The sequence below is a fragment of the Bacillus sp. MMSF_3328 genome (genome assembly GCF_030733525.1).
In the GTDB taxonomy this organism is placed as follows: domain Bacteria; phylum Bacillota; class Bacilli; order Bacillales; family Cytobacillaceae; genus Bacillus_AB; species Bacillus_AB infantis.
This window is the reverse complement of the sequence record NZ_JASHIV010000017.1, coordinates 1-55,123: the sequence shown is the minus strand read 5'-3', so window position 1 is coordinate 55,123 and position 55,123 is coordinate 1. Positions and strand designations below refer to the sequence as shown.

61 protein-coding genes, 11 tRNA genes, 1 riboswitch and 2 other annotated features (1 of these 75 cut by a window edge) are annotated in these 55,123 nt (G+C 48.0%); of the genes, 58 read left to right on the top strand and 14 right to left on the bottom strand.

The window, feature by feature from the left end:
* Together RBB45_RS20660 and RBB45_RS20655 are read right to left on the bottom strand one after the other, a co-directional pair.
* A protein-coding gene (locus RBB45_RS20660; RefSeq protein ID WP_248138856.1) for a permease prefix domain 1-containing protein crosses the window boundary here: on the bottom strand, positions 1-160 show its 5' portion. 494 nt of this gene lie to the left of the window's left edge; only the first 160 of its 654 coding nucleotides appear in the window; it begins with the start codon at positions 158-160; its stop codon lies beyond the left edge, outside the window.
* Positions 157-483, bottom strand: coding sequence for a PadR family transcriptional regulator (locus RBB45_RS20655; RefSeq protein ID WP_022543239.1), 327 nt, complete (start codon positions 481-483; stop codon positions 157-159). The genes RBB45_RS20660 and RBB45_RS20655 overlap by 4 nt, the downstream gene beginning before the upstream one ends.
* A gap of 122 nt (positions 484-605) precedes the next feature.
* Between RBB45_RS20655 and RBB45_RS20650 the strand changes: the two genes are divergently transcribed.
* A complete protein-coding gene (locus RBB45_RS20650) occupies positions 606-1,463 on the top strand; it encodes a sulfite exporter TauE/SafE family protein (RefSeq protein ID WP_224952198.1) in 858 nt (285 codons plus the stop codon).
* A gap of 37 nt (positions 1,464-1,500) precedes the next feature.
* On the opposite strand, the gene argS is transcribed toward RBB45_RS20650, so the two are convergent.
* Positions 1,501-3,186 (bottom strand): arginine--tRNA ligase, encoded by a 1,686-nt coding sequence (argS, locus tag RBB45_RS20645; protein ID WP_371931641.1) that lies wholly within the window; start codon positions 3,184-3,186, stop codon positions 1,501-1,503.
* Positions 3,187-3,244: 58 nt separating this feature from the next.
* Positions 3,245-3,457 (bottom strand) — a binding site (T-box leader).
* Between the two features lie 56 nt (positions 3,458-3,513).
* Complete coding sequence (locus RBB45_RS20640) at positions 3,514-4,686, bottom strand: FtsW/RodA/SpoVE family cell cycle protein (RefSeq protein ID WP_306010286.1); 1,173 nt, start codon at positions 4,684-4,686, stop codon at positions 3,514-3,516.
* 528 nt (positions 4,687-5,214) lie between these two features.
* Here RBB45_RS20640 and RBB45_RS20635 point away from each other — a divergent pair.
* Complete coding sequence (locus RBB45_RS20635; RefSeq protein ID WP_022543240.1) at positions 5,215-5,991, top strand: hypothetical protein; 777 nt, start codon at positions 5,215-5,217, stop codon at positions 5,989-5,991.
* 592 nt (positions 5,992-6,583) lie between these two features.
* Here the strand turns inward: RBB45_RS20635 and RBB45_RS20630 are convergent.
* Entirely contained in the window at positions 6,584-7,342 is a 759-nt protein-coding gene (locus tag RBB45_RS20630; RefSeq protein WP_101552584.1) for a TrmB family transcriptional regulator, read from the bottom strand.
* Between the two features lie 136 nt (positions 7,343-7,478).
* Here RBB45_RS20630 and RBB45_RS20625 point away from each other — a divergent pair, with 136 nt between their 5' ends.
* The 16 genes from RBB45_RS20625 to RBB45_RS20550 all read left to right on the top strand — a co-directional run bounded on the left by RBB45_RS20625 (position 7,479) and on the right by RBB45_RS20550 (position 21,251).
* Positions 7,479-8,654, top strand: a complete 1,176-nt coding sequence (locus RBB45_RS20625) for an MFS transporter (RefSeq protein ID WP_094769371.1) — start codon at positions 7,479-7,481, stop codon at positions 8,652-8,654.
* Between the two features lie 91 nt (positions 8,655-8,745).
* Positions 8,746-8,928, top strand: a riboswitch (cobalamin riboswitch).
* 192 nt (positions 8,929-9,120) lie between these two features.
* Positions 9,121-10,092, top strand: a complete 972-nt coding sequence (locus RBB45_RS20620) for an ABC transporter substrate-binding protein (protein WP_022543241.1) — start codon at positions 9,121-9,123, stop codon at positions 10,090-10,092.
* Positions 10,058-11,119 (top strand): FecCD family ABC transporter permease, encoded by a 1,062-nt coding sequence (locus tag RBB45_RS20615; RefSeq protein ID WP_224952195.1) that lies wholly within the window; start codon positions 10,058-10,060, stop codon positions 11,117-11,119. The genes RBB45_RS20620 and RBB45_RS20615 overlap by 35 nt, the downstream gene beginning before the upstream one ends.
* Positions 11,119-12,582, top strand: coding sequence for a heme ABC transporter ATP-binding protein (locus tag RBB45_RS20610; RefSeq protein WP_306010285.1), 1,464 nt, complete (start codon positions 11,119-11,121; stop codon positions 12,580-12,582). The genes RBB45_RS20615 and RBB45_RS20610 overlap by 1 nt, the downstream gene beginning before the upstream one ends.
* Positions 12,579-13,544, top strand: coding sequence for an adenosylcobinamide-phosphate synthase CbiB (cbiB, locus tag RBB45_RS20605; RefSeq protein WP_009795738.1), 966 nt, complete (start codon positions 12,579-12,581; stop codon positions 13,542-13,544). The genes RBB45_RS20610 and cbiB overlap by 4 nt, the downstream gene beginning before the upstream one ends.
* On the top strand, positions 13,519-14,592 hold the full coding sequence (gene cobD / locus RBB45_RS20600) for a threonine-phosphate decarboxylase CobD (protein WP_306010284.1): 1,074 nt from the start codon (positions 13,519-13,521) through the stop codon (positions 14,590-14,592). The genes cbiB and cobD overlap by 26 nt, the downstream gene beginning before the upstream one ends.
* On the top strand, positions 14,571-15,149 hold the full coding sequence (locus RBB45_RS20595; protein WP_306010283.1) for a bifunctional adenosylcobinamide kinase/adenosylcobinamide-phosphate guanylyltransferase: 579 nt from the start codon (positions 14,571-14,573) through the stop codon (positions 15,147-15,149). The genes cobD and RBB45_RS20595 overlap by 22 nt, the downstream gene beginning before the upstream one ends.
* Complete coding sequence (locus tag RBB45_RS20590; RefSeq protein WP_306010282.1) at positions 15,146-16,651, top strand: cobyric acid synthase; 1,506 nt, start codon at positions 15,146-15,148, stop codon at positions 16,649-16,651. The genes RBB45_RS20595 and RBB45_RS20590 overlap by 4 nt, the downstream gene beginning before the upstream one ends.
* Positions 16,648-17,439 (top strand): adenosylcobinamide-GDP ribazoletransferase, encoded by a 792-nt coding sequence (gene cobS / locus RBB45_RS20585; RefSeq protein ID WP_094769365.1) that lies wholly within the window; start codon positions 16,648-16,650, stop codon positions 17,437-17,439. The genes RBB45_RS20590 and cobS overlap by 4 nt, the downstream gene beginning before the upstream one ends.
* Entirely contained in the window at positions 17,388-18,020 is a 633-nt protein-coding gene (locus RBB45_RS20580; RefSeq protein WP_306010281.1) for a histidine phosphatase family protein, read from the top strand. The genes cobS and RBB45_RS20580 overlap by 52 nt, the downstream gene beginning before the upstream one ends.
* Positions 17,972-18,400 carry a bifunctional adenosylcobinamide kinase/adenosylcobinamide-phosphate guanylyltransferase gene (locus RBB45_RS20575; RefSeq protein WP_306010280.1) on the top strand — a complete coding sequence of 143 codons (429 nt, stop codon included), beginning with the start codon at positions 17,972-17,974 and terminating at the stop codon, positions 18,398-18,400. The genes RBB45_RS20580 and RBB45_RS20575 overlap by 49 nt, the downstream gene beginning before the upstream one ends.
* A 19-nt stretch (positions 18,401-18,419) precedes the next feature.
* On the top strand, positions 18,420-19,001 hold the full coding sequence (locus RBB45_RS20570; RefSeq protein WP_009795745.1) for a cob(I)yrinic acid a,c-diamide adenosyltransferase: 582 nt from the start codon (positions 18,420-18,422) through the stop codon (positions 18,999-19,001).
* A gap of 2 nt (positions 19,002-19,003) precedes the next feature.
* Entirely contained in the window at positions 19,004-19,498 is a 495-nt protein-coding gene (locus RBB45_RS20565) for an ECF transporter S component (protein ID WP_009795746.1), read from the top strand.
* Complete coding sequence (locus RBB45_RS20560) at positions 19,495-20,211, top strand: ATP-binding protein (protein ID WP_306010279.1); 717 nt, start codon at positions 19,495-19,497, stop codon at positions 20,209-20,211. Before RBB45_RS20565 ends, RBB45_RS20560 begins: the two co-directional genes overlap by 4 nt.
* Positions 20,212-20,225: 14 nt before the next feature.
* Positions 20,226-20,843, top strand: a complete 618-nt coding sequence (locus RBB45_RS20555) for a histidine phosphatase family protein (protein WP_094769361.1) — start codon at positions 20,226-20,228, stop codon at positions 20,841-20,843.
* Positions 20,844-21,251 carry a YdbC family protein gene (locus tag RBB45_RS20550; RefSeq protein ID WP_129614043.1) on the top strand — a complete coding sequence of 136 codons (408 nt, stop codon included), beginning with the start codon at positions 20,844-20,846 and terminating at the stop codon, positions 21,249-21,251.
* Positions 21,252-21,270: 19 nt separating this feature from the next.
* Here the strand turns inward: RBB45_RS20550 and RBB45_RS20545 are convergent, their stop codons facing one another.
* Positions 21,271-22,086, bottom strand: coding sequence for a GNAT family N-acetyltransferase (locus tag RBB45_RS20545; protein ID WP_224952220.1), 816 nt, complete (start codon positions 22,084-22,086; stop codon positions 21,271-21,273).
* A gap of 139 nt (positions 22,087-22,225) precedes the next feature.
* Between RBB45_RS20545 and RBB45_RS20540 the strand changes: the two genes are divergently transcribed.
* From RBB45_RS20540 to RBB45_RS20515, 6 genes are all read left to right on the top strand, one after another.
* On the top strand, positions 22,226-22,813 hold the full coding sequence (locus RBB45_RS20540) for a TetR/AcrR family transcriptional regulator (protein ID WP_306010278.1): 588 nt from the start codon (positions 22,226-22,228) through the stop codon (positions 22,811-22,813).
* 5 nt (positions 22,814-22,818) lie between these two features.
* On the top strand, positions 22,819-23,163 hold the full coding sequence (locus tag RBB45_RS20535) for a DMT family transporter (protein WP_009795752.1): 345 nt from the start codon (positions 22,819-22,821) through the stop codon (positions 23,161-23,163).
* Positions 23,164-23,165: 2 nt separating this feature from the next.
* Positions 23,166-23,480, top strand: a complete 315-nt coding sequence (locus tag RBB45_RS20530) for a DMT family transporter (RefSeq protein WP_009795753.1) — start codon at positions 23,166-23,168, stop codon at positions 23,478-23,480.
* Positions 23,481-23,817: 337 nt separating this feature from the next.
* On the top strand, positions 23,818-24,609 hold the full coding sequence (locus tag RBB45_RS20525) for a class I SAM-dependent methyltransferase (protein ID WP_306010277.1): 792 nt from the start codon (positions 23,818-23,820) through the stop codon (positions 24,607-24,609).
* Entirely contained in the window at positions 24,609-24,992 is a 384-nt protein-coding gene (locus RBB45_RS20520) for a VOC family protein (protein WP_306010294.1), read from the top strand. The genes RBB45_RS20525 and RBB45_RS20520 overlap by 1 nt, the downstream gene beginning before the upstream one ends.
* Positions 24,993-25,225: 233 nt before the next feature.
* Positions 25,226-26,698 (top strand): SulP family inorganic anion transporter, encoded by a 1,473-nt coding sequence (locus tag RBB45_RS20515; RefSeq protein WP_009795761.1) that lies wholly within the window; start codon positions 25,226-25,228, stop codon positions 26,696-26,698.
* A gap of 48 nt (positions 26,699-26,746) precedes the next feature.
* Here the strand turns inward: RBB45_RS20515 and tyrS are convergent, their stop codons facing one another.
* Complete coding sequence (gene tyrS, locus RBB45_RS20510) at positions 26,747-27,994, bottom strand: tyrosine--tRNA ligase (RefSeq protein WP_306010276.1); 1,248 nt, start codon at positions 27,992-27,994, stop codon at positions 26,747-26,749.
* Between the two features lie 79 nt (positions 27,995-28,073).
* Positions 28,074-28,287: a binding site (T-box leader), on the bottom strand.
* 73 nt (positions 28,288-28,360) lie between these two features.
* A complete protein-coding gene (locus RBB45_RS20505; RefSeq protein ID WP_094769355.1) occupies positions 28,361-29,551 on the bottom strand; it encodes a dicarboxylate/amino acid:cation symporter in 1,191 nt (396 codons plus the stop codon).
* A gap of 350 nt (positions 29,552-29,901) precedes the next feature.
* On the opposite strand from RBB45_RS20505, the gene RBB45_RS20500 reads away from it, so the two are divergent.
* Both RBB45_RS20500 and RBB45_RS20495 read left to right on the top strand, forming a co-directional pair.
* Complete coding sequence (locus RBB45_RS20500; protein ID WP_248138864.1) at positions 29,902-30,975, top strand: D-alanine--D-alanine ligase; 1,074 nt, start codon at positions 29,902-29,904, stop codon at positions 30,973-30,975.
* A gap of 73 nt (positions 30,976-31,048) precedes the next feature.
* On the top strand, positions 31,049-32,422 hold the full coding sequence (locus RBB45_RS20495) for a UDP-N-acetylmuramoyl-tripeptide--D-alanyl-D-alanine ligase (protein WP_306010275.1): 1,374 nt from the start codon (positions 31,049-31,051) through the stop codon (positions 32,420-32,422).
* A gap of 66 nt (positions 32,423-32,488) precedes the next feature.
* On the opposite strand, the gene RBB45_RS20490 is transcribed toward RBB45_RS20495, so the two are convergent.
* The 4 genes from RBB45_RS20490 to RBB45_RS20475 form a co-directional block, all read right to left on the bottom strand.
* On the bottom strand, positions 32,489-32,752 hold the full coding sequence (locus tag RBB45_RS20490) for a hypothetical protein (protein ID WP_306010274.1): 264 nt from the start codon (positions 32,750-32,752) through the stop codon (positions 32,489-32,491).
* Positions 32,730-33,248, bottom strand: coding sequence for an RNA polymerase sigma factor (locus RBB45_RS20485; protein WP_306010293.1), 519 nt, complete (start codon positions 33,246-33,248; stop codon positions 32,730-32,732). The genes RBB45_RS20490 and RBB45_RS20485 overlap by 23 nt, the downstream gene beginning before the upstream one ends.
* Positions 33,249-33,273: 25 nt before the next feature.
* The gene (locus RBB45_RS20480; RefSeq protein WP_009795769.1) at positions 33,274-33,639 is read right to left on the bottom strand and encodes a hypothetical protein; all 366 of its coding nucleotides are present in this window, start codon (positions 33,637-33,639) and stop codon (positions 33,274-33,276) included.
* Positions 33,640-33,976: 337 nt separating this feature from the next.
* Positions 33,977-34,228 (bottom strand): sigma-G-dependent sporulation-specific acid-soluble spore protein CsgA, encoded by a 252-nt coding sequence (locus RBB45_RS20475; protein ID WP_022543247.1) that lies wholly within the window; start codon positions 34,226-34,228, stop codon positions 33,977-33,979.
* A 215-nt stretch (positions 34,229-34,443) separates the two neighbouring features.
* Here RBB45_RS20475 and RBB45_RS20470 point away from each other — a divergent pair, with 215 nt between their 5' ends.
* The 6 genes from RBB45_RS20470 to RBB45_RS20445 all read left to right on the top strand — a co-directional run bounded on the left by RBB45_RS20470 (position 34,444) and on the right by RBB45_RS20445 (position 40,728).
* Positions 34,444-34,572, top strand: a complete 129-nt coding sequence (locus tag RBB45_RS20470; RefSeq protein WP_009795771.1) for a hypothetical protein — start codon at positions 34,444-34,446, stop codon at positions 34,570-34,572.
* A gap of 222 nt (positions 34,573-34,794) precedes the next feature.
* Positions 34,795-35,487, top strand: coding sequence for an alpha/beta hydrolase (locus RBB45_RS20465; protein WP_009795773.1), 693 nt, complete (start codon positions 34,795-34,797; stop codon positions 35,485-35,487).
* 449 nt (positions 35,488-35,936) lie between these two features.
* Complete coding sequence (gene cshA, locus RBB45_RS20460; RefSeq protein ID WP_022543248.1) at positions 35,937-37,433, top strand: degradosome RNA helicase CshA; 1,497 nt, start codon at positions 35,937-35,939, stop codon at positions 37,431-37,433.
* A 335-nt stretch (positions 37,434-37,768) separates the two neighbouring features.
* Positions 37,769-38,731 (top strand): UV DNA damage repair endonuclease UvsE, encoded by a 963-nt coding sequence (uvsE, locus tag RBB45_RS20455; protein WP_306010273.1) that lies wholly within the window; start codon positions 37,769-37,771, stop codon positions 38,729-38,731.
* A 94-nt stretch (positions 38,732-38,825) separates the two neighbouring features.
* Positions 38,826-39,305 (top strand): PH domain-containing protein, encoded by a 480-nt coding sequence (locus tag RBB45_RS20450; RefSeq protein ID WP_306010272.1) that lies wholly within the window; start codon positions 38,826-38,828, stop codon positions 39,303-39,305.
* Positions 39,298-40,728 (top strand): PH domain-containing protein, encoded by a 1,431-nt coding sequence (locus RBB45_RS20445; RefSeq protein ID WP_371931637.1) that lies wholly within the window; start codon positions 39,298-39,300, stop codon positions 40,726-40,728. Before RBB45_RS20450 ends, RBB45_RS20445 begins: the two co-directional genes overlap by 8 nt.
* Positions 40,729-40,767: 39 nt before the next feature.
* Here RBB45_RS20445 and RBB45_RS20440 read toward each other — a convergent pair whose 3' ends face one another.
* The gene (locus RBB45_RS20440; RefSeq protein WP_009795780.1) at positions 40,768-41,358 is read right to left on the bottom strand and encodes a rhomboid family intramembrane serine protease; all 591 of its coding nucleotides are present in this window, start codon (positions 41,356-41,358) and stop codon (positions 40,768-40,770) included.
* A gap of 129 nt (positions 41,359-41,487) precedes the next feature.
* Between RBB45_RS20440 and acpS the strand changes: the two genes are divergently transcribed.
* From acpS to RBB45_RS20370, 14 genes are all read left to right on the top strand, one after another.
* Positions 41,488-41,856 carry a holo-ACP synthase gene (gene acpS, locus RBB45_RS20435; RefSeq protein ID WP_224952178.1) on the top strand — a complete coding sequence of 123 codons (369 nt, stop codon included), beginning with the start codon at positions 41,488-41,490 and terminating at the stop codon, positions 41,854-41,856.
* Between the two features lie 206 nt (positions 41,857-42,062).
* Positions 42,063-43,079 (top strand): LolA family protein, encoded by a 1,017-nt coding sequence (locus RBB45_RS20430; RefSeq protein ID WP_022543252.1) that lies wholly within the window; start codon positions 42,063-42,065, stop codon positions 43,077-43,079.
* Positions 43,080-43,477: 398 nt separating this feature from the next.
* The gene (gene alr / locus RBB45_RS20425) at positions 43,478-44,656 is read left to right on the top strand and encodes an alanine racemase (protein WP_009795784.1); all 1,179 of its coding nucleotides are present in this window, start codon (positions 43,478-43,480) and stop codon (positions 44,654-44,656) included.
* Between the two features lie 210 nt (positions 44,657-44,866).
* Positions 44,867-45,148 carry a CopG family ribbon-helix-helix protein gene (locus RBB45_RS20420; protein ID WP_009795786.1) on the top strand — a complete coding sequence of 94 codons (282 nt, stop codon included), beginning with the start codon at positions 44,867-44,869 and terminating at the stop codon, positions 45,146-45,148.
* 4 nt (positions 45,149-45,152) lie between these two features.
* A complete protein-coding gene (ndoA, locus tag RBB45_RS20415; protein ID WP_009795787.1) occupies positions 45,153-45,503 on the top strand; it encodes a type II toxin-antitoxin system endoribonuclease NdoA in 351 nt (116 codons plus the stop codon).
* 407 nt (positions 45,504-45,910) lie between these two features.
* Entirely contained in the window at positions 45,911-46,744 is an 834-nt protein-coding gene (locus RBB45_RS20410; protein ID WP_009795788.1) for an RsbT co-antagonist protein RsbRA, read from the top strand.
* A complete protein-coding gene (locus RBB45_RS20405) occupies positions 46,741-47,097 on the top strand; it encodes an STAS domain-containing protein (protein ID WP_009795789.1) in 357 nt (118 codons plus the stop codon). The genes RBB45_RS20410 and RBB45_RS20405 overlap by 4 nt, the downstream gene beginning before the upstream one ends.
* Before the next feature lie 5 nt (positions 47,098-47,102).
* Positions 47,103-47,504 carry an anti-sigma regulatory factor gene (locus RBB45_RS20400; RefSeq protein ID WP_009795790.1) on the top strand — a complete coding sequence of 134 codons (402 nt, stop codon included), beginning with the start codon at positions 47,103-47,105 and terminating at the stop codon, positions 47,502-47,504.
* Positions 47,505-47,515: 11 nt separating this feature from the next.
* The gene (locus tag RBB45_RS20395) at positions 47,516-48,526 is read left to right on the top strand and encodes a PP2C family protein-serine/threonine phosphatase (RefSeq protein WP_022543254.1); all 1,011 of its coding nucleotides are present in this window, start codon (positions 47,516-47,518) and stop codon (positions 48,524-48,526) included.
* A gap of 61 nt (positions 48,527-48,587) precedes the next feature.
* Positions 48,588-48,920: an anti-sigma factor antagonist gene (locus RBB45_RS20390; RefSeq protein ID WP_009795792.1), complete on the top strand. Its 333-nt coding sequence runs from the start codon at positions 48,588-48,590 to the stop codon at positions 48,918-48,920.
* Positions 48,917-49,390, top strand: coding sequence for an anti-sigma B factor RsbW (gene rsbW, locus RBB45_RS20385; RefSeq protein WP_009795793.1), 474 nt, complete (start codon positions 48,917-48,919; stop codon positions 49,388-49,390). Before RBB45_RS20390 ends, rsbW begins: the two co-directional genes overlap by 4 nt.
* The gene (sigB, locus tag RBB45_RS20380; protein ID WP_009795794.1) at positions 49,368-50,162 is read left to right on the top strand and encodes an RNA polymerase sigma factor SigB; all 795 of its coding nucleotides are present in this window, start codon (positions 49,368-49,370) and stop codon (positions 50,160-50,162) included. Before rsbW ends, sigB begins: the two co-directional genes overlap by 23 nt.
* Positions 50,159-50,755 carry a PP2C family serine/threonine-protein phosphatase gene (locus RBB45_RS20375; protein WP_009795795.1) on the top strand — a complete coding sequence of 199 codons (597 nt, stop codon included), beginning with the start codon at positions 50,159-50,161 and terminating at the stop codon, positions 50,753-50,755. The genes sigB and RBB45_RS20375 overlap by 4 nt, the downstream gene beginning before the upstream one ends.
* 118 nt (positions 50,756-50,873) lie before the next feature.
* On the top strand, positions 50,874-53,015 hold the full coding sequence (locus RBB45_RS20370; protein WP_371931640.1) for a Tex family protein: 2,142 nt from the start codon (positions 50,874-50,876) through the stop codon (positions 53,013-53,015).
* Positions 53,016-53,064: 49 nt separating this feature from the next.
* On the opposite strand, the gene cmpA is transcribed toward RBB45_RS20370, so the two are convergent.
* Complete coding sequence (gene cmpA, locus RBB45_RS20365) at positions 53,065-53,178, bottom strand: cortex morphogenetic protein CmpA (protein WP_009795797.1); 114 nt, start codon at positions 53,176-53,178, stop codon at positions 53,065-53,067.
* Between the two features lie 118 nt (positions 53,179-53,296).
* Here cmpA and RBB45_RS20360 point away from each other — a divergent pair, with 118 nt between their 5' ends.
* From RBB45_RS20360 to RBB45_RS20305, 12 genes are all read left to right on the top strand, one after another.
* Positions 53,297-53,767: a SprT family protein gene (locus RBB45_RS20360; RefSeq protein WP_009795798.1), complete on the top strand. Its 471-nt coding sequence runs from the start codon at positions 53,297-53,299 to the stop codon at positions 53,765-53,767.
* Positions 53,768-53,863: 96 nt separating this feature from the next.
* Positions 53,864-53,938, top strand: a tRNA-Asn gene (locus RBB45_RS20355).
* 3 nt (positions 53,939-53,941) lie between these two features.
* Positions 53,942-54,032, top strand: a tRNA-Ser gene (locus RBB45_RS20350).
* 21 nt (positions 54,033-54,053) lie between these two features.
* A tRNA-Glu gene (locus RBB45_RS20345) sits at positions 54,054-54,125 on the top strand.
* A 31-nt stretch (positions 54,126-54,156) separates the two neighbouring features.
* A tRNA-Asp gene (locus tag RBB45_RS20340) sits at positions 54,157-54,232 on the top strand.
* Between the two features lie 18 nt (positions 54,233-54,250).
* Positions 54,251-54,325 (top strand) — tRNA-Gln (locus RBB45_RS20335).
* Between the two features lie 5 nt (positions 54,326-54,330).
* A tRNA-Lys gene (locus RBB45_RS20330) sits at positions 54,331-54,406 on the top strand.
* Between the two features lie 14 nt (positions 54,407-54,420).
* Positions 54,421-54,502, top strand: a tRNA-Leu gene (locus RBB45_RS20325).
* Between the two features lie 70 nt (positions 54,503-54,572).
* A tRNA-Leu gene (locus RBB45_RS20320) sits at positions 54,573-54,659 on the top strand.
* Positions 54,660-54,733: 74 nt separating this feature from the next.
* Positions 54,734-54,810: transfer RNA gene (locus tag RBB45_RS20315), tRNA-Arg, on the top strand.
* A 7-nt stretch (positions 54,811-54,817) separates the two neighbouring features.
* Positions 54,818-54,894, top strand: a tRNA-Pro gene (locus RBB45_RS20310).
* A 21-nt stretch (positions 54,895-54,915) separates the two neighbouring features.
* Positions 54,916-54,989 (top strand) — tRNA-Gly (locus tag RBB45_RS20305).
* The last annotated feature ends 134 nt before the right edge of the window (positions 54,990-55,123 follow it).

Genomic DNA, 55,123 nt, shown 5'->3' with positions numbered 1-55,123 from the left:
CTTCCCCGGCGGCTTCCTCCTCGGACCAGCCGAATGCCATCAGCTCTTTTGCATGCTCTTCAAGATGAGAGGTCATCTCAAGCCTCAGCTCTTCCCGTTCAGAATGGTCCATTGGCAGGCCGTCAACGATATGATCAATATACTGATCGATTGTCTTCATGAGTAGCCCTCCGAAAATTTGTGGATCAAATCGCTGATCTTGTTCCAGTTTTTGAGCTTTTTGCCCAATTCTTTGCGGCCGTCTTCGGTGATGCTGTAATACTTCCGCCTGCTGGCTTCAAGCTCCTGATGCCAGTAGGAAGTGACAAACCCTTTTGCCTCCAGCCGCTTGAGAGCCGGATATAGAGTTCCTTCATTCATGCTGTATGCTTCATCGCTTTTTTTGCGGATTTCCTTTGTCATTTCATATCCATAGCTGTCTTTTTCAGAAAGAAGGGATAATAAAAGAATATCGATGCTTCCTTTTAACAGTTCTTTATCCACGAAGGGTACCTCCAGGTTCATTTGTTTACATTGTACTTCAATGTACATTGTATTACAAGGTAAAGGGCGAAAGGTAATGAAATCAGTTACAATGGGTATAGAGATAACAAAGGAGTTTTTATATGGAATATTTACTATTTTTATTGCTGGGCGGAGTGATCAGCGTCCTCTCCGGCTTCTTTGGAGTAGGAGGAGGATTCATCCTGACGCCTGTTCTGCTATTGATCGGGTTTGCGCCCCTTGAGGCGATTGCAACCAGCCTTTTTTTCTCAATAGGCACTTCACTGTCAGGTATAGGCGCCCATTTCAGGCTGAAAAATATCCTTTGGAAGGAAGGGGCAATACTCGGGGTGAGCGGTATGCTTGCCACCCAGGCCGCAAAGCCGCTGGTGCTGTTCCTAAGTGAAAAAGGCCTGGATGCAACCGTTATCCCGGCCTGCTATATTGTACTGCTCTCCTATTTCGCGTTCACTATGTTCCGGCAGGGAAAAAAGACCGGTGAACAGTCCCGCGAGGGCAGGCCTTCCCTGGCTGGAATGCTGCTGATCGGATTTTCAGGCGGTTTTGTCTCTGCCGCTTTAGGAGTGGGCGGAGGGTTCATCATGGTTCCCCTGTCAATCGCCTTTCTGGGACTGCAGCCGAGAAAGGCAGTGGGGACAAGCCTGTTTGCTGTCCTTCTGATTGTCAGCACTGGATTCCTGTCGTATGCATCTGCTGTGGAGATCAGTTATCTGACTGCCATCCTGCTTGTTGCCGGCGGCCTTGTCGGATCCCAGGCCGGCGCATGGCTGACCAATTTTTATAAAAATAAGGACATCAGCCTACTGCTTTCAGGATTGTATATTGCGACTCTCCTAAGCGTCGTTTTCAAGCTGGTCCATCACAATCTGATCGGCATTGTTCTGCTGAGCCTATTTATTGCTTATTTCTTTTTCCTGTCACTGTCGAAGATCATCAGGAAGAAGGAAGCGGAGGCATAGAGGCAGGAGGGGAGGGCGCTTTGCCCTCCTCTTTTTTTTACATTTTCTTTGGCGCCGCAATCCCAAGCAGCCGCAGCCCTTCTTCAAGGACAAGGGATACAGCCCGGACCAGGCTGAGTCTTGTCTCAAGCCCCGGCGTATCGTCCAGTATCCGGATCTGCCCATAATATTTATTGAAGCTCTGTGCCACATTGATGATATACTTGGCAATCACTGAAGGCGAATAATGCTTATGGGCTTCTTCAATCTTCCCGGTAAAGAGGCTGAGCTGCTTGAGCAGATCCCAGCTGTAAGGGTCGCTGAGCCCCTGCTCCATCCTGCCGGCTGTCCCGGCCTTTTGAAGGATGGAGCTTGCCCTTGCATTTGTGTACTGGATATAAGGGCCGGTCTCACCTTCAAATGTAAGCATTTCTTCCAGAGAAAATTCAATATGGTTGAGGCGGTCATTTTTCAAGTCGTGAAAAAGGACTGCTCCGATGCCGACAGCGGCAGCGGTTTCTTCCTTCTGCTCAAGAGAAGGATTCTTGCGGCAGATATTCTCATAAGCAAGCTCGACCGCTTCATTCAGAACATCCTCAAGCAGGACGACCCTGCCTTTCCTTGTCGACATTTTCTTGCCGTCCTTCAGATAAAGCCCGAAAGGTATATGATGCATATTTTCTGCCCACTGAAAGCCCAGCTTTTTCAGAACAAGCTTCAGCTGCCTGAAGTGGACGGACTGCTCCTGGCCGACGACATACAGGCTTTCAGAAAAGCGGTAGGTTTCTTGCCGGAAGATGGCGGCGGCCAGGTCGCGGGTTGCATAAAGGGTTGCTCCATCCGATTTTTTGATCAGGCAGGGAGGGAGGCCATGTTCTTCCAAGGTGACCACTGCTGCTCCCTCTGATTGAGTCAGGAGGTTCCGGGACTGCAGGAGCTCTACGGCTTTTTCCATTTTATCGTTGTAAAAGGCCTCTCCGTTATAGGAATCAAAAGAGATGCCCAAAAGTTCATAGATCCGGTTGAACTCTTTCAATGATTCTTCCCTGAACCAGCTCCATAGCGCAAAAGCCTCATCATTACCCCGTTCAAGCTCCCGGAACCAGCGGCGCGCTTCGTTTTCGAGATCAGGATCTTTCTCTGCCTCCTCATGGAAACGGATGTAAAGCTTGAATAGTTCAGCGATCGGCTTTTCTTTTACAGTGCGGGGGGTGCCCCATTTTTTATAGGCGGTAATCAGCTTGCCGAATTGGGTTCCCCAATCTCCGAGGTGATTGATCCTGATAACCTCATAGCCGCATTTTTCAGCTATCAGGCTGATGCTGTTCCCGATAACGGTTGAACGCAGATGGCCCATTGAAAACGGCTTGGCAATATTGGGGGCTGAGAAATCAATAGTGATAGTCTTTCCTGTGCCTGCGCTGCTATTGCCGTATAGGGAGCCGGCTTCAAGAAGGGACTGCAGGATCTCCAAGCCAACTTTCTCCTTCGAGAAGAAAATATTCAGGTACGGGCCGTGTGCTTCTGCCTGGTCAATGAGGCTGTGCTGCAGCTTTCCGGCGGCTTCAGCAGCGATTGCTGCCGGTGCCTGCTTCATTTTTTGGGCAAGGGTGAAGCAGGGAAATGCCAGGTCGCCGTGCGCCGTATTCTTTGGCACTTCAATCAAGCCGGCAAGCTCAGCAGCTGTAAGCCGGTCTTCAAACAGTTCCCAAAGCGCTTCAGTAAAGATTGCTTTCAGTTTGATCATGGGATCTTTCTCCTTCTTGTTGATTTAATTGAACACAAAAAAGCCCGCCTCTAATAAAAGAGACGAGCCTGTTATACCCGCGGTGCCACTCTGATTGTCCATAGGACCTCTTGTCATGATAACGGGGGATGGCCCCGGCAGGACCTACTTTGACTTTCGGCCCGGCATCTCCGAAGTGCGCTTCATAAAAGGGTCCCTGCAGGCTTTCACCATCCCTGCATCGCTTCAGGGGACGGCCCTTTACTACTCTCTTCATCATTGATTGACTATATCGCTGCATTGATTATTAAACGTATTATAAACCATTGTATAAAAATTGCAAGATTATTGTGAATCGGATGAAAACATATAGGTTTTATGATGAAAGCGGATACTGAAGATCAAGCCCATTGCAAACATATTGCCCATCAGTGAGCTTCCGCCATAGCTGATGAAGGGAAGCGGAATCCCTGTAATCGGCAGCAGCTGTATGGTCATGCCGATGTTCTGGAACACATGAAAGGTGATCATACTGATGATTCCTGTACAAATATACGTATTATAAGGATCCTTGGTTTCCATGGCCGTCTTGGTCAAATGATAGATTAAGAGGAAGAACAGGCTGATGACGACGCTTGCCCCAAGGAAACCGTATTCCTCTCCGATGACGCTGAAGATGAAATCGGAATGATTATCGGGGATATTGACCTGCCTGTCGCCGACCCCTTTCCCTGTTATAAGGCCGGAGCCAATAGCCTGGAGCGAGCGCAGCAGCTGAAGGCCGGCAGACTGTCCATAGCTCTCAGGATCGAGCCACGAATAGATCCGGTCAAACTGGTAAGGGTCGACCTTCAGATATTTCTCGATGATGCCTGGCGCCCAAATGACCAGGTAAAGCACGCTGGCGGCAAAACCGATGCCTGCACTGTAGATGGGCAGCAGAATCTTCCATGAAATCCCTGAGACAAAGATGATCCCGAGCATGATGGCAATGATGACGAGGGCAGTCCCTAAGTCCTCGACAAGGATGAGGCCGAGCGGCAAAGCGGTCACAGCGCCAATCTTGATCAAAAGATAAAAGTCGGTCTTCAGTGTTTTCTGGATGAATTTTTCGTGATGAGAGGCGATCAGCTTGCTGAGCGCCATGATCAGGAATACTTTAACAAATTCGGATGGCTGTATCGAACCGACGCCGGGGATGACAAACCAGCTTTTTGCTCCTTTGATTACGGGAGCAATGCTGTCAGGGGCGAGGGCAAGCGCGACAAGCAGGAGTATGCCGAAAGCATAGAGGATCCAGGAAAGCTTCCTGAATTGCTCACTGTCGAAATACATGGTCACGCCCGCGATGAAAGCGCCGACGCCATACCAGAAAATCTGCATCAGCAAGAAATTTTTATCATATTGCTGCAAGGTTTGGGCGCTGTAGATCGCTGTACAGCTGACTATGGCAAATAACAGCAGCAGAAAGCTCAGCGTCCAGTCGAAGCGGTCGGAAGGCTTAAGTGAACGATCCATTATAAAATACACCCTGTTTCATTTCAGTTTGGCCATTGTTTATATAAGCCGCCCTGCTTCTAATACATCTGCAGGGGAGGCGGGTGGATTCTGGCGAAAGTCCGGATTAGTTTTTTAATTATAGAAAGCGGCTAATAGTATAGACGTATCTGCCAGGCAGATTGTTTCCTTTAAAGGATAATTTTTCAAACTTAATAGGAAAAATAGAGTTTTTATGGCGGTCATATTTTTGCTCAATCTGCTGAAGCTTTAATGGCAAATGAATGATCAGCGTCATTCTTGCATTGTGAAGTTCACCATAAATTGGAAAGTTACAGCCGATTTATATTTTTATTAAAACTAAGAAATTTTCAATGTTTTTTGCTAAAATAGGGATATTGTATCCGGACGGGCATGGCAGCTTAAGCGTGAAGCCAGGCTGTGCACTTTAATAGATCAGAAGATGCATTAAACTTCGACAACTGTTCAGCCCCGCGCTCCATCGGCTCAGAAATCATCTTTTTTCATTTTTATTCGGAGGTTCTGCTATTGAAAAAGAATCATAACAGCTCGCGTGATCTCATATATGTCCACTTAAATGAACAGGAAAATTACGTAATGTCTTACGGCATTGAATTTGAGGAGTTTGCCCGTTCACTGTCAGATGTAATGGCGAATCTCCTGCTGCTGAAGCATGGATTTGATGATGGGGAATTTAACCGGCATACGCTCCTGGAGTATGTTCCGTATGAAAAGCTGAATAAGCTGCTTTCTGATGATGTCTATAACTATGGCGACTTCTGCTGGATTGATTTTGAAGAACTTGACGGGCTGAACGAGCTGCCGGGCCAGACCATTGCAGAGCTATTGTATCTGGGACATCTGAAGGAGCACCTGAAAGCGCCATTTTATAACTATCTTGGCAACCGCTTTGTCTATCTGGCCCATGATGACGGCTGGTATAACAAAACCTATTACCGGGATATGGCTGATTTTTACCGTCTGCTGAGCCAGCTGATCCCTGAAAAGCTGAGCGAAATCAAGCCGGAAAAATCACTTCTCGGCCTGCGGAAGAAAGGTTCATTCCCGCCGGTGCCGCAAGAAGCCATTTCCTACATGAAAGACATGATGAGGGAAGGCGCCGTCATCTCCATCAGACAGACCGATCAAAACCGCGCGCGGATTGAAATCCCCATCTGGGTGATCGGCGACTTTGCCAATATGGACGATATGTACGAAGAATACGAAAGCATCGCAAAAGAAAAATGTGAAGCCAAGCTTGTGTTTGATAAAAAAACACGGGAATGGAAGCTGTATGCGAGATGAGGAAAGCCCGGCAGACGTGCCGGGCTTTTTTTTGAGGGATGATGGGGTGCTGGTGAGTGTGGGTGAGGCCTTCTGGAAAGTATTTGAAGAATAGAGGGTGTTAGTGGTCGCGACTAGAGCCGTCTAGAAGAGATTTTGCTAAACAGAGGGTGTTAGTGGTCGCGACTAGAGCCGTCTAAGAGAGATCTTGAAGAACAGAGGGTGTTAGTGATCGCGACTAGAGCCGTCTAAGAGGGATTCTGAGGAACAGAGGGTGTAAGTGATAGAGACTAGAGCCGTTTAAAAGAGATTTTGCTAAACAGAGGGTGTTAGTGGTCGCGACTAAAGCCGTCTAAGAGAGATTTTGCTAAACAGAGGGTGTTAGTGATTGCGACTAAAGCCGTCTAAGAGAGATTTTGCTAAACAGAGGGTGTTAGTGATCATGACTAAAGCCGTCAAAAAGAGATTTTGCTAAACAGAGGGTGCCAGTGAGAACAACTAGGACCCTCTAAAAGAGTTTTTTCCAATCAGAGGATGCCAGTGGATCCGTTGCAAGCATCTGAACCCCAAATCCCCTCCGTTTTCCAAAAAGCACCAGCACTCCGCCACGCCCCTAATACCGCAATTTCAAAAGAACATCCCGGATCGCTTTATCCTCCATGATGGTATCTTTATATTTCTGTGTAATTTCGGTAAGGGCGACATCATGGTAGAAGAACTCAGCGAAAAACTTCACGAGCGGCCTTGAACGGGTTGTGATGGCATTCCACTTGCCGGCTTCCATGCCGGCGAACAGCATCTCTTCCTCGTCAATGATGGCAATCCTGCTTCTTTCAAGGGTTTCGTGATGCTTGTCCGGAATCAGGACCGAGACGGACGGAAGGCTTGTTTCGATTTTTCCGATAGAGTGGACATGGATACTGACGCCGCTTTCGTGCTTTTCCTCCAGCAGCTCCGCATACTTCTCCAATTCATCTCCCCAGGCAGAGAGGATGATCTTTCTTTCCGCCCTGCCGAGCATTTCCTCCAGCAGGGAGAGGATGGAGTGATTATCCTTCAAGGTCCACACCCGGTCATCCGCGACAGGCTTTTTGACGGCTGCCTCCCGCAGCTCCTGGACGCTGGTTTCGAAATCTGCTTTCAGCCTGCTGATCACCGATTCAACGGGAAGGGCGGTGTACAAACGCTTTTTTTCGACCGTCGTTTCAAGGATGATGCCTTTCTCTGCCAGGCGGTGAAGCACCTCATACACCTTCGAGCGGGGAACGGCAGAGAGCTTGACGATTCCTGTGGCGTCCAGCGGCTGGTCCGCTGAAATAAGCGCCTGATAAATTTGGCTTTCATATTGGGTAAACCCGAATTGCTGCAGCATAGACAGAACTCCTGAGTCAGTTTTTTCTTAATAATATCATATCTTTTCCGCTAAATCGCACTGGGAAAATTAACACTTGCACCTATCCCTATAAAAAGTTACCATTGTGGTGGTAACTAATTGAGAGGTGTATAAAATGGATAAACGTGTGTATCTTTTGACGATCGTTTCCTTTGTAGTCGGGATGGTCGAGCTTATAATAGGAGGAATCATTGATCTGGTTGCGGCCGATCTTCATGTCAGCATCGGCAAAGCCGGCCTTTTGATCAGTGTGTTTTCGATTGTATATGCTGTCGCGGCACCGATTCTGCTGACAGCAACCGGGGGAGTGGAAAGGAAAAAACTGACGCTCATAGCCTTGCTCGTTTTCCTTGCAGGAAATATCCTGGCTTTCCTGAGCCCGAGTTATAGTATTCTTTTTCTGGCAAGGGTTATATCAGCGGCAAGCGGATCTTTGCTTGTTGTGCTGTGCATCACGATCGCATCGAATATAGTGCAGGAAAAATATCGCGCACGGGCGATCGGCATCGTGTTTATGGGCGTAAGTGCTTCACTTGTTCTTGGCATTCCGGCCGGGCTTATGCTTGGCAATGAATTTGGCTGGAGGGCACCATTCCTGATGATTGCTGTCCTGACATGCCTGTCGATAGCAGGGGTGTACTTTTTCATGGACCGGATTGAACCGAAAGCTGCCATATCCATCAGGCAGATGTTCGCTGCCCTGAAGAACAGGAAAATTTTATTCGCCCAACTGGCCTCGTTCCTCTTTTTAGCAGGGCACCTGACACTTTATGGATATCTGACTCCATTCTTAAAGACCGTCCTGGGAATGGACGGAAACTGGGTCAGCATCATGTATCTGCTGTTCGGTATTGCCGCGGTGGCCGGCGGCGGTGCAGGCGGGTATCTAGCCGACCGCTTCGGTACAAAACCGACAATCTTAGCCATTATCGTGCTGTTTGCGGCTGCACTGTTTTCAATTCCGCATACTGCCTTTTCCCTGCCGCTGTTCATTGCGGTCATGATTATCTGGAGCATGCTGAGCTGGGCCATCACACCGGCATTGCAGAGCTATTTGATAGAGTCTTCACCGGAAACATCGGATATCCAGCAAAGCCTTAATAACTCAGCCCTGCACTTTGGGATTGCCTTTGGGTCTCTGATCGGGGGAATTGTAATTGAACAGGCTTCGGTCGAGTGGAACGCTTCGGCAGGGGGAGTCTTCATCCTCTTCGCGCTTGGCGCTGCCGCTGTCTCGATGGCAGGATTGAAGAGCAGGCGGCCGGCAAGAAGCAGCAGCCCGACCGTCTAGCAAAAAGGGCCCGCCCGGTCTTCTTCCGGACGGCCCTTTTTCTGCTAGTTTTAAAGAAGAAATAGTGTATAATGGCGATAGCGGAAAATTTCATACATATGCAGAAACAGGTGTTTTTCTTTGAAAGACTTAAAAGGGAAGTTGGTGCAAATTCCAACGCGGTCCCGCCACTGTAAATGGGAGCAAGCTGCAGAAGCCACTGTACGGGATGTATGGGAAGGGGCAGCGAGCATTGACCATGAGCCAGGAGACCTGCCTGATTCTTATGCACCCATAAACCTACGAGGATAGGGAGGTGTACGGCAGCCTTTTGGAATCTTTTTTTTTGAATCTGCGCACGCCGTGCAAAGCATCTCCATGTTTATTGGGGATGCTTTTTTTGGTTCCAAAGGATGCTGGTCCCGTTTTGGGCATAAGACCTTTGCAGCATGAATTTTGCGACATTTATTCTACAGGGGGATTTACCATGAAAAAGCTTTATTCATTATTATTCAGCATGCTTTTGGCTGCTGGTGTTCTGTCAGGCTGCGGCGATTCAGCGGCAGAGCCTGAAAAGGACAATGGCAGCAGCACTGAACAGACAGAGACTGAAACAGAAAAAGCAGAATTTCCTGTTACAATCACAGATGCCGCCGGTGAAGAAGTTGTCATTGAAGAAAAGCCGGAGAAGATTGTTTCTCTGATTCCAAGCAACACGGAAACAGCGTTTGCACTTGGTCTGGGAGAAGAAGTGGTTGGGGTATCTGATTTTGATAATTATCCAGAAGAAACAGCAGATAAAGAAAAGATCGGCGGAATGGAGTTCAATGTTGAAAAAATCATCTCCCTTGCTCCAGACCTGGTTCTTGCACACGCTTCAAGCGCACATAATTCAACTGCAGGATTGCAGCAGCTGAAAGATTCAGGAATCGCTGTGCTGGTTGTCAATGATGCCCAGAGCTTTGAACAGGTATATGAGTCGATCGAGATGATCGGTACCGCTTCAGGTGCAAAGGAAGAAGCAGAAGAAGTGATTGCCGGCATGAAAGAGAAGATAGAGGCAATCAAAGAAAAAGCTGCTGGCGTAACAGAAAAGAAGAAAGTGTTTGTAGAGGTGTCTCCAGCGCCGGAGATTTATTCGCCTGGGAAAAATACATTCATGGATGAAATGCTTACGATGATTAATGCAGAGAATATTGTAAAAGAAGAAGGGTGGCCAAAGGTAGATCCTGAAGCCATCATCAAGGAAAATCCGGACGTGATCATTTCCACTTCCGGCTACCGCAATGAAGATGCTGTGGCAGAGGTGCTCGCCCGTGAAGGCTGGCAGGATGTAAATGCCGTTAAAAACAAGCAGGTGTTCAGTGTGGATTCAGATACAGTAAGCCGCTCCGGTCCAAGGCTTGCTGAAGGAGTAGAGGAATTTGCCAAAGCTGTCTATCCGGACGTATTTAAGTAAGAATAAGCTGTCAGCCTATGTGCTTGCAGCCGCTTTCCTTGTCCTGTGCATGCTGGTGGGGATTTCAATCGGTACAGTCTCTGTGCCGATTCCTTCTATCATTAATATAGTTGGGTCTAAGCTTCTGCCGATTCAGCTTGATGCTTCAGTTGACCCGATGCACAGCAATATTGTGATGAATATCCGCCTGCCCAGGGTCATTCTTGCCGGGCTTGTAGGAGCTTCCCTCGCCATTGCGGGGGCAGCCTTCCAGGGCCTCTTGCGGAATCCGCTTGCAGATCCTTATACACTGGGGGTTTCATCCGGTGCGTCTGTCGGTGCAGTGCTGGTGCTTTTTTTTCAAATATCAATCCCGTTTGCCGGCCTCTTTACACTGCCTATTCTCAGCATGGTTTTCTCATTCCTGACTATATTCGCCGTGCTGTTTTTTGCAAGAAGAATTGACAGGGCCATGAAGGTGGAAACTATCATTTTAACAGGTATCATTGTCAGTTCTTTTCTTGGTGCGCTCATTTCGCTCATGATTGCCCTGACTGGAGAAGAGCTCAGGCAGATCATCGGCTGGATCATGGGAAGCGTTTCAATGAGGGGATGGGCTTATATACGCATCATCCTGCCGTTTTTCATTATAGGAAGCCTTCTGTTGATAATGAATGCGAAAGAGCTGAATGCCATGTCATTTGGAGAAGAGCGTGCACAGCATCTGGGCGTAAATGTGCAAAGAAGAAAAATGATGGTCCTTGTGGCTGGTTCCATTTTAACAGGCGCAGCCGTCGCGGTGTCAGGCACCATCGGCTTTGTCGGCCTCGTCATCCCGCATCTGACAAGGCGGCTGTGGGGGCCAGACCATATCCATCTGCTGCCTTTGTCGATGCTGACCGGCGCAGGCTTCCTGATTCTTGCCGACCTGGTCGCGCGGACGGTCATCTCGCCGACAGAACTGCCGATCGGCGTCATTACGAGCATCATCGGAGCGCCTGTGTTTGCACTCATTTTGCTGAAAAGAAGAAATAGGAGGGCTGTCTGATGCTGAGCATACAAGGATTGACCGGCGGCTACGCAGACGAAAGCATTATTAAAGAGGTCAGTTTTTCAGTGAAAAAAGGGGAGCTGTTCGGCATCCTCGGCCCAAATGGAAGCGGAAAGACAACTCTCTTAAAAATGCTGAGCGGCATCCTCTCCTATAAGAGCGGGAGCATTTCTGTAAAAGGCAGGCCTTTGACGGAGTTCTCTGTGAAAGAGCTGGCAAAGGTCATTGCGGTGCTGCCGCAGCATTCATCACAGTCTTTTTCTTATACAGTCAAAGAAACGGTTTCTTTAGGCAGGTATGCCCATCAGAAGGGGTGGTTCCAGACCTGGTCTGAAGAGGATGAAAAGACCGTCCAGCGCGTGATGGAACAGACGCGGGTCGCAGGATTCAAGGACCATTATATCCATGAGCTTTCCGGCGGGGAGAGGCAGAGGGTATTCCTTGCCCAGGCCCTTGCCCAGGAACCTGAGATCCTGCTCCTGGATGAGCCGACCAACCATCTGGATCTATCATTCCAGAAAGAGCTGCTTGACCTGCTGCGTATATGGGCGAAGGAATGCGGGATGACCGTTATTTCCATTTTCCATGATCTGAATCTTGCGGCGCTGTATTGCGACAGGCTGCTTTTGATGGAGAACGGGAAGGTTGTCGCGGCAGATGTCCCGAATGAAGTGCTCCATGAGGACCGGATCCGCACAGTCTATCAGACGGATATTATGAAGCATGCACATCCTGCCGTCCCTGCCCCGCAGATGGCAATTCTGCCAGGGGACCTGACTGCTGAACCGGCCATTATCGGCGAAAAAGATGTCCAGGTGTATGAAGACCATGTGCTTGTAAATTCTCCTTTCCCGCTCCGTACGATGTCATCGGGGGTGGCAGGAGCCGGGGTAGGCTGGCACAGGCTGTTTGTTAACCGTCAGGTGCCGAACACTTATGACTGCAGTGACCACCGGGCAGAAATGAAAGAATATTTGCGGGAAAAGGGCTATGAGCCAGGCGAGACGGTCGGCATGATGACAGCCGTCCAGGTGGCCGACGCTAGCTACAGGCTCTATGAATCCGACGGCTTTTCTCTCCTTGCAGTTGTCACCGCGGGAACAGGGAATGCTGTAGACGCTTCCCAAAGCGGCCTGCACAGCTTTGAGTTTTCCCCAGGCACGATCAACACATGGATCTTCATCAACGGAAATCTTACAGAAGAAGCGTTCATTCAAAGCATCATGACAGCCACGGAAACAAAGGTGAAGTTGCTTCATGACCATGGTGTTGAGGATAAGGTGTCAGGCACTCTGGCAACAGGCACTAGCACAGACAGCATCCTGATTGCTGCGGCCCAATCAGGGAAAAGGCTGGAGTTTGCAGGAACGATTACACCGCTTGGCAAGCTGATCAGCAAAGCCGTATATGACTGTACAGCTGAAGCGCTCCACAAATACCGGAAGAGGGTGTCATCATGATGGTTTATCATCTGGCTGCCCTTACCCTTGCGTTTCTGCTGGATCTGCTTATTGGAGATCCGCCTAAATGGCCCCATCCAGTCCGGTGGATCGGGTCATTTATTCTATTTTTGGATAAAAAATGGAACCGGGGCGGCAGGCGGAAGCTGAAAGGGGCCATCATGGTCCTGGCTGTCCTTGGTACTGTATTCCTTGCTGCAAGTGCCATCACATACTCCGGCTATTACATCCATCCGCTGGCAGGAATCATAATCGAAGCCATCCTCATTTCCACCACCATCGCGCAAAAAAGCCTGAAGGAAGCGGCGCTTGAGGTCTATGGTCCGCTTCATAGAGACAACATGCCTGAAGCACGCCTGAAGCTATCCTATATAGTCGGCCGTGATACAGAAAAGCTGGAGGAGCCGGACATTGTAAGAGGAACAGTAGAAACGGTTGCAGAAAATACGAGTGACGGGATCACTGCTCCTCTATTTTGGGCGCTCATCGGCGGAGCACCTCTGGCTCTCTTATACCGTGCAGCCAATACTTGCGACTCTATGGCAGGCTATAAGAACGAAAAGTATCTTGCGTTTGGCTGGGCCTCTGCCCGGCTCGATGATCTGCTGAACTTTATCCCGGCCCGGCTGACCGGCCTCCTGATGCTGCTCGGAAAAAAGCCCGAGCATACCAGCTTTAAGAAAGCATGGAACATCCTCATCAGGGACAGCAGGAAGCACCCGAGCCCGAACAGCGGCTGGGGAGAAGCGGCAGCTGCTGCCTTGATGGGTGTGCAGCTCGGAGGCATCAATTACTATAAAGGGATCGTCTCTGACAGGGCAAGAATGGGCGACCCTGTCGCTGTCCTGGAAAAAGGCCATATATTGTCGGTTATTGAGATTATGAATAGGACGTCTTTATTATTTCTATTATTCTTATGGCTGGGGGGAATGCTCTTTGAATTGGCCGTCACATGGATCTAATCCGCAGCATTTATTTAAGGCACTTGGGCTGCCGGAGCCATCGGAGCTGCTGGACTTCAGTGCCAATATCAATCCTATGGGGCCGCCAGAACGGTTAAAGGCAGACTGGCATTCATTTTTCAATGAGCTGCCTGTTTACCCGGACCCCTTTGCAGCAGAACTGACTGCCAGGCTGGCTCAAAAGGAAGGCATCGCCGGAGAGTATGTACTGGCCGGGAACGGGGCATCAGAGCTGATCAGTCTGGCAGCAAGGCTTCTGGCCGGAAAAAAAGTCATGATTGTTCAGCCGGCTTTCTCTGAATATGAACAGGCCTGCAGAGTGAATGATTGTGACATCAGCTATTTTCAGCTGGAAGAAGGAGGCTGGGAACTTGATACGGCAAAACTCTGTGAGGCAGGAGGGAAAGCGGATGCCCTGTTTCTCTGCAATCCGGCTAATCCTACAGGCAGATACTATGGCCGTGCAGAAATCGTTTCATTATTAGAGGGATGTCCCGAAACACTCGTCATCGTAGATGAGGCTTTCTATGATTTTCTGCCGGATTATGAATCTCTCGTGCCGCTGCTTTCAGAATACAAGAACCTCATGCTTCTTCGCAGCATGACAAAAATGTTCAGCATTCCGGGTCTGAGGCTCGGCTATGTGCTGGCAGAACCTGAGCTGATCAGGGGAATGGCCCGCTTTCAGTACCATTGGAGCATCAACTCCGCTGCCCAGCAGGCAGGGCTGATTTGTCTGGATGAAGATCTATACATAGAGGAAACACAAATTTATATGGAAAAAGAAAGAAGCAGGCTCTTTAACTTCTACAAGGCCAAAGGCTTGCTCGTGTCCGAATCGAAAACCAATTTTTATCTGCTCCGTCACCCGGAGCTGGGTGACCAGGAAAAATTGTTCTTCTTTTTGCTGGAAAAAGGGGTTGTCCCGCGCCATACCTATAATTTCCCCGGCCTTTCAGGGCGCTGGCTGCGGTTTGCCGTCAAAGGGAAAGAAGACAATCAGAAGCTGATGGAGGCGATCGACGAATGGACAGGTCAGAAGGACTGATATTCATTACAGGAGGCGTCCGCAGCGGCAAAAGCACCTTTGCGGAAAAAACAGCAGAGTCCCGAGCTGCCGCCTCCAATGGCCGTCTTCATTATATTGCCGCAGGGAAGAGCTCGGATGATGAAATGGCCGAGCGGATCCTGCTGCATCAAAAGCAGCGGGATGAAAGCGGCAGCGGTTGGAGGACCTGGGAACAGCCTGCAGGAATAGGGGAGCTGTCTGCAGCTTTTACAAAGCGGGATGTGCTGCTTCTGGACTGCCTGACCACTCTGTTGAATAATGAATTATTCGGGACAGGCGGCAGATGGGAGAGTCCGGAGTTTCAGGAAGCGGTCAAGGAGCGGATCCTTACTGATATCCACTCTCTTAAAGAGAGTGCGGCGGCATTAATCATTGTCAGCAATGAAGTTAAGTATGAACCGATTGAAACAGGGAGTGTGTCCCATATATACGCCAGGCTGCTTGGCCGGCTTCATCAGAGGATTGTGGGAATGGCAGTCCAGGCTTATCTTGTGGAAGCGGGAATACCGCTTCTTATGAAAGGAAGAAAACCATGAAAGGCATCATGATACAGGGAACGGCTTCAGATGTGGGGAAAAGCTTTATCGCTACTGCTCTCTGCCGGCTGCTGTCCAATGAGGGCCTCAGGGTGGCGCCGTTCAAGTCGCAGAATATGTCCAATAATTCCTATGCGACGGCGGACGGCAGGGAAATCGGCCGGGCGCAGGGCATCCAGGCAGAAGCGGCAAGGACCGAGGCAACAGTCTGGATGAACCCGATCCTGCTGAAGCCGAAATCTGATATGAGCTCAGAGGTGGTCCTGCTTGGAAAGGCAGTTCAAACCTATTCCGGCCGCAGCTACCGTGAGAATTTTTATGAAAAGGGCCTGGATGTAATCCAAAAATCATTGAAAAAGCTTGAAGCCGATTTTGATGTCATTGTTGCAGAAGGTGCCGGGAGTCCGGTGGAAATCAATTTGAAGGACAGGGAGCTTGTCAACATGAAGGTGGCCGATCTGGCTGACATCCCGGTCATCCTGACAGCGGATATCGACCGTGGAGGCGTGTTTGCAAGCATCATCGGCACCCTTGAGCTGCTCACGACTGAAGAAAGGGAGCGGGTAAAGGGTTTGATCATCAATAAGTTCAGGGGCGACCCGGATTTGTTTGCGGACGGCATCTCCTGGCTGGAGGAGCGGACAGGGATTCCTGTTCTTGGCGTTCTTCCCCATTTTGATAACCATATGATTGATGGAGAGGACTCGCTTTCCCTTGAGGACAGCTTTTACAGGAAACAGGGAGGGAAGATTGATATTGCGGTAATCAGGCTGCCGTATATATCAAATTACAGCGACATTGAACCGTTTCTCTATGAAGAAGACGTGTCGGTGCGCTGGGTGAAAAATGCTGCTGAGCTGGGCAAGCCGGATGCCATCATCATCCCGGGGACGAAAAGTACAATCCATGATCTGCAGTTTTTGAAGGCAGCCGGCCTGGACCGTTCTATTATCCGTCTTGCCGGGGAGGGCTGCAGGATTGCCGGAATATGCGGCGGCTACCAGATGCTAGGGGAGCAGCTGTATGATCCTGAAGGGACCGACAGCGGTACGATAGGCGTGAAAGCAAAGGGGCTGGGCCTCATAGAGGCTGATACGACCTTCTTCAGAGAAAAAATAACCGTCCAGGCGAAGGGTTCGTACATAGCATCCGCCGGGTTTGGCAGCGGCAGTGTTGAAGGCTATGAGATTCACCTTGGCCAAACAGCCAAAAAAGGCATAGATGCAGGCAGGAGTTTATTTTTGATCGAAGATGGCCGGGAGGAAGGCTATAGCGGCAGCGGCGGAAAGGTCATCGGGACCTATCTTCATCATGTTTTTCATAATGACGGCTTCAGAAACAGGTGGCTTGGCAGCATCCGGAAGGAAAAAGGCCTGCCGCAAAAGGAGCCTGTACGGATCGGAGACATGAAGGACGAACGCTTTGAGAAACTCGCCAATGAGGCAAAGCAGCATCTTCAGTGGGATAAAATCAAAGAAATTATAGGATATGAAAATACATGAAAACCATTAAAGGATTTTTGATCAACATTCAATTTTTCACAAGCATTCCGGTGCCGATGCAGATACCGATGGATAAAGTCCATTTGAAAAGGGCCGTGATCACTTTTCCAATTCTCGGGCTTCTCCAGGGACTCTTTTACAGCCTGGTGCTGTATGGATTCCTGGAATGGACCCCGTTTTCGCAGCTCGCCTCGGCATTTGCCCTATGGCTTGCCATGATTATCCTGACAGGAGGAATCCACCTGGACGGCTGGATGGATGCGAGCGATGCCTTCTTCTCTTATCAGGATCGGGAGAAGCGGCTCGAAATCATGAAGGATCCCCGCACAGGTGCGTTCGGCGTCCTTTCGGTCATTGTGCTTCTTGCCGCACGCTTTTTGTTCATATACGAAATAGTGCTTCAGCAACAGCCGGAGGCATATTGGCTCATTGCCCTGATTCCGTTTCTCGGAAAGCAGATCATGGGCGTCCTCCTGATGCAGGTGCGACCGGCAAAGCCTGAAGGACTGGGGGCAATGTTTCAAAAAGCTGCCAGTGCCAGGGATTTGGCCTTTTACCCGGCGGCAGTGCTGCTGGTGTTCGTGTTGTATGCTATGGCAGATATCAGCCTTGCAGTCCATGCGGCGATTCTGCTGTTGGCAGCAGCAGGTTTTCTGATGTTTGCCGCTGTAAAGTCGGTTAAATGGTTTGGCGGAATTACAGGGGATGTGCTGGGTGCATCTGCAGAAGGAGCTGAATGCTTTTTATGGATGGTACTGTGGCTGTTACATTATTTCGCCATGTCCTGACAGAACAAAACAGGCACAAAGCCTATCTCGGCTGGTCAGACTCTGCCTTATGCCATGAAGAGAAACGAAGATTTGAAGGCTGGGCCCGCTCCCTGCCTGAATTTCCTTTCATTTTTTCAAGCGATCTGGGACGCTGCCTCGAGACTGCCGGTCTTTTGCCCGGAGGAGATGCTCTCAAGCTGAAGGAGCTGCGGGAAATAAATTTTGGCAGATGGGAAGGCAGTGTCTATGAAGAGCTGAAGAATGATCCTGCCTACCAGGCCTGGCTCAATGATCCTTTTACCGCCCCGATACCGGAAGGCGAGGATTATGGGCAGTTTTCTGAAAGGGTCATGCATGGCTGGGAAAAAATCAGGACCATCCTGATCCGGCATCAAGGAACAAGAGCTGCTGTCGTCACGCACGGCGGGGTGATCCGGCAGCTGTTGACAATGCTTGCCCCAGAGGAAAGGCCGTTCTGGGAGTGGAGAGCCCCGCATGCCGGCGCCATCACACTTATCTGGGAAGACAATGGGTTCAGGAGGGGTGAAAGATGCACTTTATTATTGGAGGAAGCTTCAACGGGAAAGCTGCCTGGGTGAAGAGGCAGTATGAAGGGGAAACCATTGCCTGGCATAATGCATATATAGGCGAGCGGTTGCCTGAAGCTTCTCGTGCGGCGCCAAACTGTGTCATTCTGGAAGGAATCGAACAGTGGATCCGCGAAGATATAAAGAGAATGGATAAGGATCCGGCAAGAGCCCTGTGGAAGGAGCGGTTAGATGATTGGCTCCGCTGGGAAGCTGGTGTGCAGGAAAGAAAACTGGTACTGATCGGGACAGATATCACAAAAGGGATTGTACCGATGGAAAAACAAGACCGGGATTGGCGGGATGCCGCCGGGTGGATATTCCAGGATGCCGCAGCAGCTGCTGAAAGGGTCGATCTGATCTGGTATGGCATCAGCCGGAAATTAAAATAAAAAGATAGGGGAAATGAAGATGAGGATTTATACAAGGACAGGCGACAAAGGGCAGACAAGCATCATTGGCGGCCGGGTGGATAAAGACGATGTCCGGGTTGAAGCGTATGGCACGGTTGATGAGGTGAACTGCTTTGTCGGACAGGCCATGACTGAGCTGGATGGGGAAGTATTCAAGGATGTGCTGGATGATCTGGAAAAGATTCAGCATGAGCTGTTTGACTGCGGAGGAGACCTGGCCAATGTGTCGGCTAAAAGGGAACTGAAGCTTGGGCAGGAATCCATCGATTATCTGGAAAGCAGGATCGATGAATTCATTGAAGAGGCGCCCGAGCTAGAACGCTTCATCCTCCCTGGAGGTTCAAAGCCTTCTGCTTCCATCCATATAGCAAGGACGGTATCCAGAAGGGCAGAGCGGCTCATCGTCACACTCATCAAAACAGAAGAAAAGGTTCCTGAAGTTTGCCTTCAGTATATGAACCGCCTCTCTGACTACTTCTTCGCATTGGCGAGGGTGATTAATTTCCGCCTTCAAGTGAAGGATGTGGAATATGTTCGCAGTGCGAAGGTTTTCCGCGGCGGAAAGCGCAAGGAGAACTGATTGTGAAAAATAAAAAGATGATGCTGGCTGCCTTGTTCATTGCTTTTTCAGCCATTGGGGCAGCTGTCAAAATTCCGGCGGTTATAGGGAGTGTGGCACTCGATTCCTTTCCAGCCTTAGCTGCCGCTGCCCTGCTGGGGGGCGGAGCCGGCAGCATTGTGGCCGGGCTCGGCCACCTCCTGTCGGCACTGGTCGGCGGGATGCCGCTCGGACCGCTTCATTTTCTCGTTGCTGCTGAAATGGCCGTTCTGGTCTGGGTGTACGGAAAACTGTGGGGAAGCGGCCGGAGGAAGATGGCCTTCGTTATTTTTGCAGCAGGCAACACATTTGCAGCGCCGCTCCCGTTCCTTTTTTTAATGGGGACTGGTTTTTATATCGCAATTGTGCCTTCCCTTCTGATAGGATCAGTCCTGAATGGTATTCTGGCTTTCTGGGCAGTCCCTCGCATCAGCCGGGTGCTTGGTGAGAGGCAGAGGGAAGGGAATGTGCCGGAATGAGGGACGTATTATACATATCAGGCGGAAACGGAGAAACTCTGGTCATCAGCAGCGACAACAGCGGCGGCATCGGCCTGAAGGAGGCTGACCATGTAAAGGTCCCGTATGATACGGTTGCTTATTTTGCTTTTCGCACGGCTGTCATGGAAAATCTTTCAGCCGGCGGTGTTCCTTTTGCAGCCGTCCTGCACAATTTTGCAGGGGACGAGCATTGGCATTCGCTTGCCGGGGGCATTGAGAAGGGTGCAGAGGAAGCGGGGATTGTAGACTTAACTGTCACAGGAAGCACCGAAAGCAATTTTGCTCTCCTTCAAACGGCGGTCGGGCTGATCATTATCGGAAAAATGACAGGCAGCCCTGAAGCTCTGCCCCTTTATACCGGCCGGGAGAAGCTGGCGGTTATCGGGCTGCCCCTTGTCGGCGAAGAGGTCCTGGAAAAAACAGGGGCGATTGCACCGCTTTCGCTATTCAAAGAAATCACCAGGATGGATGGAGTCCGTACGCAACCTGTCGGCTCGAAGGGAATACTTTATGAGCTGAACCAGCTTTTCTCCAATAGGGAGTTCACTGGAGATGAATTTTCCTGCAAGGGTGTGGACCTGCTGAAGTCAGGCGGGCCATCCTGCTGCTTCATCGCTTCCTATCCCAGGGAGCTTGAGCAGGAAATCCTGATGAAGGCGGGAAGCTTTCATCATCAGCTGGAGATCAACTAGAGGAGGAATGAAACTTGCTTGATTTATATTTTGTAAGGCATGGTGAAACGGAATGGAATAAATCGGGACGGATGCAGGGCAGGCTTGATTCGAATTTGACTGAAAAAGGGCTGGGGGATGCTGAAAGGCTTCGGGAATATTTGCGTGAGATGCAATTTGACGAAATCATTTCAAGCCCAAGCTCCCGGACCATCCAGACAGCCGAAAAGCTTGCCGGAAGCAGCACTGCGTCCATCCGTACGGACGAAAGGCTGATGGAAATCCATCTGGGCCTGTGGCAGGGAAAAACAGGCGAAGAAATAAAGATGCTCTTTCCTGAACAATATGGCTATTACTGGAACGAGCCGGAAAAGTTTGAGAACCCGGAGGGAGAAACCTTCCTGGATGTGAAGACCAGGCTGGCCGGGTTCCTGCAGGAGCTGGGGGCCAGCCGGGGCACAGGGAAAATCCTGATCGTCACCCACGCGGTTGTCATCAAAACGGCAGTCATGCTTGCCAATAAGGTGACAGTCAATGAAATATGGGAACCCCCGTTCATCCATGGCACAAGCCTCACCCATATGACATACAGGGACGGAGAGCTTGAGCTTGTACTTGCCGGTGATCTTTCCCATATCGGAGTGCCAGGCTGAATGCTCGTGAAATATATCAGGTGCGGGGTTGACTCAGCTTCCAGGGAAGAGTTCAGTCTCGCCCAAATGGGATGGGAGCCATTGAAGCACGTCCCCGGTTTTATCCGGCAGTTCGGCGGCTGGACCAGACCGGAAGGGGATGCCGATGCTGTTATCTTCGGTTTGTGGGAAAGCAGGGCAAGCTACGATTATTTTATGTCTAATCTGCATGATAGTCTCATAGGTGCGTCATCACAAATGAGATACTTGCAATCTATTTCGGCGGCGCTTTTTGAGGAGGATGAGGATATTGTTCACAGGCATGCAGCGAGCAGTGAACTTCTCGATTCCTTTGGGGCACGGCTGGACATTCCGGCTGGTGAAGTAGAGCTTGTCGGGGAGTGGGAAATACGGGCAACAATCAGCTGAGAGTCTAGGACCCTCAGCTTTATTTTAGTGGGAATTCAAAGCCGGTATACGTTGAAACATGGGTAAATCCAAGGCGCTCTGCAACAGCGATGGAAGGCTTGTTCATTTCCATGCAGTCCCAATAGGCAATTCTCTCTTTTTGCAGACATTCTTGTACAAACTTGCGGGCTAAGCTTTGCGCTAATTTCTTTCCTTGATGGGGCTTGAGTGTTTCAATATCAATTCCGTGGACGTTCCCCACAACAAATCCTGAGAAGCAAACACTGATGATTTCATCTTTATGTATAGAAGCATAGCCTATTCCTTCTTTTAAAAATGTATCGGGTGCTGGCCAGTACAGGCTAATCTTATCCTGAAGGAATTTGTTTTTTCCTTTTTCAAAATGTTCCTTCTTGATTCTTATGGTTTCATAGCCTTCTTCAGCAGAGTCGTCAAAGTCATCAGAATAGCTGCCTGGCTTTAATTTATATATTCTTTGCTTCCAGCTGCCAAGCTCCCGGCGGGCAAAAGCTTTTTCCATCGTCTTATTCCATTCATCATGATTGCCAATAGCTTCGAACCATTCTAACTGAACTTTCATTGCCTCGGTTTTAATCACTCTGTCTATAAAAGCATTTAAAGCTCCGTTAAAATTTTCATTGTTTTCATCACCAATGAAAATAAAGCCGTCATTATTCCCGAGCCAAATAAGACCTGTGGTAGGGGCGAGTCTATCGTCTGCAAAAACCCTTCCTGCACTGGCCCCTTCTATTACTGCGGCAGCTTCTAATTGCCCTTCCGGGTGAAGCAGCTTCCTGCATCTGCTGAATTCCTCTTTATCCAGTTCCGTAATCATCATTAGCATCCTCCTGTCAAAAAAACACTATCATATTTTCCCTTATTTTAGTGAGGCAGCAGAAACAATTTTCTCTATTGAATACAGGGATTCATTTTGTTATAATTCTAACTAACGATAGTTAGGGAGTTGAAACAAGATGACCTCACAGCAAATCAAACAAGCAGCATTAAAGCTTTTTGCTGAAAAAGGATATGAGGGAACGCCGCTGTCTGCCATCGCCAAGGCGGTTGGCATAAAAACCCCTTCTTTATATGCGCATTTTCCATCAAAAGAAGAGCTGTTCCTGTCGGTTTTCCGGGATACGGTTTCCTTGGAGCTGCTCACCATTAAGGAAGCCATGGACGATCAAAGCTCTGATAATGCTCTTGATACGATCAAGGCGATTTTTGATGCGCTGACCGAGTTGAGGGAAGAAAATGAGAATATCCAGTTTTTTAAGCGGGCGATATTTTTTCCGCCGGCTGATCTCGGTCCAAAGCTGAAAGAAGAATTTTTTGAATATGAAAAGCATTCCACTGACATGCTGCAGGGCTTATTTGAGCACGGTAAAAAAGAGTCGATGTTCACGGCGGCCGGAAGCGGCGAAATGGCTGCAGCATTTTATTGCCTGATTGACGGGCTTTTGGTCGAACAGCATTATTACAGCCGGGAGGAATACAACAAACGGAGAGAATCGGCATGGAAGATCTTCCTGGCCGGAATCATCATGAAGAAAGAAGGGTAGCATCCATGCCTTGGATTTATTTATTTGCAGCAGGAATATGCGAAATAGGGTGGGCCTTCGGGCTTAAGTATTCAGAAGGATTCACAAAGCCTTTGCCGGCGGCCATCACCATTATATTGATTATCATCAGCTTTATGCTGTTCTCAAATGCGATGAAAACCATCCCGATCGGGACAGCTTATGCAGTATTCACCGGGATCGGAGCAGCGGGGACTGTAATTGTCAGTATGATGTTCCTCGGGGAGCCGGGCGGGGCTGTGAAGCTTTTATTCCTGGCGCTGCTGCTCGGCGGCATCATCGGGCTGAAAATGACCTCCAAAGAAGAAGAGACAGAAAAGGGGGCTGAGTAGGCATGTCATGGTTTTATTTAGTATTGGCGGGATTCGGTGAAATAGGATTCGTCATTTTCATGAAGCTGTCTGAAGGCTTCACAAGAAAAAAATATACACTCTTATCCGGTTTATCTGGCTTCATCAGCTTTTATTTTCTTTCCCGGGCACTGCTGGAGATCCCGATTGGCACCGGCTACGGAATCTGGACCGGGATCGGTGCAGCCGGAAGCGTGCTGCTCGGCATGCTGTTTTTCGGTGAATCCCGGGATTGGAAACGGGTTATATTTATCGGGATGATCATTGGCGGGGTTATTGGCTTAAAAACGATCAGCTAAGCAGAGGCAGCAGCTCTAAAATGTAGAGCTGCTGCTTTTATTTCGGCTGTTTCTACCTGATTTCAGAGTTATTCTACCTGAATTTTAGTTTTTTCTATCTGTAATCAGCTGGATTCTACCTAAAAATAGTGATAATTTTTCCATGCAACATTTATTGCCAATTTACCTCATAAAAAAATTCAAAAAATTATAAAAAAACCTTACGTAAATGCTAGAATATAAGAAAAAAGGAGTCATAATCCATGTACTATCTGTTAACCGACAGTTAGCAACCCGATAAGGGGGCCGCCTTCTTCTATTTTGCTAAGTTAATGAACAATAGACAGGAGGAGACGGAATGTACAGAGCATATTTTGATTTTTTAGTAAAACAAGCTGAGAAGGAATTTACAGGATGGGACTTCTCTTATCTGACGGAAACAGGGAGGATGGCCTCTGAGCCGCTGGCCTGGAATTATACGAACTGGGTGCTGCCTGAGATGTTGAATGCGGCATCCATGCTGGATATGGGTACCGGCGGAGGAGAGTTTCTTTCCTTATTATCCCCGCTTCCGTCCTATACAGCAGCCACAGAAGGGTACGGGCCAAATATAGGGATTGCAGCAGAACGTCTAAGGCCGCTGGGAATAGAGGTTTATGAGGTAAAAGATGATTCGGGACTGCCTTTTGGTGACCGTTTGTTTGATCTCGTGATTAACCGCCATGAGTCGTATGATACGCAGGAAGTGAACCGCATCCTGAAGGCCGGAGGGGTCTTTATAACCCAGCAGGTTGGCGGAACTGATAACTTAGGATTGAACCGTATGCTTGGCGCTAAAGAGGATTTCGGGCATGAGGGATGGCATCTGGAAAAGGCAGTCCGGCAGCTTGAAGATGCCGGCTTCCATATTGTCGATTCTTATGAAGCATACCCTTATACAAGATTCTATGATGTCGGCGCCATTCTCTACTATTTGAAGGCCATTCCCTGGCAGATAGAAGGGTTTACTGCCGCGAGATACGAAAAAAAGCTGAGGGAGCTGCACGGGGAAATCCAGCGGACGGGCTATACGGAAGTCCGGTCGCACCGGTTCATTATAAAAGCGCAAAAGCCGGCCGGAAGTGCCGGCCTGTTGAAAGGGGCGGAATGATGAGTTTGAAGCTGGGCTATATTATTTTATATGTTGAGGATTTGGAAAAGACGAAGCAGTTTTATGGCGAACTTCTCGGTCTCAATCTGAAAAATGAATTCGGCACCTATATAGAATATGACACAGGCAGTACGATCCTTTCCATGAACACTCGGGAAAATGGGCGTGAACTGACAGATCTTCCAATACCAGCAGGTTTCCGGGAAGAGCAGACGATGGAGCTGGGCTTTGTGACGGAGGATGTGGAAGGGACAATTGAAAAGGCACGCAAGGCAGGAGTCCGCATTTTGCTGGAGCCGGTAAAAAAGCCATGGGGGCAGACTGTCGCTTATATGGAAGATCCGGATGGGCATTATATTGAGAGTTGCACGCCTATCGGCTAAAAACGCCTGGCCCTCTTTTTAGAGGGCTTATTTTTTTGCATCATCAGGATTCATCCGGATAAGTATTTTAAAGAAAATCAAAGAAAAACAGCAGAAAATCACTAATTCAGCGCTTACACCACCTCTTGTAAATTATCTGGAATATGGTATGATACTCTATGTTTTTGTCGGCCCGGACTTTGATGAGAGTTCAAAGTCACATTATAAATCCAAATAAATTAAGGGGTGTTCATTTGAAAGGTTTATCAATTAAAGAACAATGGTTTGGCAATGTCAGAGGAGATATCCTGGCCGGGATTGTCGTAGCGCTTGCGCTGATTCCCGAGGCGATCGCCTTCTCCATTATTGCAGGTGTAGACCCGATGGTCGGTCTCTATGCTTCTTTTTGCATTGCGGTCATTATTGCATTTGTCGGCGGACGGCCGGGGATGATTTCAGCGGCAACAGGAGCCATGGCGCTGCTGATGGTTACGCTTGTTGCAGACCATGGGCTCCAGTACTTGTTCGCTGCCACCATCCTGACCGGGATCATTCAGCTGCTGCTGGGTGTCTTTAAGCTGGCCAGGTTTATGAAATTCATTCCAAGGTCCGTGATGATCGGATTTGTGAATGCGCTCGCCATCTTGATTTTTATGGCGCAGCTTGAACAGTTTGTCGATGCTACATGGGTCATGTATGCCATGGTAGCCGGTGCGCTTGCGATCATTTATTTGTTTCCGCGCATGACAAAGGCTGTCCCATCGCCGCTTGTTGCCATTATTGTCATTTCTATCATTGCGATAACGACAGGTTCGGATGTACGGACAGTAGGAGACATGGGAGAGCTGACAAGAAAGCTTCCGGTCTTCCTGATTCCGGATATCCCGCTGAACCTGGAAACACTGAAGATTATTTTCCCTTATTCCCTCGGACTGGCCATTGTCGGCCTGCTTGAGTCACTTTTGACTGCTTCCATTGTCGATGATATGACCGACACGGAAAGCAACAAAAACCGTGAAGCCAGAGGGCAGGGGATTGCCAATATCATTAATGGATTTTTCGGCGGGATGGCCGGCTGTGCGATGATTGGCCAATCCGTCATTAATGTGAAGTCAGGGGGCCGGGGAAGGTTATCTACCTTGACAGCCGGTGTGTTCCTGATGTTCCTGATTCTCGTTCTCGGCGACCTGGTTGTCCAGATTCCGATGGCTGCGCTAGTAGGAGTCATGATTATGGTATCCATTGGTACATTTGACTGGACTTCTCTCCGCAATATGGCAAAGGTTCCTGCCACGGACTCCATTGTCATGGTCGTAACCGTTGTAACAGTTGTCTTCACTCATGACCTGTCTAAAGGCGTGTTTGCTGGGGTGCTCCTCAGTGCAATATTCTTCGTTGCCAAAATCTCAAAGGTAAAGGTGTCGACGATCCTGGATGAAAAAGCAGGAAAACGCACCTATAAAGTGACAGGACAACTGTTCTTCGCTTCTGTTACTGATTTTGCCGGCAGTTTTAATTTGAAGGAAACGGCGAAGGAAGTAGTCATCGATCTCTCTGAAGCACATGTCTGGGATGACTCTGCTGTAGCTGCCATTGATAAAATTGTGATGAAGCTCCGCGAAAATGGAACAAGCGTCCAGCTGATCGGCCTCAATGAGCCGAGCCTGCATCTGGTTGATAAGCTGGCTGTCCACAAACAGGAAGGCGCAAAGCTTTCCGGCCATTAATATAGAAAAAGGGAAGATATCCTAAACGGTGTCTTCCCTTTTTTTATTTTATACCTTTTTTATCCTGGCGAATTTCCTCTTTCCAACTTGCAGGATCAGCTCTGCCTGCAAAGAAACCTTCGTGTTAATGTCTTCAGCCTTTTCGCCATTCATCCTGACACCGCCGTTTAGAACCATCCGTCTGGCTTCGCTTCTGGAAGGGAAGAAGCCGGCAAACATCAGCAATTCCAGCAGATCTGGCTCATCACTGCCATCCCATGTAAGGGCAGGCATGTCTTCCGGCATGGAGCCCTGCTGGAAAACGCTTTTGAAATGGTCTTCCGCCTTTTCGGCAGCCTCATGTCCGTGGTACATGCTGACAATGGTTCTGGCAAGCTGCATTTTAGCATCCCGGGGATGAAGTGACCCTTCTTCAAGCTTTTCCTTGATGGACATCTTCTCAGCAAGAGGCAGGCTTGTAGCAAGGCGGAAGTATTTCTCCATCAGTTCATCTGGAATCGACATGGCTTTACCGTACATATCCTCCGGCTTTTCGTCCACCCCGATGTAATTGTTCTTGGACTTTGACATTTTCTCTTTTCCATCGAGCCCTTCCAAAAGAGGAACAAGGATTACCACTTGTTTTTCTTTGCCATAGTGCTCCTGTAAATGCCTTCCCATGAGGACATTGAAATGCTGGTCATTGCCGCCAAGTTCAATATCGCTTTCGAGCATTACTGAATCATAGCCCTGCATGAGCGGGTAGAAAAACTCATGGAGAGAAATGGGCTTCCCTGCCCCAAGCCGTTCAGAAAAATCATTCCGCTCGAGCAGGCGGGCGACTGTGATTTTGCCGGCCAGCTCGATGACATCCTGGAGATGAAGGGCAGACAGCCACTTGGAATTATAATGAAGCTCGGCCTTGCCCATATCAAGCACTTTGCCGAATTGCTGGAAGTAGGTTTCCGCATTATGCTTCACCTCTTCGTCAGTCAGCTGTTTTCTTGCTGCAGATTTTCCGGTGGGATCCCCGATTTTTCCGGTAAAGTCGCCGATGATCAGCTGGATGGTATGGCCATTTTCCTGGAATTGCTTCAGCTTGTTCAATACGACAGTATGGCCCAGGTGGACGTCAGGTGCGGACGGATCAAGCCCGAGCTTCACCTTCAGCGGCTTGCCGAGGAAGAGTGATTTGGCGATCTTATTTTTCAGCTCCTGAAGAGGCACCACATCCTGAGTGCCGCTGGTATAAAGCTGATATTGCCTTTCAAGCTCCTTTTTCTGGTCGGGGTTCAGCTTTTCTATAAAATTCTCCACGATATATCCTCCTTATGTTTTTTTTGTTTGCGGCACTTCCTGATGAGTTTTGAACGCACAAAAAAACCACATCCCTGTAAAAAGGGACGTGGTTTTGCACGCGGTACCACCCTTGTTGAAGACACTTGTCTTCCGCTCGTTCGGATAACGGACCGTCCGTCCTTTGCTACTTCATGTTTCACAAAGAATGTTCAAGGAGGTAATTCACGTTTGCTTTTGTACCGGTTCGCACCAAACACCGGCTCTCTTCAAACAGGGAAGCAAACCCTACTGATTCCTGTCATAACTCATCTATTAGTTTCTGTTTACTGAATGTTAGAAACAGTTTAGATGATTATCCAGGAGATGTCAAAAGTAATTTTCAGGCTAAACAGCTTTTGCTTCATTTTTGAGCGGAACGGCTTTCTTTCCGCTTGCTTTGTCTGCCAGAATTGTGATGGCGCCGTCGCCTGTTACGTTGCAGGCAGTGCCAAAGCTGTCCTGGGCAAGATAGAGGGCAATCATCAAAGCGGTCATTGTCCCATTAAAGCCAAGCATAGATTCCAGCAGGCCGAGGGCAGCCATGACAGCGCCCCCGGGAACGCCTGGAGCGGCAATCATCGTGATCCCGAGCATCATGATAAACGGGAACATCTGCCCGAAGGATACTGCTTCACCCTGGAGCATAAGAACCGCAATGGAACAGCTCACTAGTGTGATGGTGCTCCCGGATAAATGGATCGTTGCCAGTAACGGCACAGCGAAATCTGCTGTCTTTTCCCGAGCGCCCAGCTTTTTAACCTGTTTCAGCGTGACAGGGATTGTTGAGGCAGAAGACTGGGTCCCGAGCGCAGTGAAATAAGCAGGAAGCATGGACTTCAGCAGGTAGAAAGGATTCTTCCGGGCGGCAGCCCCTGCCGCTGTGTACTGCAAAAGCAGGAAAAGGAAATGAAGGGCAATAATCATGATAAATACTTTTGCGAATACACTGATGATGCTTCCAACCTGTCCGCCGTGCGTCATATTAGCAAAGATCCCAAAGATATGGAATGGCAGCAAAGGGATAATGATTTTTTCGATTAGCATTTCAATGATAGTGCGGAAATCATCCATCACGTCCTGCAAAGCATTGCTTTTCAGGCCGGCAAGTCCAAGCCCGATTGTGAAAGCAAGCAGCAGTGCTGTCATAACGCCCATGACCGGCGGCATGTCCACCTGGAAAAAAGGAGCAGCGAGTGCTTCTTCCGGATTCCCGAATTCTTTTAAGCTCTGATTCTTAAGCAGGGCAGGGTACAGGCTGACAGCGGCAAAATAGGCGGCTGTCCCTGCAGCGATGGTAGAGGCATAAGCAAACCCTGTTGTAATGCCGAGAAGCTTGCCGGCACCTTTTCCCATTGTCCCGATGCCGGGAGCAATGAACCCGATGATGATTAAAGGGATAGCAAAGCCGAGAAAGTTTCCGAACAGGCTGTTGAATGTAGCGAACAGCCTGATGGCTCCTTCGGGTGAAAAAGAACCAATTAAAATGCCTAAAGCTATTGCAAGAATAATTCTGGGGAGTAGTCCTAGCCGTTTCATTGTTGTCCTCCTTAAAAACACATTTGTTTGTATAACGTGGATTATACAGTCGTAAACCTTTCTTGTTAAGTGGGAATTTTTAAAAGAAAATAAATAAAAATATTCTATAAATTCAAACTATATCACCTGGAATGCTATTTGAGAATAATACCTAAGAACCAGTTATCCAGGGGGATGGGGGAATTAGGGTTAATGGTGGCAGATGGGCATAGGAAATCATACATATATAGAAAGCAGGGCAGACTGGGAAAGAAAAAAATTCCTGCAAATAACAATAGTCAATCACGCCTTTTTCGCTTTTGGAGTGGTAAAATGAAACATGTGATTGAATAAATGGAGGGTTCCTTTTGATGAAAAAGAAGCTTGGATTATTATACGGCGGAAAATCCGCAGAGCATAAAGTATCAATGCAGACGGCTCTTGCTGTCATTAAAGCCTTGGATTTGGAGAAATTCGATATATATCCTGTTTACATAACCGAGGAAGGGGAATGGGTGAAGGGCCCGATGCTCGAGGCACCGGCTGAAAGCGTCAAGCAGCTGGAGTTCTCACAGGGAGAGGCTATGTCGCCTGCAGCCCTGGCTCCGGCTATGTTCAAGTCAGCTGAAGAAAGCAGCTTTGACGTTATCTTTCCGCTCCTTCACGGCCCTAATGGCGAAGACGGCACGGTTCAGGGGATGCTTGAGCTCCTTAACCTTCCATATGTCGGCAATGGCGTGCTTGCCTCATCTGCAGGCATGGATAAAGTCATCATGAAGAATATCTTTGCCCAGGCTGGCCTGCCTCAGGTCAACTATGTATGGTTCGTCCGCAGCGAATGGCAAAAGGCTGGGGAGACAGCTTATGAGAAAGTGGAAGAAGAACTTGGCTATCCTTGCTTTGTCAAGCCGGCCAATCTTGGATCGAGTGTAGGAATCAGCAAATGCACAAATCGTGAAGAATTGGCAGCAGCTTTTGAAGAAGCATTCCAGTTTGACCGGAAGATCATTGTGGAGGAAGGCGTAACAGCGAGAGAGATTGAGCTCGGCGTCCTTGGAAATGATGAGCCGGAGTGTTCGGTGGCCGGCGAAATCGTACCGAAAAAAGATTTCTATGATTATAAAGCCAAGTATGAGGATGGCGATACAGCCATGATCATTCCTGCTGAAATCACAGAAGAGGAATACAGCACACTGAACGAGATGTCGATCAGGGCTTTCAAAGCGCTTGACTGCTCCGGACTCGTAAGGGCAGACTTCTTCCTGACGCGTGACGGCAAGGTCATGATCAATGAGGTCAATACAATGCCTGGCTTTACGCCGTTCAGCATGTTCCCGCTTCTTTGGAAGCATACAGGCGTGGAATATCCGCAGCTGATTGAAAGGCTTGTGAACCTGGCGCTTGAAAGGCATACGGAGAAACAAAGCATCAAACATACAATGTAACTTTTAAGGATAGAGGCACGGCTTATGGGCCGTGTCCCTTTTCTATTAGCAGATCAGTCAGGAGGCGCAGAAGATGATTAAACGTACAATCACTCAGATTGCCGGGATGATTCCTATTCTAAACGATCACTCGGCTTTTTCTGATGTCAGCATCAAGGGAGTATCAATCAATTCAAGGACAATGGAGCCCGGCAACCTGTTTGTTCCTTTCAAGGGTGAACACACCGATGGACACCGTTTTGTGGAGGATGCCCTTCGAAAGGGGGCGGCTGCTGCACTATGGCAGCAGGATGTTCCGAATCCGCCGCTTCACCTGCCGATCCTTGTTGTAGAGGACACGCTCAAGGCAGTGCAGCAGCTGTCAGAAGCTTACCGGAATGAGCTGGATATTAAGGTGGCCGGGATAACAGGCAGCAATGGAAAGACAACTGTGAAGGATATGACTGCCCGTCTTCTATCATTAAAATACAAGGTCCAAAAAACAGAGGGGAATTATAATAACCATCTTGGCCTGCCCCTTACCTTGCTATCTTTGGAGGAAGATACTGAGGTTGCGGTCCTTGAAATGGGAATGAGCGGCTTTGGGGAGATTGAGTTCCTGACAAAGCTTGCCCGTCCGGATGTTGTCATGATTACAAACATCGGGGAATCCCACCTCCAGGATCTCGGCTCAAGAGCTGGTATTGCAAAGGCCAAGCTTGAAATCATCGAGGGCCTGAAGGATGATGGCATGATCATTTATCATGGAGATGAGCCCCTTCTAAAAGACAGGCTAAACGGCTACAGCGGTCCGGCGAAAGTCCGCTCGTTCGGCAAAGGCCAATCCAACAGCATCTATCCTGTGCGGATCGACCAGGAAGAGAAGGGGAGCGTTTTTCAGGCGAACCTTTCAGATATGGAATACCATTTGCCTGTGCTCGGTGTCCATAATGTTATGAATGCTCTCTGTGCCATGGAGGCTGCCCATTTTCTCGGAATCCCTTACGAGCAGATGAATGAAGGATTTGCTTCCTTGAAGCTGACAGCGATGAGGATGGAGCTTTCGGAAGGAAGCAAAGGCGAAAAGGTCATCAATGATGCCTATAATGCCAGCCCGACTTCAATGAGAGCGGCAATCGATCTCGTGTCAGAGCTTTCAGGCTATAGCAGAAAGGTGCTTGTGCTGGCTGATATGCTTGAGCTTGGAGATGATGAAGTGAGATTTCACCGCGAGATTGGCCAAGCGATCGACCCGGAAAAGATTGATTATGTGTTAACGTTCGGATCTCTCGGCCGCGTTATTGCGGAAGGGGCACAAGAGGTGTTTTCAGAGGAACGAGTTTTTGCTTTTTCTGAGAAAGGCCCATTGATCGAAAAGCTGCAGAGCCTGACGAATGCAGAAACAATTGTGCTGTTTAAAGGCTCCAGGGGCATGAAGCTGGAAGAAGCAGCTGAAGCACTAAAATAGGTTGATGGCATAAGGAAAAAAATCCCTGTTTCACATGAAACAGGGATTTTCTTATAACTATATCGGTCAGAGACGCAAAAGCTGGGCAATGGCCAATACCGCGCCAATGGCTATTGGAGAAGCAGTCAGAAGTGTTATGCTTCCTCCTTTATTAATATAGTTTTCGAGTGGATTAACCGCAGGGGATGCCAAAAAAGAGAGAACTCTGTCGAATTTACTTTTTTTCCTGGAGATTTCCGGTATGTTTACATGGTAGGACTCCAGATGCATTTTTAAAAGCGGTTCCTGTTTTAATAATTCTTCTGTCTCATTTGGTTTTTCTTTGTTCAATCTCATCCACCTCCAGGACAGTTTTCAATGTTTTTATGGCATGATGGAGCCTTGACTTCACCGTGCCGACAGGGATGCCCACAACCTCTGCAATCTCTGCCTGAGGCATATCATGATAATAGCTTAGAATAATGACTGCCCTCTGTGCCTCAGAGAGGCTGGCGATGGCTTCCCGGACTGTCATTTTATCTGCCTGGTCCACCTGCCCTTCTGTTGAGGGGAGCAGGAAGGGCAGTAGCTTCTGCCATTTTTTCCGTCTATTCAGCTTGGTGATCATTAGATGGTAAGCGATTTGAAAAAGATAGGTTTTAACGCCTGCCTTCTTTGGGTCAAAGCTTGATTTTGACTGGTGGAGCTTCAGAAAAGCGTCCTGGACAAGATCGATGCTGAGCTGCTCCTCTTTCGTGAAGCGGAACAGAAAAGCATATAAGGGAGATTTAAGCGAAAGGTAAAGCTGGTCAAATGCCTCTTCGCTCCCGTCCTGGAAGGCTATCATAAATTGATTGGCCTTTCCGGCTTGATCAGTCATTCTGCTGAAGCTCCCTGACTCCTTTAATGACCATGGACAGCCGTGAAATAAGATAGGCTGTTCCGACAATCACCCAGGCCTGGCCCTGGTTCGTGAAAAATTGGACAAAAGGATTTTCAATGGTGCTTCCTCCGGAAATCATGAAGTTTAAGATCTGGATGCAGATGATGCTGTAGGCGGCCACGCCGATTGCGAGACCGTCGAAAACATTCCAGCGGAGGAGGACAGGCGACTTGCGGAAATTGATCCTGCCATTTTCTTTAACGACGTATTTCCGCTGAAACGGAATGGCGATAGAGAAGATGATGATCATAATAAATCCTGTGACAATCATTGAAACGATGAATCCAATCCCCATTTAAGACACTCCCTTACTTGCATTGTATCTATTATACAAATGAAGGGGGATGGAGGTTCAATAGAAAAACAAAAAAACGGCGGGTGGCCGTTTTTTTAAAATCATTTCGGAAAGTTAAAAAGAGTTTGAAAACCTGTTGATTGGAGTGCAAGGCACGTAGACTCCTGCGGGAGATAGCGGCAAGGCTGAGACCCAGCAGGAGCTTGCTCTGAGGAGACACAGCGTCGCCCGCGGAAAGCGAATTGCCTGGAACAGAAATCAACAGCCCCAGTTAAAGCAGGAGATACTTCTTGGAACAAAAAGGTTTACCTATCTCCCGGAACATTGTTTTTCCCGGCTAAGTAAGAAGCTCATAGATTTCATTCAGCTTATTGGCTCTTTTATAATCCAGTTCTTCTTTGGCATGCTGGATTTCAGGGGGGAGGATGCTGTTCAAAAAAGCGGCTTCCTGCTCGGTAAGTCTGCTTACAAACGCATTGTCTTCTTCCGAAAGATCGTCAGTGATTTTATGGTACAGCTCCCGGCATTCATGGGAGCGGTCCGTGTAATTGGACAGCAGTTCACGCAAATATCCCAGCGATTGGTTCATGATCATCACCTCATAGTTATAGTCCCTTACTAGGATGGTGAGTGAGTAAATGAAATATGTGCTCTGGCAGATAAATGTTTGAAAGAATTTTTAAAGGGTAAATGAAATGAAAAATCCGGTCCGACCCCCATAATCCGATTTACTGAAGAGAATGTTATACTAGAGATAGAAAGCCTGGCCCGAAAGAGGCGCATAAAAGGCGTAGGAGGTTTCGTATGAGAGCATATTATCTGGATATTGACCGGCTGCTCGATGAAACCAGTGAATTACAAGAAGAGAATATATTTTATGCGATAGGCCAATTCGAGATAGACAAGCTCCTGGAGAGCACCCGGGATTGGTAAATTCATTGGTTCAGCCTTTAAGGCAGCACTCATGACAGCATAAAGGATTATACAAACAGGGGAAATATAGATACAAACGGGGGAGGCTGCCATTTTTCAGGCAGTCTTTTCTTTGATATCGCCTTCCTTTGCAGGGCGGATAATTTTGTTGGAATAATACTCATAGCAAAGTGTAAAATAAAGGAACTGTGAGAGCAAATCATACAGACGAAGGTGATGTACATGATCGGCTGTCTTTGTATACATGGATTTACAGGTGCTCCATTTGAAATCGAGCCGCTGACTGAGTATCTCAAGAAACATACTGCGTGGGAAGTGGCAGTCCCTACCCTGCCTGGACATGGGGACAGGCTGCAGCTGAAAGGCATTGAGTATAAAAAGTGGATAAGCCATGCAGAAGATGAACTCCAAAAGCTGATGGAAAAGTGTGATGAAGTCTATGTGATCGGTTTCTCCATGGGCGGGATCATTGCCAGTTACCTGGCAGTGCATTATCCTGTGAAAAAGCTGATCCTCTTAAGCGCGGCTGCCTATTATGTGAATCCAAAGCAGCTTGTGAAAGATATAGGAGAAATGATAAAGGATACCGTTAAAGGAAATCTCTTTAAGAATGAAATGTTCCTCAGATATAACCGGAAAATCAGGGAAACCCCGATTGCAGCCACGCTGCAGTTCCGGAGGCTGGTATCTTCTGTTAGGCCGATCATTAACCAGATCAGGATTCCTACCCTGATTGCCCAGGGGGAAGTGGACGGAGTCGTCCCGCCGCGCAGTGCCACATACCTATATGAAAATATAGGAGCATCGTCCAAAAAGCTTATTTTTCTAAAAGAATCGAAGCACCTGATCTGCCACAGCGGCGAATGTGAAGGGCTGTTCCAGGATATATTGGAATTTCTGCAGCATGAGGCATAATTGCCAGGGGGGGCACTTTATTGCAAAGCGCCCTTAAAAATGGTAAGATAAACCCTAAAGTGCCAAAGAGAAATTTCTTTGAAACCCGGACATACTCCACCTGGAGAATGTCTTTTTTCACTTTAATATATAGGTATGACTGCAAGGGGAGACTTCCGGGGCTGCCCGTTCGGCTTTATTATAAACATTGTTCATATACTGAATGAAATATAGCCAGCTGAAATAAGCTGCCATCTCCTTTACCGGGTTTCAGCAGCCAGGATCCCTCCACTCAGATCCCGGCAGAGATACAAGATCTTCGGTCCTCTTAGAACACTCCAAAACGCTTGCCTGCCGCTTTTAATGCAGGAAAGCATGTTTTGCCATGAATTGTCCGAGCGGCAGCTTACCCTGCTGATCTGACGCTAATCACCATAAATAATTGCCAAGAAACAGAAGGAGAGAATACATTGACAAAGTTTCAAGATTTAGGCATCAGTCCTGCTACAATGAAATCACTAAAAAGAATGGGGTTTGAAGAAGCTACCCCGATCCAGGCCGAAACAATTCCTTTGAGCCTGGCAAATAAAGATCTGATCGGCCAGGCGCAGACCGGTACGGGAAAGACCGCTGCATTCGGAGTTCCGCTGATTGATAAAATCGACACAAGCAAGGATGTTATCCAGGGGATCATCATTGCTCCGACCCGGGAGCTTGCAATCCAGGTGTCTGAAGAACTATATAAGATCGGCTACGGAAAAAGAGCACGCGTGCTTTCTATTTACGGAGGCCAGGATATCAACCGCCAGATCCGTGCCCTTAAAAAGCCCCCTCATATCATCGTTGGAACACCAGGAAGGGTGCTTGACCATATTAAACGCAAGACGCTCCGCCTGGACAATGTTCACACAGCGATCCTTGACGAAGCAGATGAAATGCTGAACATGGGCTTTATCGAGGACATCGAATCCATTCTGGCAAGCGTTCCTGTGGAAAGACAGACCCTCTTGTTCTCTGCCACAATGCCTGCACCGATCCAGAGAATGGCAGAAAGATTCATGAGAGACCCGCAGATCATCCGTGTCAAAGCAAAGGAAATGACGGTTCCGCTTATTGAGCAATTCTATGTGGAAGTACAGGAGAGAACCAAATTTGACGTACTGACTCGCCTTCTGAATATCCAGTCACCAGAACTGGCCATCATCTTTGGGCGTACCAAAAGGCGTGTGGATGAGCTTGCAGAGGCGCTGAATTTGAGAGGCTTCCTTGCAGAAGGAATTCACGGAGACCTCAGCCAGGCAAAGCGTATGTCTGTCCTGAGAAAGTTCAAGGAAGGATCCATCGATGTTCTTGTTGCGACTGATGTTGCTGCGAGGGGTCTTGATATTTCCGGCGTAACACATGTATACAACTTTGACATCCCTCAGGATCCTGAAAGCTATGTTCACCGCATCGGCCGTACAGGGCGTGCAGGAAAAGAAGGAATGGCGATGACATTCATCACGCCTCGTGAGAAATCATACCTGGCTGTTGTTGAAAGAACGACCAAGAGCAAGATGGGAAAAATGGTGCCGCCTACGCTTGCTGAAGCCCTCGAAGGCCAGCAGAAGGCAGCAGTCGACAAGATTTCACAGGCAATCAGTGCCAATAACCTGGAAAATTATAAAGAGGCAGCTGATGAGCTTCTTGAGCAGCACGATGCTTCTGACGTTGTGGCAGCTGTCCTGAAGCTGTTGACGAAAGAGCCGGACGATACTCCTGTCAAGCTGACAGAAGAAAAGCCGCTTCCTTCCAAAAGGGACAGAAAGCCATATGACCGCAGAAGAAGCAATGACAATAGAAGAGGCAGCGACAACAGAAGAGGCTATGATTCCAAAAGGAAAGACGGCCAGTATAAACCAAGGCAGGGACAGGGCGGACGCCGTCAAGGCAATTATTCCAACCGTACGTCCGACAGCAGCCGTTAATAGAATATAGAAAATGGGCACGAGTGCTTTGAGCAAAAGGGGTACGGAATTTATATCATTCCGTACTCCTTTTTGCTGTTTTATTGGATTATTGGCGTTCGGTGGCCTGTTATTGCCTTATCCATTCCGTTTTCGGGATTATTCTACATAAAATTTGCTTTTTTCTACATAAAAAGGGATGGATTCTACATAAAAGCGAACTGATTCTACATAAATCTGAAGGATTTCTACATAAAATACATATTTTCCTAAATAATCATTAAAACCAACCCCTCTTTTTTAAAAAGAAATTGGCGCATACTAAGCGGGATAAGGATCATTAAGGGGGTTGCTCATTGACGATCATAAAGCTTGGATATGTGGCGATGAGCGTGCATCTGCAGAATTGCTCGCCTTCGCAGACCATGACCTATAAACAATTTTCCGGCATTAAGGACCGGGAAGCAGCCATCAGGAAGCTTGAGAGGATTGCGATATCCAATCTGGAAAACTGCCTGCGCCTCCTGAAGCATAATGCTGCCCATGATATTTCCTTCTTCCGGCTCAGCTCCAAGCTGATCCCGCTCGCCAATCATGAGGAACTGGCCGATTGGAAATATATGAGGCCGCTGAAGCCGGCTCTGCAGGACCTGGCGGACTATATTAAAGACCATAGAATGAGGGTTGATTTTCACCCGGATCATTTTGTCCTCCTGAATGCCCTGAAGCCGGAAATTCTGAATGTGTCGATCAAGACGCTTTCCATGCATAAGGCTTTGCTGAAGGGGATGGGGATTGAACCGGAGCACCGCTGCGTCCTGCATGTTGGCGGGGCTTACAATGACAAGGAGAAGGCGCTGGAGCAGTTCATCCATAACTGGGGGCTGATCCCGGCAGCCATCCAGCAGATGGCCATGCTCGAGAATGATGACACGGCCTTCACTTTGGACGATACATTGTATCTGTGTGAAAAGCTTGGCATTCCGCTTGTCTTTGACTACCATCATCATTTGGCCCACTTTGAAAATGAAGACTGGATGAGCAATTGGGAGCGGGTTACTTCGACCTGGAAGCATGCGAGGCTTCCCATCAAGATGCATATATCAAGCCCCCGCTCCGCCAAGGACTTTCGGGCCCATGCTGATTATGTTGATCCTGTCATGTTCATGGACTTCCTGAAGAACATCAATGGGAGCGTACCGGAAATTTATTGCATGATTGAAGCGAAAAAGAAGGATGATGCTCTTTTCAGGCTGGCAGACTACCTCCGGAATGAGGCAGGTTTGGAAGAAGTTGACCAGGCAGCGTTCAAAATATAATTTCCTCACGGGCTGCCTGAAGTCCTGTATACTGGAAGGTATAAAAACTGAAGGACGGCTTAAAACTTAGTGCCTTTTCAGGAGGAATTATTTTATGAGCACCGGACCAAAAAAAAGGATTTCAAAAAGGGCCCTCCCGGTATGGAGGATATCAGGGGCGATCCACTCAGGCATTTTTGTGCTTGCGATGGGAGGGGCTGCGGCGCTTGCCTTTATTTTCGACGGGCCCGGATGGATCATCCCGGCTGCCGTTATCCTGGCATGTGTGTATCTGTATTTTTTTATCATTCTTTTCCCTTCGCTGAAGTGGAAAAGGTGGCGCTATGAGGTGCGGGAGCAGGAGATCGAGCTTCAGCACGGCATATTCATTGTCAAAAGGACGCTGGTCCCAATGGTCAGGGTACAGCATGTCGATACAAGGCAGGGTCCGATCCTGAGGAAGTATGCGCTGGCCACCATTGCCGTGTCTACAGCAGCTACTGTCCATGAGATACCTGCGCTTGATATGGACGAAGCAGAAGGTTTGCGCCTCTCCATTTCAAAGCTGGCAAGGGTGGCTGATGAAGATGTCTGAGCCGAAGAGGCTGCATCCGATCTCTGCGGCTGCCAACTTTTTCAAGCAGCTTAAAGAACTTATTGTACCGTTTTTGGTATTCATTGTTTTCGGGTTCAAAAATTCAAACTGGGACCTTTTCTACCTGATTGGCTCTGCAGCCGTAGTCCTCCTCGTGCTGGCGGGCGGCATCCTGAAGTGGCTCCGCTTTACCTACCGGGTAGAGGAGGGGGAGCTCAGGATTGAATATGGGGTCTTTGTCCGCAAGAAAAGGTATATCCCCTTTGAAAGGATTCAGAGCCTGGATTTTTCCGAAGGCATTCTGCACCGTCCGTTCGGGCTAGTGAAAGTCAAGGTGGAAACGGCGGGGACGAGCGGGACTCAGGAGGCAGAGGCGACCCTTACAGCCATTACCAAAGCGGAGGCTGCCGCCATCCAGGCGGAGCTTACAGCGGAGAAGGGCAGCGGGGACGGAGAGAAGGAAGAGGCCGGCATTAGCGGACAAGACATTTATAAGATCTCGCCCGGACAGCTTCTGCTGCTTGCATCCACCTCGGGCGGGGCGGGGGTGGTCATTTCCGCAGTGATTGCTTTTTTCTTTCAGTTTGAAGAGATTATTCCCTATGAAGCTCTTTTTCACCGTTTTGAGCATTTCGCAGAAAATGGCGTGATTTTCATCAGCGGCGCTGTGTTTCTTCTCCTGTTATTGGCATGGATCATTGCTGTCATCGGGACGATGCTGAAGTATGCAGGCTTTACCGTCAGAAGAGAGGAAGATGACCTGGTCATCTCCAGGGGACTTTTGGAGAAAAGGCAGCTCACGATTCCCCTGCACAGGATACAGGCGCTCCGTTTCAGTGAAAATCCTGCCAGGCAGCCGCTCGGATTCGGTACATTATATGTGGAAAGCGCTGGCGGATCGGCAGTTGATAGGGATAGTGCCAAGGTAATGCTTTTCCCGCTTATCCGAAGGAATGAATTGGGGGAGCTGATCGGGCATCATCTTACAGATTATAATGCCGCAATCGAGCTTGCGGGGCTGCCGAAAAGGGCGCTGCCGCGGTATCTTCTCAGGGGGCTCCTTGTTGCGGCTTTAATCATTATTGTGCCGCCGGCCATCTTTCGTCCATGGGGATTTCTTTCCCTTTTGCTGCTCCTGCCGGCCGTGGTCTGGTCCTTTTTGAAATTCAGGGCAGCAGGGTGGCATATCAGCGGCAGCCAGCTAACGCTCCGATACAGGACGTTCAGCAAGCATACGGTTTATATGATGAAGAATAAGGTGCAGTCGCTCAGCCTGAAGGAAAGCCGCTTTCAGAAACGGAAGCAGCTTGCGACAGTGGAAGCTACTGTCAAGTCCGGCTCGGGAGGGTCTGGCGGGAAGGCAGCTGACCTGGACATAAGTGATGCAGAACAGATTTATAAATGGTACTCCAGAGAAAAATAACAGCCATAAAGAAAAGCGCCGGCTGGCGCTTTTTCTGCATTATCTATTCCTTTTTAATGAAAGCGCTCCTATAAGAAAACCGGAGATGAACCCGAAGATGTGCGCGGAAATATTGATGTTTGGCTGGATGAAGGTCATAATAAGCCCAATGACGGCTATCGTAATGATGATCTGTGAATTCTCGCGAGACATCAAGTCTTTCCGGAAGTATGCGACCGCTGCAAAGAAGCCAAACAGGCCGAAAATGGCCCCGCTTGAGCCGACATGTGTGTAGGTGAGCGGCTCAAGCAGCAGGGTGGCGACATTGGCCGAAATGCCGGTGATAAGGTAGATGCCGGCAAATTTCGCCTTTCCTGCAATCCTCTCCAGGGCAGGGCCGAACAGGACAAGGGAAAAGCTGTTAAACAGGACATGCGTAAAGCCGCTGTGCATGAATATCGGGGTGGCAAGCCGCCACACCTCACCTTCCCTGATGAATAAATTGACTCCGGCAAGCCTTTCAAATATGTAGGAATTCGGAAATACAGGCAGAACAGTCAGCAAATAGAATAGTATATTCAAAAGCAAAATGATGGAGACAATGGGATAGAAGCGGATGAATTCCCTGAAGCTCTCTGTCCTTGTAAACATAACAGTCCCCTTTCTATTTTTATCAGTTAAGGAAGGTTAATTATACTATAGCGTGAAAGAGCCGGAAATGGCCACTGCTTGTATACTATTGTGTATGCAAGCTGCAAACCAATTAGAAGGATGATGCATGTGATTGAAGGGATCGGCATTGATATCGTTGAAATCGGAAGAATCAGAAGGATGGCCAATCGGGCTAAGTTTTCAGAACGCATCCTGACGGAGGGGGAACTGGCTAAATATATAACGCTGAGCGAAAAGAGACAGCTTGAATTCATTGCAGGCCGGTTTGCGGCAAAGGAAGCTTTTTCGAAGGCTAATGGCACAGGGATAGGAAGCGAGCTGTCTTTTCAGGATATTGAAATATCAAATGACCGCAAAGGGAAGCCATTCTTCAGCAAGCCTGAAAGAGAAGGCCTCCATCTTTCCATTTCCCACAGTGAAAGCTATGCTGTTGCCCAGGTTGTCATTGAAACCCCGCTGCCTGGAATCCGGGAGTAAAAAGCTGTAATAGGCCAAGTCATATTCCCGGAGGTTGTCTCATATATTCATAGTGCGACAGGAGAGACAAGGCTATCCGATTTGCCAGCCGGCATTCAACCCGCGGCTGCTGTCCGGCTTGCCAAGCCTCTCCTTCAGAACGCGGAATGCCTGTAAGAAGGCAGGAAGCGCACAATTGATGAAATGAGACAGAAGGGGTTGAAGGAATGAAGAAAAGATTGTTCATGCTTCTCGCCGGGCTTTTGGCCATCTTTGCCTTAACTGCCTGTGGAACTAAATCACAAGAGGATGTGGTGAAGGAGCTTGGCGGAAAAGTGGAGGAACTGAAGGGATATAAAGCAGAAGCGAAAATGACCCTTCAGATGGGCACGGAGCCCCAGACTTATGCGATTGAAATCTGGCATAAAGAACCTGCTTACTATCGCGTCAGTCTGAAAAATCCTGAAAAGAATCAAAGCCAGATGATCCTCCGCAATGATGAAGGCGTTTTTGTCCTGACACCGGCCCTCAACAAGAGCTTCAAGTTCCAGAGCGACTGGCCGCAGAACAGCAGCCAGGCTTATCTGTACGAGTCCCTGCTGCAGGATATCCTCGAAGATAAAGAGGCGAAATTCAGCGCTACCAAAGAACATTATGTTTTTGAAACAAAGACGAGGTACCAGAACAACAAGATGCTTCCTTACCAGGAAATCACCCTTGATAAAAAGGACCTGGCCCCTGTCAGCGTCAAGGTCATGGATTCAGACAGGAACCCGCTGGTGACCGTCGACTTCTCAAAGGTTGACTTCAAGGCTGCCCTTGATAAAAAAGATTTCGACACCCAGAAAAATATGACCGGGGCCCAGATTGAGGTTCCAGTCATGGCAGAAGAAGCGGCCAGTGAGGAATTCTCTGTCAAATATCCGCAGGCGGAGCTTGAAAATGTCAGCCTGATCGATGAAAAAGAAATCAGCATGGAGGACGGCAAACGCTTTATCCTGACATACGGCGGCGACAAGTCCTTCACACTCATCCAGGAAAAAGCAGATGTCATGCCGGCAAACACCTCCTATACTTCCGAATCAGGGGAGCCGGTGGATCTTGGCTTCACAATAGGGGCCATAGACGATAATAAAATCAGCTGGACCCACGGCGGAGTGGAATATATCATCGCATCCAGCGACCTGACGAGGGAAGAAATGGTCATGCTTGCACAATCAGTGCAGGGAGATGCAGTGAAATAATGGAAAGGCAGATGCTCTGGAACGGGCATCTGCCTTCTTTTTGCGGAGGCTGGAAGAGTGAAAGCTGCCTCCGCATTTCGATTTGTCCAGCTCCGGCTCCTAGGTGCTCGAGTCATAAGCCACTTTGGAACCGAAGGCAAAGAACGCCTTCAATCCCAAATCGTCTTATGCTTGTCGCACCTGAACAGTCGCCTCCGCATTTCATTTGTCCAGCTCCGGGCGCTAGCCCCTCGAGTCATAAGCCAATCAGGCCAGAAGGTTAAAGAACAACCTTCCGTCCTGCTCGTCTTATGCTTGTCGGGGCTGAGCAAGCGCCCTCCGCATTTCTTATTTGACATTAAGATTCCAGAGTTCGATAATAATTTGTATACTTTTTGAACGGAAGGAAAAGGACGTGAATGGCAATGGATTATCCCACAGGGTTTTACCGGGATACATGGGCTGAAATTAATCTTGATCATATAAAAGAAAATGTGAAATCAATGAAGAAGCTTCTTCCTGGAGATGTGAAGCTCTTTGCTGTAGTGAAAGCAAACGGATACGGGCATGGAGATATCCAGGCTGCGGGGGCGGCCCTTGAGGCTGGGGCGGATTGCCTGGCTGTTGCCTTTTTGGATGAGGCTCTTTCCCTCAGGCAGAGGGGAATTGAGGCCCCGATTCTGGTATTAGGTGCCAGCAGGCCTGAGGATGCACCACTGGCTGCATCTGCGGACATAACCCTGACGGTTTTCCAGGTAAACTGGCTCGAGAAGGCACTTCCTTGTCTGCAAGGGAAGAGACTGACTTTTCATGTAAAGCTCGATACCGGAATGGGTCGGATCGGCGTAAGGGAGAAGGACGAGCTGCTTGCCATTGAGAAGCTTGCAGGGCGGGAGGATGCCTTTGAGCTGCAAGGCATCTATACTCATTTTGCAACAGCTGATGAACTGGACGATTCCTATTTCCGGGAGCAGCTCGGCAGATTCAGGGAAATGCTGTCATGGCTCGGCAAGGTGCCGGAAATGGTCCATACCAGCAACAGTGCTGCTTCGCTCAGATTTCCAGAAGCACGCTTTAATGCTGTCAGAATGGGAATCAGCATGTACGGCCTCACCCCATCGCCGGAAATTGAGCATGAGCTGCCATTCCCGCTAAAGGAGGCTTTCTCGCTTCATGCCAGGATCGTGCATGTGAAAAAGCTCCAAAAAGGTGATAAAGTCAGCTATGGCGCCACCTATGAAGCAGAAGGCGACGAATGGATCGGCACCCTCCCAATCGGCTATGCAGACGGCTGGATCCGCAGGCTGCAGGGTCAGGAAGTGCTGGTGAACGGGAGCAGAGTCCCCATTGTAGGAAGGATCTGTATGGATCAATGCATGATCCGCCTGCCATACGGGGTGGAACCTGGAACAGCTGCGACCTTGATAGGTGCGCAGGGGGACAGTATGATCTCCGTCAATGAAATTGCGGCAAAGCTTGAGACCATCAATTACGAGGTCACCTGCATGATATCCAGCCGGGTGCCACGCGTGTATAAGCAGGAAGAAAAGACTGTGGATCTGAATAACCCGCTTCTCGGCAAGCAGGGCAAGCTTTGAACGGGGGAGCTCCCTGCTGCTCCCGTTCCAGCTAAGCCATTTCATTCATATTTCAGGAAATAAATGCGTATTAATGCATAAAAGGATATTTTTTTGGCCGATAATACAGAGGAATTGCTGATTAGTCCTTTGCACAGCAGCTGAATAATGGTAATATAAAAAATGGTAGAGATAAAAAATGGTGTGTAGTGATGGTGGAGGTGTATGTTTGTGTCTGAGTCCAGCGCAACAACAGAGATCATGGTAAAGTTACCGCAGCATCTTTTAACCGAGTTAGAAAGCTTTGTTAAGCAGGAGAATGTCAATCGGAGCGAATTCATTTATCAGGCAACGAAAATGTATTTGCGTGAGCGGAAGAAGAGACAAATTCGTGAGTCGATGAGAAGAGGCTACATGGAAATGGCAAAAATTAATCTGACGATTGCATCTGAGGCATTCCAAGCGGAATATGAGGCAGAACACACAGTTGAACGTCTAGTAAGCGGAGGATAATCCTTTGATTGTCAAACGTGGCGACGTTTATTTTGCAGACCTATCCCCAGTTGTTGGTTCAGAACAAGGCGGCGTACGTCCAGTACTTGTCATCCAAAACGACATCGGGAATCGGTTCAGTCCCACAGTAATAGTTGCAGCCATTACAGCCCAAATTCAAAAAGCTAAGCTGCCTACTCACGTTGAAATTGATGCGAAGCGTTACGGTTTTGAACGAGACTCTGTCATTCTGTTGGAACAAATTCGTACAATTGATAAACAACGCTTAACCGATAAGATAACCCATCTCGATGACGAAATGATGGAAAAAGTGGATGAAGCTTTGCAAATAAGCTTGGGTCTAATTGAATTCTAGTTATAAGCACGCACGCTCTTTCAGGGTGTCTTTTTATAACACACAGATTCGCTGTGTCTTCCGGAAAACCAAGAGATAAAGGATTTGCTTTATCTCGGGTACATATCAAATTTTAACCTACTTAATATTGTGTATCTGCTGAGGACAAGCATGTGTGTTGCTTGTCTTTTATTATGTCTATTTTTGCTGGACAGGATAGATTGCAAAGGTTTAATCATCCGAAAAACGGGTAAAATTAAAAGTCTTTCTTCTAGTTCCAATACTTAGAGGTTTTATTTGACTGTGCCTAACTGTTATCATTAAATGGTATATATATATATTTTTTGTTTACATTTTTAAATTTGGTTTACAAGTGCCGGGTAACTCCATCTTTAGAAATATTTGTATGTTAAAATGGGGAGGATCAAATGGATAAAAAGGTTTTGGATTATATTCAAGCTCGAAAAGATGAGATCTTCAATGAATGGGTTAGCAGCACGAAGGAAAACGCGGATGAAAGGGTGATACGCGTAGTTTCGGACCAGGTTTTCACAGGTACGAGCTATGAGTTCATCGATTTGATTATATCGAATATAAAGGGGACGAATGAGGAGTTCACCTCCAAACTGTCCGATTTTGCCGAAAAAGTAGTCCGGCTCGGCTGGCCGCTGAGTTTTGTGACGAAAGGGCTTCAGACTTTCGGAAAAATCGTTTTTGATGGAATGCAGGGGGAAGGGCTGATTACCTCTGAGAACCAGCTGGAAATCGTCAAGGACTTTGAAAGCTGGATGACGCCCGTCTCCAATGAAATTGTCGATATGTATTCCTCGACCTGGGAAAGAACCGTCTCCCTGCAGAAAATCGCCCTTCAAGAGCTGTCCGCTCCATTAATCCCTGTTTTTGAAGGTATTACTGTAATGCCCCTGGTGGGCACCATAGATACGGAACGTGCAAAGCAAATCATGGAGAATCTCCTGAATGGAGTGGTCAAACATCGATCGGAAGTGGTTTTAATAGATATCACAGGCGTGCCTGTCGTGGATACCATGGTGGCTCATCATATCATTCAGGCAGCAGATGCCGTCCGCCTGGTGGGCGCCAAGTGCATGCTTGTCGGGATCAGGCCTGAAATAGCCCAGACCATCGTGAATCTGGGGATTGACCTGAATCAATTTACAACGAAGAACACACTGAAAAAGGGAATTGAAGCAGCACTTGAGCTGACTAGCCGTAAAATTGTAGCTGTGGAGGGAGAACAGTGAGAATACCTATATTAAAATTGCATGACTGTCTGCTAGTGTCCATTCAATGGGAACTTGATGACCAGACAGCACTCCAGTTTCAGGAAGACTTGCTTCATAAGATCCATGAAACCAGTGCAAATGGGGTTGTTATAGACTTAACATCCATTGACTTTATCGATTCTTTTATTGCCAAGGTCCTTGGCGACGTTATAAACATGTCCAAACTGATGGGTGCAAAAGTCGTCATTACCGGTATACAGCCAGCTGTAGCTATTACGCTAATTGAATTAGGCATAGGGTTAGATGATGTCCTTACTGCATTAGATCTAGAAAAAGGTTTGGAGAAACTTCAACAGGAATTGGGGGATTAAACTGTATGGGTATCCAATCCTGCGTAAAAATCATTAATGAATGGGACATCGTAGCAGCACGCCAGCTGGGGCGTAATGTTGCAAAGGAGCTTGGGTTCGGTACAGTGGACCAGGCCCGTATTACGACGGCCATCAGTGAACTGGCCAGGAATATATACTTATATGCCGGACAAGGTCAAATATGTATAGAGAAAATTTATGACGGCGGCAAAGCGGGATTGCAGATCGTAGCAGTGGACAGCGGCCCTGGAATAAATGATATGCGCCAAGTCATGGAGGATGGGTTCTCTACCTCCGGCGGACTGGGAGCCGGTCTGCCAGGGGTTAAGAGACTGATGGATGAATTCTATATCAGCTCATCACCCGGAGACGGTACAGATATAAGAGCGACTAAATGGCTTCGTTAGGGGGAGGCATTATGGATTTCCGAGAAATGATGGAATCAAAGTATCGGGATATTCTAGAGAATTATTTAAAAGACCAGTCAGAACAGACGCTGTATCAAGGTCAAAAATTCAGTAGAAAATCCATTGAACATAAAATATCACCAGAGGAAATCATCAGTCTTCACAAAAGTCTTCTGTTTGAAATTTATCCTGATCTTCCCGAAAATGTACTTCATTCCTTTGATGTGCTGCTTGAAGTGATGATCGGCTACGGCCTAGCATACCGCGAGCATCAGAGCTTAAGGCATAAACAGGAAGAATTGAGGTCCGAAATGGAAATTGCTGCGAACGTCCAGCAGACACTGCTCGGCACGAGCGTACCTGCTGTCGATTCCCTTGACATTGGGGCAATCAGTGTTCCGGCAAAACATATGAACGGGGACTATTATCATTTTGTTCAGGATGAGCATAATAACATAAGCATCGCCATCGCCGATGTCATCGGCAAAGGGATTCCAGCGGCCCTGTGCATGTCAATGATCAAATATGCCATGGACAGCCTGCCGGAAAACCGCCATGAGCCAAGCAGTGTGCTTGAGAACCTGAACAGGGTTGTAGAGCAGAACGTCGACCCGAGCATGTTCATTACCATGTTCTACGGAATGTACAATACGGAAAGCCATCTTTTCCATTACGCGTCTGCAGGCCATGAACCCGGTTTCTATTATAATGCTGAAAAAGATGAATTCAGCGAGACGACTGCCAAAGGGCTTCTGCTCGGGGTCGACAAGCGGACGAAGTATAAGCAGTTCGAGAAGGAGGTTCATCCCGGGGACATGATCGTGCTTATGTCTGATGGGGTGACTGAGTGCCGGACAGATGAGGGCTTTATTGAAAAAGATACGCTGATTGGATATATACGCAAATACATCCATCTCAGCGCGCAGGAGATAGTCACAAATATTTATAAAGAACTTGAAAAGCTTCAGCATTTTCAATTGCGTGATGATTTTACATTAATAATATTAAAAAGGAATGTTTAGCGTCTCATCGCGCCGGGTATATGGTAAGAGCAATTGACATGTTAAGAGGTGGGGTCTAGTTATGAATATTACGATAGATTTGAAAGAGAATGATACACTGGTACAAGCTAAAATCAGCGGAGAAATTGATGCATATACGGCTCCGAAGCTAAGAGAATCATTATTCCCGCTTTCTGAAAAAGAGGCAGTTGAAATGGTTGTGGACCTTTCGGAAGTATCTTATATGGACAGTACAGGATTAGGCGTTTTTGTCGGGGTTTTCAAAAATGTACGCTCCAACAATGGCAAGTTTCAGATTGTCGGCCTTTCTGAACGTCTGAAAAGACTGTTCGAAATTACGGGCCTAGCCGATATTATTGATATTAACAGCCAGATTGAGGGTGGGGTACAATGAATCAACCGTTTGATTACTTAGAAATGAAAATTCCGGCCAAGCCCGAGTTTGTCGGAGTTATCCGGCTGACATTGTCAGGCATTGCAAGCCGAATGGGATTTTCTTATGATGAAATAGAAGATTTGAAAATCGCGACAAGTGAAGCTTGCACAAACGCTGTGCAGCATGCTTATAAAACGAGCGAAAAAGGTGAAGTGGTTATTGGCTTTGGCCTATATAACGACCGTCTCGAGGTTATGGTGGCTGACAGCGGTAAAAGCTTTGACTTCCAATCTGCACGCGAAGGCATCGGTCCCTATGATCAAACGGATTCTGTCGAATTTCTGCGTGAAGGAGGACTGGGCCTTTACTTGATCGAAACATTGATGGACGAGGTTAGAATCCATCATAAAGAGGGTGTGACGGTCTTTATGACCAAGTACCTGGAAGGAGAGCAGGTGGAGAGGGATGCAGAAACAATCTCAACCTAACCAGAGATCCAAAGAAGAAATAAACGAATTAATCAAAGCCTACCAGGAAAACCAGGATGAAGAAGCCCAGGAGATACTGGTAAGAAACTATAAAGCCCTGGTTGAGACAATAGCCAGGAAGTACTCAAAGGGACGCTCTTATCATGAGGATATCGCACAAGTGGGAATCATTGGCCTTCTGGGGGCCATACGCCGCTATGATGAAACCTTCGGGAAAAGCTTTGAAGCTTTTGCTGTCCCGACGATTATTGGGGAAATCAAGCGATTCCTGCGCGATAAAACATGGAGTGTTCATGTACCTCGCCGGATAAAGGAATTGGGGCCGAAGATCAAAACAACGGTCGAAGAACTGACGACCCAGCTCCACCGTTCACCAAGGGTTGATGAAATAGCGGATGAAATCGGGGTCTCCGAAGAGGAAGTACTGGAAGCAATGGAAATGGGCAAGAGCTATCAGGCCCTTTCTGTCGATCACTCCATTGAAGCCGATTCTGATGGAGGGACGGTTACCCTTTTAGATATTGTAGGTAATGTGGATGAAGGATTCGAAAAGGTCAATCAGCGAATGGTACTTGAAAGAGTGCTCCATGTCCTGACAGACCGTGAAAAACAAATCATTCAATACACCTATCTGGAGAATATGAGCCAAAAAGATGCCGGCGACAAGCTTGGGATTTCCCAAATGCATGTGTCAAGGCTGCAGAGAAGGGCCATTAAAAAGCTCCAGGAAGCGATCAATGCTGAAAGCAATAACTCGGAGTGCCTTTCATGACGCATATTGTCAAAGATAATCTTGAGGTCCTCGCTCATCAGACAGCAAAAGAAGGAAAATCTCAATGTGGGGATGGCTATTTTTTTACAGCAACAGAGGAATACTTTGTCTGTGTCCTGGCAGATGGACTGGGAAGCGGCCAATATGCCCATGAAGCTTCTTCTGCTGTCATCCAGGTGGTAGAAGAAAACCATCAGGAAGATGTTGATACCCTTATGAAGCTGTGCAATAAAGTGCTGGTTCAGAAAAGGGGAGCGGCAGTTTCGGTATTCAAGGTTGATCTTATCAATAAAGAATTTGTATATAGCTGTGTCGGGAATATCAGATTCTTTTTGTATTCAGCAGCAGGCAAATTGACTTATCCGCTCCCAGTAACAGGATATCTGTCCGGAAGGCCGCAGGTGTTCAATACACAGCGGTTCAATTATGAAGCCAAATCCAAATTTCTTATCCACTCGGATGGCTTTAATATCAGCGGAGTAAAGTCCCTGCTCAAAAGCTTTATGCCGATTGATTGTATTGCCGAAGAGATTAAAAGCAAATACTCAAACAGCACTGATGATTCGACCTTTATTATTGGGAGCCTGCTCTAATGAGAGCCGGCTTTTTTTCTTTGTTTGGGAAACTTCAATACATTTGATAAAATAGTGGTAGAAAATCGAAGGTTGTGGGGGATTGAATTTGGAGAAGACTGCACATAAACAGGAAGAGATGTTAAAGCTCGTGTCAGCTGAATTGAAGATAAACAGCAAACAGGTGAAAAGTGTCATCAGCCTGCTCGAGGATGGGAATACGGTTCCTTTTATTGCCCGGTACCGGAAAGAGCAGACAGGTGCATTGGATGAGGTGCAAATCAGGGACATTATGGAGAGGTGGCAATACATACAGAATCTTGAACAGCGGAAGGAAGAAGTGCTGCGGACGATAGAGGAACAGGGTAAGCTGACGCCGGAGCTTGCTGCCCAAATCGGAAAAGCGGTCAAACTGCAGGAGGTAGAGGATCTGTACCGCCCTTATAAGCAGAAGCGGAGGACAAAGGCTACCCAGGCGAAGGAAAAAGGGCTTGAGCCGTTTGCAGAGTGGATGCTAGCGTTCACTAAAGAACCGGTTGAAGAGAAAGCGGCTGTATTTATTTCTGAGGAAAAAGGTGTGAATACAGCTGAAGAAGCGATTGCTGGTGCCAGGGATATCATTGCTGAAATGGTCTCTGATGATCCGGAAAGCAGAAAATGGATCAGAAGGGAAACCTTCAAAAGCGGTAAAATTGAAACTTCTGTAAAAGATGCAGACAATGATGAGAAAAAGGTCTATGAAATGTATTACGAATATGAGGAGCCGATCAGTAAAATCGTTCCTCACAGAATACTGGCTGTAAACCGCGGAGAAAAGGAAGATATCCTCAGAACGGCAATCCGGCCGAATATAGATATGATGCAGAGCTATTTGAAGAAAAAATGGATCAAGAATCTTTCCTCCCCCTCTGCTGTACCGGTAAGCGAAGCGATTGAGGATGGGTACAAAAGGCTGATCCAGCCGTCCATCGAGCGGGAAATCCGGAATGAATTGACGGAGAAGGCAGAAGAACAGGCCATCCATATATTCTCGGAGAATTTGAGGAACCTCCTGCTTCAGCCGCCTCTTAAAGGAAAGGTTGTTCTTGGGGTGGATCCTGCGTACCGTACAGGCTGCAAACTGGCAGTTGTTGATGAGACGGGAAAAGTAATGGACATTGGCGTTATATATCCTCATCCGCCGGTGTCTAAAACAAAGGATGCAAAAGAAAAAGTAAAACAAATCATTAAAACTTTCAAAGTCGAGATGGTAGCGATCGGAAACGGTACGGCTTCAAGAGAAACCGAGCAATTCATTGCAGATATCCTAAAAGAACTGAGCGGCGATATTTATTATATTATTGTTAACGAAGCCGGGGCGAGTGTTTATTCAGCATCAGACCTTGCCAGGGAAGAATTTCCGGATTTCCAGGTGGAAGAGCGCAGTGCTGTATCTATCGCCCGCCGCCTGCAGGATCCATTGGCCGAGCTGGTGAAAATTGATCCCAAATCTGTAGGGGTAGGCCAATACCAGCATGATGTATCTCAAAAAAGGCTGAGCGAATCCCTTACATTTGTCGTCGAAACAGCCGTAAACCAGGTCGGCGTTAATGTTAATACGGCATCATCTTCTCTCTTGCAGTATGTGGCAGGATTATCAAAGACAGTTGCCAATAATATTGTTAAGAAAAGAGAGGAAGAAGGCAAATTCCTATCAAGGGTCCAGCTGAAAAAGATTCCCAGACTGGGAGCCAAAACTTATGAGCAAGCTATCGGCTTTCTGCGCATTGCGGGTGGAAAGGAGCCGCTTGACAGGACGAGTATCCACCCGGAGAGCTACCAGGATGCCGTTAAGCTTCTGTCCAGGCTTGGGTTTAAAACAACTGATATTGGATCAGAAGAGCTGAAAGCAGCACTTGCCGGAATTGATATCAAACAAACAGCGGAAGAGCTTGAAACAGGTGAACTGACGCTCAAGGATATCATTGATGCTCTTAGGAGCCCTGCGAGAGATCCGAGAGATGATCTCGCTAAGCCTATCCTTAAAACAGATGTTTTGAAGCTTGAAGATTTAAAGCCTGGCATGGAGCTTCAGGGAACAGTCAGGAATGTAGTAGATTTTGGTGCTTTTGTCGATATCGGCGTAAAGCAGGACGGGCTTGTCCATATATCAAAGCTGCGAAAACAGTTTGTTAAGCATCCACTGGATGTTGTATCGGTGGGAGATGTGGTGACAGTGTGGGTCGACAGTATTGACAGCCAAAAGGGAAGAGTGGCCCTGACCATGCTTTCTGATCAATAATCAATTACAGGAGGAGGAGTGTCAGTATGCGCTCCCCCTTTTTATTAATTCACTGCAAGTGTTTCTTTCTATAGAAATACCAGCACTGGTTCAGCAATTTAATCTGATATCGGTTTTTCTCCAGGAATGCACGCTGAATCTGATTTTGAAACCATGTAGGCATAGGAACCCTCCTGTAGTAAAATCTGTATATATAGCCTATGCAGGGCAAGGTTGTCACGTGAACCTGCGGTGCTGATAAAACAAAGTAAAAAGGGCATAACTAGAAAGGATACAAAGGAATGAACGATCAAGAACTCCAACTGCTGACCGAAAGGATTTCAAAAGAATATTTTCAAAAGCCATTCCGGCACAAAGCTTATTTTAATCCTCGTTTGCGGACAACCGGAGGCAGATATATTTTAAGCACCCATAATATTGATATAAATAAAAGCTATCTTGATCAGCTGGGAAGAGAAGAGCTGATCGGCATCATCAAGCATGAGTTATGCCATTATCACCTCCATCTGGAGGGGAGGGGATACCAGCATAAAGACAAGGATTTCAGATTGCTGTTAGAACAAGTGGGTGCACCAAGATTTTGCTCTGCTTTACCGGACAGGCCAAAGAGGAAGGCGGCTAAAGTAATTGCCTATACATGCTCAGGCTGCGGCCAGCTCTATAAGAGAAGGCGGTCGATCAATACATCGAAATATGTATGCGGAAAGTGCAGGGGAAGGCTCGTGAAGTCAGGAGAAATCAAGGCAGATTAAGATTAAAAAGTCCTATTAAAACTTTTTCAAAAACATAGTTGACTTTTGGTTTCTGGGTTCTTATAATAGTAAGAGTCGATAAGATGTTAAAGACATTCCGCAGTAGCTCAGTGGTAGAGCATTCGGCTGTTAACCGAACGGTCGCAGGTTCGAGTCCTGCCTGCGGAGCCATATGGGGAAGTACTCAAGTGGCTGAAGAGGCGCCCCTGCTAAGGGTGTAGGTCGGGCAACCGGCGCGAGGGTTCAAATCCCTCCTTCTCCGCCAGATGCAACCTGGTTTTATGATGGCCCCTTGGTCAAGCGGTTAAGACACCGCCCTTTCACGGCGGTAACACGGGTTCGAATCCCGTAGGGGTCACTTGTAATATATTGTTTTCTTTCTTAAAGATGGTCCCGTGGTGTAGCGGTTAACATGCCTGCCTGTCACGCAGGAGATCGCGGGTTCGATTCCCGTCGGGACCGCCATTTTTCTCAAAAAAACATTGGGCTATAGCCAAGCGGTAAGGCAACGGACTTTGACTCCGTCATGCGTTGGTTCGAATCCAGCTAGCCCAGCCATTTTTGAGCCATTAGCTCAGTCGGTAGAGCATCTGACTTTTAATCAGAGGGTCGAAGGTTCGAGTCCTTCATGGCTCACCATTTAATTTCTATATGCGGGTGTGGCGGAATTGGCAGACGCACCAGACTTAGGATCTGGCGCCGCAAGGCGTGGGGGTTCGACTCCCTTCACCCGCATCAGCATTATTTACCAGTTGATATTTACTTAATTACCTGGTATACTAAGTTTTGCTGTCACTTATAATATGCGGTCGTGGCGGAATGGCAGACGCGCTAGGTTGAGGGCCTAGTGGGGGTTAACCCCGTGGAGGTTCAAGTCCTCTCGGCCGCACCAAAAAACTTATTGACAACCGAAGTTGGTTGTGATAAGATATAAAAGTTGCTTCTTAAAAAAGCAAACTAAAATATGCGCCCGTAGCTCAATTGGATAGAGCGTCTGACTACGGATCAGAAGGTTATGGGTTCGACTCCTTTCGGGCGCGCCATATTTTACGGGGAGTAGCTCAGCTTGGTAGAGCACTTGGTTTGGGACCAAGGGGTCGCAGGTTCGAATCCTGTCTTCCCGACCATGAGTATTTTAAGTTTAATATGCGGGTGTAGTTTAATGGTAAAACCTCAGCCTTCCAAGCTGATGTCGTGGGTTCGATTCCCATCACCCGCTCCAATTTAAAGATTGTTCTTTGAAAACTGAACGAACAAAAACGTCAACGTTAATCTTAATTTTTTATCAGAGCTAAATCTTACTCTTATATGGAGAGTTTGATCCTGGCTCAGGACGAACGCTGGCGGCGTGCCTAA

Bases quoted from the DNA above. Each gene is read 5' to 3' on its own strand.
- RBB45_RS20650 (WP_224952198.1), top strand. From the start codon at position 606: ATGGAATATTTACTATTTTTATTGCTGGGCGGAGTGATCAGCGTCCTC.
- RBB45_RS20640 (WP_306010286.1), bottom strand. From the start codon at position 4,686: ATGGATCGTTCACTTAAGCCTTCCGACCGCTTCGACTGGACGCTGAGC.
- RBB45_RS20630 (WP_101552584.1), bottom strand. From the start codon at position 7,342: ATGCTGCAGCAATTCGGGTTTACCCAATATGAAAGCCAAATTTATCAG.
- RBB45_RS20625 (WP_094769371.1), top strand. From the start codon at position 7,479: ATGGATAAACGTGTGTATCTTTTGACGATCGTTTCCTTTGTAGTCGGG.
- RBB45_RS20620 (WP_022543241.1), top strand. From the start codon at position 9,121: ATGAAAAAGCTTTATTCATTATTATTCAGCATGCTTTTGGCTGCTGGT.
- RBB45_RS20610 (WP_306010285.1), top strand. From the start codon at position 11,119: ATGCTGAGCATACAAGGATTGACCGGCGGCTACGCAGACGAAAGCATT.
- cbiB (WP_009795738.1), top strand. From the start codon at position 12,579: ATGATGGTTTATCATCTGGCTGCCCTTACCCTTGCGTTTCTGCTGGAT.
- RBB45_RS20595 (WP_306010283.1), top strand. From the start codon at position 14,571: ATGGACAGGTCAGAAGGACTGATATTCATTACAGGAGGCGTCCGCAGC.
- RBB45_RS20590 (WP_306010282.1), top strand. From the start codon at position 15,146: ATGAAAGGCATCATGATACAGGGAACGGCTTCAGATGTGGGGAAAAGC.
- cobS (WP_094769365.1), top strand. From the start codon at position 16,648: ATGAAAACCATTAAAGGATTTTTGATCAACATTCAATTTTTCACAAGC.
- RBB45_RS20580 (WP_306010281.1), top strand. From the start codon at position 17,388: ATGCTTTTTATGGATGGTACTGTGGCTGTTACATTATTTCGCCATGTC.
- RBB45_RS20575 (WP_306010280.1), top strand. From the start codon at position 17,972: ATGCACTTTATTATTGGAGGAAGCTTCAACGGGAAAGCTGCCTGGGTG.
- RBB45_RS20570 (WP_009795745.1), top strand. From the start codon at position 18,420: ATGAGGATTTATACAAGGACAGGCGACAAAGGGCAGACAAGCATCATT.
- RBB45_RS20560 (WP_306010279.1), top strand. From the start codon at position 19,495: ATGAGGGACGTATTATACATATCAGGCGGAAACGGAGAAACTCTGGTC.
- RBB45_RS20550 (WP_129614043.1), top strand. From the start codon at position 20,844: ATGCTCGTGAAATATATCAGGTGCGGGGTTGACTCAGCTTCCAGGGAA.
- RBB45_RS20545 (WP_224952220.1), bottom strand. From the start codon at position 22,086: ATGATTACGGAACTGGATAAAGAGGAATTCAGCAGATGCAGGAAGCTG.
- RBB45_RS20540 (WP_306010278.1), top strand. From the start codon at position 22,226: ATGACCTCACAGCAAATCAAACAAGCAGCATTAAAGCTTTTTGCTGAA.
- RBB45_RS20535 (WP_009795752.1), top strand. From the start codon at position 22,819: ATGCCTTGGATTTATTTATTTGCAGCAGGAATATGCGAAATAGGGTGG.
- RBB45_RS20530 (WP_009795753.1), top strand. From the start codon at position 23,166: ATGTCATGGTTTTATTTAGTATTGGCGGGATTCGGTGAAATAGGATTC.
- RBB45_RS20525 (WP_306010277.1), top strand. From the start codon at position 23,818: ATGTACAGAGCATATTTTGATTTTTTAGTAAAACAAGCTGAGAAGGAA.
- RBB45_RS20520 (WP_306010294.1), top strand. From the start codon at position 24,609: ATGAGTTTGAAGCTGGGCTATATTATTTTATATGTTGAGGATTTGGAA.
- RBB45_RS20505 (WP_094769355.1), bottom strand. From the start codon at position 29,551: ATGAAACGGCTAGGACTACTCCCCAGAATTATTCTTGCAATAGCTTTA.
- RBB45_RS20500 (WP_248138864.1), top strand. From the start codon at position 29,902: ATGAAAAAGAAGCTTGGATTATTATACGGCGGAAAATCCGCAGAGCAT.
- RBB45_RS20495 (WP_306010275.1), top strand. From the start codon at position 31,049: ATGATTAAACGTACAATCACTCAGATTGCCGGGATGATTCCTATTCTA.
- RBB45_RS20485 (WP_306010293.1), bottom strand. From the start codon at position 33,248: ATGATAGCCTTCCAGGACGGGAGCGAAGAGGCATTTGACCAGCTTTAC.
- RBB45_RS20480 (WP_009795769.1), bottom strand. From the start codon at position 33,639: ATGGGGATTGGATTCATCGTTTCAATGATTGTCACAGGATTTATTATG.
- RBB45_RS20475 (WP_022543247.1), bottom strand. From the start codon at position 34,228: ATGAACCAATCGCTGGGATATTTGCGTGAACTGCTGTCCAATTACACG.
- RBB45_RS20470 (WP_009795771.1), top strand. From the start codon at position 34,444: ATGAGAGCATATTATCTGGATATTGACCGGCTGCTCGATGAAACCAGT.
- RBB45_RS20465 (WP_009795773.1), top strand. From the start codon at position 34,795: ATGATCGGCTGTCTTTGTATACATGGATTTACAGGTGCTCCATTTGAA.
- RBB45_RS20450 (WP_306010272.1), top strand. From the start codon at position 38,826: ATGAGCACCGGACCAAAAAAAAGGATTTCAAAAAGGGCCCTCCCGGTA.
- RBB45_RS20445 (WP_371931637.1), top strand. From the start codon at position 39,298: ATGTCTGAGCCGAAGAGGCTGCATCCGATCTCTGCGGCTGCCAACTTT.
- RBB45_RS20440 (WP_009795780.1), bottom strand. From the start codon at position 41,358: ATGTTTACAAGGACAGAGAGCTTCAGGGAATTCATCCGCTTCTATCCC.
- RBB45_RS20430 (WP_022543252.1), top strand. From the start codon at position 42,063: ATGAAGAAAAGATTGTTCATGCTTCTCGCCGGGCTTTTGGCCATCTTT.
- alr (WP_009795784.1), top strand. From the start codon at position 43,478: ATGGCAATGGATTATCCCACAGGGTTTTACCGGGATACATGGGCTGAA.
- RBB45_RS20410 (WP_009795788.1), top strand. From the start codon at position 45,911: ATGGATAAAAAGGTTTTGGATTATATTCAAGCTCGAAAAGATGAGATC.
- RBB45_RS20400 (WP_009795790.1), top strand. From the start codon at position 47,103: ATGGGTATCCAATCCTGCGTAAAAATCATTAATGAATGGGACATCGTA.
- RBB45_RS20395 (WP_022543254.1), top strand. From the start codon at position 47,516: ATGGATTTCCGAGAAATGATGGAATCAAAGTATCGGGATATTCTAGAG.
- RBB45_RS20390 (WP_009795792.1), top strand. From the start codon at position 48,588: ATGAATATTACGATAGATTTGAAAGAGAATGATACACTGGTACAAGCT.
- rsbW (WP_009795793.1), top strand. From the start codon at position 48,917: ATGAATCAACCGTTTGATTACTTAGAAATGAAAATTCCGGCCAAGCCC.
- sigB (WP_009795794.1), top strand. From the start codon at position 49,368: ATGCAGAAACAATCTCAACCTAACCAGAGATCCAAAGAAGAAATAAAC.
- RBB45_RS20375 (WP_009795795.1), top strand. From the start codon at position 50,159: ATGACGCATATTGTCAAAGATAATCTTGAGGTCCTCGCTCATCAGACA.
- RBB45_RS20370 (WP_371931640.1), top strand. From the start codon at position 50,874: ATGTTAAAGCTCGTGTCAGCTGAATTGAAGATAAACAGCAAACAGGTG.
- cmpA (WP_009795797.1), bottom strand. From the start codon at position 53,178: ATGCCTACATGGTTTCAAAATCAGATTCAGCGTGCATTCCTGGAGAAA.
- RBB45_RS20360 (WP_009795798.1), top strand. From the start codon at position 53,297: ATGAACGATCAAGAACTCCAACTGCTGACCGAAAGGATTTCAAAAGAA.